General features: G+C 67.5%; 51 protein-coding genes and 1 tRNA gene (1 of these 52 running past the window's edge). 16 read left to right on the forward strand and 36 right to left on the reverse strand.

What is annotated here, in order from left to right; translation table 11 throughout:
• The first annotated feature begins 587 nt into the window (after positions 1-587).
• The 5 genes from ACWEMY_RS06450 (at position 588) to ACWEMY_RS06470 (ending at position 11235) form a co-directional block, all read left to right on the forward strand.
• Positions 588-2708 carry a hypothetical protein gene (locus ACWEMY_RS06450; protein WP_452389143.1) on the forward strand — a complete coding sequence of 707 codons (2121 nt, stop codon included), beginning with the start codon at positions 588-590 and terminating at the stop codon, positions 2706-2708.
• A 40-nt stretch (positions 2709-2748) separates the two neighbouring features.
• Positions 2749-4371, forward strand: coding sequence for a class I SAM-dependent DNA methyltransferase (locus ACWEMY_RS06455; protein ID WP_452389240.1), 1623 nt, complete (start codon positions 2749-2751; stop codon positions 4369-4371).
• A complete protein-coding gene (locus ACWEMY_RS06460) occupies positions 4364-5677 on the forward strand; it encodes a restriction endonuclease subunit S (RefSeq protein ID WP_452389144.1) in 1314 nt (437 codons plus the stop codon). The genes ACWEMY_RS06455 and ACWEMY_RS06460 overlap by 8 nt, the downstream gene beginning before the upstream one ends.
• Complete coding sequence (locus tag ACWEMY_RS06465; RefSeq protein ID WP_452389145.1) at positions 5674-8967, forward strand: type I restriction endonuclease subunit R; 3294 nt, start codon at positions 5674-5676, stop codon at positions 8965-8967. The genes ACWEMY_RS06460 and ACWEMY_RS06465 overlap by 4 nt, the downstream gene beginning before the upstream one ends.
• Before the next feature lie 219 nt (positions 8968-9186).
• Positions 9187-11235, forward strand: coding sequence for an ATP-dependent nuclease (locus tag ACWEMY_RS06470; RefSeq protein WP_452389146.1), 2049 nt, complete (start codon positions 9187-9189; stop codon positions 11233-11235).
• A gap of 300 nt (positions 11236-11535) precedes the next feature.
• On the opposite strand, the gene ACWEMY_RS06475 is transcribed toward ACWEMY_RS06470, so the two are convergent.
• The 6 genes from ACWEMY_RS06475 to ACWEMY_RS06500 all read right to left on the reverse strand — a co-directional run bounded on the left by ACWEMY_RS06475 (position 11536) and on the right by ACWEMY_RS06500 (position 15439).
• Positions 11536-11946, reverse strand: coding sequence for an arsenate reductase ArsC (locus tag ACWEMY_RS06475; RefSeq protein WP_452389147.1), 411 nt, complete (start codon positions 11944-11946; stop codon positions 11536-11538).
• 15 nt (positions 11947-11961) lie between these two features.
• Positions 11962-12624: an arsenate reductase ArsC gene (locus tag ACWEMY_RS06480; protein WP_452389148.1), complete on the reverse strand. Its 663-nt coding sequence runs from the start codon at positions 12622-12624 to the stop codon at positions 11962-11964.
• Positions 12621-13055: an arsenate-mycothiol transferase ArsC gene (locus ACWEMY_RS06485; RefSeq protein WP_452389149.1), complete on the reverse strand. Its 435-nt coding sequence runs from the start codon at positions 13053-13055 to the stop codon at positions 12621-12623. The genes ACWEMY_RS06480 and ACWEMY_RS06485 overlap by 4 nt, the downstream gene beginning before the upstream one ends.
• Entirely contained in the window at positions 13052-14158 is a 1107-nt protein-coding gene (gene arsB, locus ACWEMY_RS06490; RefSeq protein WP_452389150.1) for an ACR3 family arsenite efflux transporter, read from the reverse strand. The genes ACWEMY_RS06485 and arsB overlap by 4 nt, the downstream gene beginning before the upstream one ends.
• Positions 14155-14532, reverse strand: a complete 378-nt coding sequence (locus ACWEMY_RS06495; RefSeq protein ID WP_104897738.1) for an ArsR/SmtB family transcription factor — start codon at positions 14530-14532, stop codon at positions 14155-14157. Before ACWEMY_RS06495 ends, arsB begins: the two co-directional genes overlap by 4 nt.
• Positions 14533-14599: 67 nt before the next feature.
• Entirely contained in the window at positions 14600-15439 is an 840-nt protein-coding gene (locus tag ACWEMY_RS06500; protein WP_452389151.1) for a helix-turn-helix domain-containing GNAT family N-acetyltransferase, read from the reverse strand.
• 101 nt (positions 15440-15540) lie between these two features.
• Here ACWEMY_RS06500 and ACWEMY_RS06505 point away from each other — a divergent pair, with 101 nt between their 5' ends.
• The 6 genes from ACWEMY_RS06505 (at position 15541) to ACWEMY_RS06530 (ending at position 22072) form a co-directional block, all read left to right on the forward strand.
• Positions 15541-16911, forward strand: a complete 1371-nt coding sequence (locus tag ACWEMY_RS06505; protein ID WP_452389152.1) for an NAD(P)-binding domain-containing protein — start codon at positions 15541-15543, stop codon at positions 16909-16911.
• 9 nt (positions 16912-16920) lie between these two features.
• The gene (locus tag ACWEMY_RS06510) at positions 16921-18144 is read left to right on the forward strand and encodes an MFS transporter (RefSeq protein ID WP_452389153.1); all 1224 of its coding nucleotides are present in this window, start codon (positions 16921-16923) and stop codon (positions 18142-18144) included.
• A complete protein-coding gene (locus ACWEMY_RS06515) occupies positions 18141-19208 on the forward strand; it encodes a flavin-containing monooxygenase (protein WP_452389154.1) in 1068 nt (355 codons plus the stop codon). The genes ACWEMY_RS06510 and ACWEMY_RS06515 overlap by 4 nt, the downstream gene beginning before the upstream one ends.
• A gap of 513 nt (positions 19209-19721) precedes the next feature.
• Positions 19722-20288, forward strand: a complete 567-nt coding sequence (locus tag ACWEMY_RS06520; protein ID WP_452389155.1) for a GNAT family N-acetyltransferase — start codon at positions 19722-19724, stop codon at positions 20286-20288.
• A 25-nt stretch (positions 20289-20313) separates the two neighbouring features.
• On the forward strand, positions 20314-21327 hold the full coding sequence (locus ACWEMY_RS06525; RefSeq protein ID WP_452389156.1) for a hypothetical protein: 1014 nt from the start codon (positions 20314-20316) through the stop codon (positions 21325-21327).
• A 67-nt stretch (positions 21328-21394) separates the two neighbouring features.
• A complete protein-coding gene (locus ACWEMY_RS06530) occupies positions 21395-22072 on the forward strand; it encodes a hypothetical protein (RefSeq protein WP_452389157.1) in 678 nt (225 codons plus the stop codon).
• Between the two features lie 607 nt (positions 22073-22679).
• Here the strand turns inward: ACWEMY_RS06530 and ACWEMY_RS06535 are convergent.
• The 7 genes from ACWEMY_RS06535 to ACWEMY_RS06565 all read right to left on the reverse strand — a co-directional run bounded on the left by ACWEMY_RS06535 (position 22680) and on the right by ACWEMY_RS06565 (position 29869).
• Positions 22680-23081, reverse strand: a complete 402-nt coding sequence (locus ACWEMY_RS06535) for a hypothetical protein (protein ID WP_452389158.1) — start codon at positions 23079-23081, stop codon at positions 22680-22682.
• 752 nt (positions 23082-23833) lie between these two features.
• Positions 23834-23906, reverse strand: a tRNA-Ala gene (locus ACWEMY_RS06540).
• A 183-nt stretch (positions 23907-24089) separates the two neighbouring features.
• On the reverse strand, positions 24090-24830 hold the full coding sequence (locus tag ACWEMY_RS06545; protein WP_375929517.1) for a DsbA family protein: 741 nt from the start codon (positions 24828-24830) through the stop codon (positions 24090-24092).
• Between the two features lie 74 nt (positions 24831-24904).
• Positions 24905-26224, reverse strand: coding sequence for an MFS transporter (locus tag ACWEMY_RS06550; RefSeq protein WP_452389159.1), 1320 nt, complete (start codon positions 26222-26224; stop codon positions 24905-24907).
• On the reverse strand, positions 26221-27858 hold the full coding sequence (gene pgm / locus ACWEMY_RS06555; RefSeq protein WP_452389160.1) for a phosphoglucomutase (alpha-D-glucose-1,6-bisphosphate-dependent): 1638 nt from the start codon (positions 27856-27858) through the stop codon (positions 26221-26223). Before pgm ends, ACWEMY_RS06550 begins: the two co-directional genes overlap by 4 nt.
• A 47-nt stretch (positions 27859-27905) precedes the next feature.
• A complete protein-coding gene (locus ACWEMY_RS06560) occupies positions 27906-28070 on the reverse strand; it encodes a hypothetical protein (protein WP_375929520.1) in 165 nt (54 codons plus the stop codon).
• Between the two features lie 299 nt (positions 28071-28369).
• Positions 28370-29869 carry an MFS transporter gene (locus tag ACWEMY_RS06565; protein ID WP_375929521.1) on the reverse strand — a complete coding sequence of 500 codons (1500 nt, stop codon included), beginning with the start codon at positions 29867-29869 and terminating at the stop codon, positions 28370-28372.
• Between the two features lie 130 nt (positions 29870-29999).
• Here ACWEMY_RS06565 and ACWEMY_RS06570 point away from each other — a divergent pair, with 130 nt between their 5' ends.
• Positions 30000-30677, forward strand: a complete 678-nt coding sequence (locus ACWEMY_RS06570) for a TetR/AcrR family transcriptional regulator (protein ID WP_379407696.1) — start codon at positions 30000-30002, stop codon at positions 30675-30677.
• Between the two features lie 45 nt (positions 30678-30722).
• Here the strand turns inward: ACWEMY_RS06570 and fabD are convergent, their stop codons facing one another.
• From fabD to ACWEMY_RS06670, 20 genes are all read right to left on the reverse strand, one after another.
• The gene (gene fabD, locus ACWEMY_RS06575; protein ID WP_379407698.1) at positions 30723-31622 is read right to left on the reverse strand and encodes an ACP S-malonyltransferase; all 900 of its coding nucleotides are present in this window, start codon (positions 31620-31622) and stop codon (positions 30723-30725) included.
• Positions 31619-32614 (reverse strand): LLM class flavin-dependent oxidoreductase, encoded by a 996-nt coding sequence (locus tag ACWEMY_RS06580; RefSeq protein WP_452389161.1) that lies wholly within the window; start codon positions 32612-32614, stop codon positions 31619-31621. Before ACWEMY_RS06580 ends, fabD begins: the two co-directional genes overlap by 4 nt.
• Positions 32615-32630: 16 nt before the next feature.
• A complete protein-coding gene (locus tag ACWEMY_RS06585) occupies positions 32631-32837 on the reverse strand; it encodes an acyl-CoA carboxylase subunit epsilon (RefSeq protein ID WP_452389162.1) in 207 nt (68 codons plus the stop codon).
• Positions 32834-34405 (reverse strand): acyl-CoA carboxylase subunit beta, encoded by a 1572-nt coding sequence (locus ACWEMY_RS06590; RefSeq protein ID WP_452389163.1) that lies wholly within the window; start codon positions 34403-34405, stop codon positions 32834-32836. Before ACWEMY_RS06590 ends, ACWEMY_RS06585 begins: the two co-directional genes overlap by 4 nt.
• 34 nt (positions 34406-34439) lie before the next feature.
• Positions 34440-35204, reverse strand: a complete 765-nt coding sequence (locus tag ACWEMY_RS06595; RefSeq protein ID WP_452389164.1) for an SDR family NAD(P)-dependent oxidoreductase — start codon at positions 35202-35204, stop codon at positions 34440-34442.
• Entirely contained in the window at positions 35185-36384 is a 1200-nt protein-coding gene (locus ACWEMY_RS06600; RefSeq protein ID WP_452389165.1) for an FAD-dependent monooxygenase, read from the reverse strand. The genes ACWEMY_RS06595 and ACWEMY_RS06600 overlap by 20 nt, the downstream gene beginning before the upstream one ends.
• A gap of 5 nt (positions 36385-36389) precedes the next feature.
• A complete protein-coding gene (locus ACWEMY_RS06605) occupies positions 36390-37337 on the reverse strand; it encodes an aromatase/cyclase (protein ID WP_452389166.1) in 948 nt (315 codons plus the stop codon).
• A gap of 22 nt (positions 37338-37359) precedes the next feature.
• The gene (gene fabG, locus ACWEMY_RS06610) at positions 37360-38142 is read right to left on the reverse strand and encodes a 3-oxoacyl-ACP reductase FabG (protein WP_452389167.1); all 783 of its coding nucleotides are present in this window, start codon (positions 38140-38142) and stop codon (positions 37360-37362) included.
• 33 nt (positions 38143-38175) lie between these two features.
• Entirely contained in the window at positions 38176-38448 is a 273-nt protein-coding gene (locus ACWEMY_RS06615) for an acyl carrier protein (RefSeq protein ID WP_452389168.1), read from the reverse strand.
• Positions 38449-38459: 11 nt separating this feature from the next.
• A complete protein-coding gene (locus ACWEMY_RS06620; RefSeq protein WP_452389169.1) occupies positions 38460-39683 on the reverse strand; it encodes a ketosynthase chain-length factor in 1224 nt (407 codons plus the stop codon).
• Positions 39680-40957: a beta-ketoacyl-[acyl-carrier-protein] synthase family protein gene (locus tag ACWEMY_RS06625; RefSeq protein ID WP_452389170.1), complete on the reverse strand. Its 1278-nt coding sequence runs from the start codon at positions 40955-40957 to the stop codon at positions 39680-39682. Before ACWEMY_RS06625 ends, ACWEMY_RS06620 begins: the two co-directional genes overlap by 4 nt.
• A complete protein-coding gene (locus ACWEMY_RS06630; RefSeq protein ID WP_452389171.1) occupies positions 40954-41280 on the reverse strand; it encodes a TcmI family type II polyketide cyclase in 327 nt (108 codons plus the stop codon). The genes ACWEMY_RS06625 and ACWEMY_RS06630 overlap by 4 nt, the downstream gene beginning before the upstream one ends.
• A gap of 19 nt (positions 41281-41299) precedes the next feature.
• On the reverse strand, positions 41300-42772 hold the full coding sequence (locus ACWEMY_RS06635) for an FAD-dependent monooxygenase (protein WP_452389172.1): 1473 nt from the start codon (positions 42770-42772) through the stop codon (positions 41300-41302).
• Entirely contained in the window at positions 42772-44523 is a 1752-nt protein-coding gene (locus ACWEMY_RS06640; protein WP_452389173.1) for an acetyl/propionyl/methylcrotonyl-CoA carboxylase subunit alpha, read from the reverse strand. The genes ACWEMY_RS06635 and ACWEMY_RS06640 overlap by 1 nt, the downstream gene beginning before the upstream one ends.
• Before the next feature lie 164 nt (positions 44524-44687).
• Complete coding sequence (locus ACWEMY_RS06645) at positions 44688-45965, reverse strand: MFS transporter (RefSeq protein WP_452389174.1); 1278 nt, start codon at positions 45963-45965, stop codon at positions 44688-44690.
• A gap of 25 nt (positions 45966-45990) precedes the next feature.
• Positions 45991-47235, reverse strand: coding sequence for a helix-turn-helix transcriptional regulator (locus ACWEMY_RS06650; RefSeq protein WP_452389175.1), 1245 nt, complete (start codon positions 47233-47235; stop codon positions 45991-45993).
• A 431-nt stretch (positions 47236-47666) separates the two neighbouring features.
• A complete protein-coding gene (locus tag ACWEMY_RS06655) occupies positions 47667-47972 on the reverse strand; it encodes a hypothetical protein (RefSeq protein ID WP_452389176.1) in 306 nt (101 codons plus the stop codon).
• A gap of 172 nt (positions 47973-48144) precedes the next feature.
• Positions 48145-48834: an NAD(P)-dependent oxidoreductase gene (locus tag ACWEMY_RS06660; RefSeq protein ID WP_452389177.1), complete on the reverse strand. Its 690-nt coding sequence runs from the start codon at positions 48832-48834 to the stop codon at positions 48145-48147.
• Between the two features lie 18 nt (positions 48835-48852).
• Positions 48853-49191 carry an antibiotic biosynthesis monooxygenase family protein gene (locus tag ACWEMY_RS06665; protein WP_452389178.1) on the reverse strand — a complete coding sequence of 113 codons (339 nt, stop codon included), beginning with the start codon at positions 49189-49191 and terminating at the stop codon, positions 48853-48855.
• Entirely contained in the window at positions 49188-49853 is a 666-nt protein-coding gene (locus tag ACWEMY_RS06670) for a TetR-like C-terminal domain-containing protein (protein WP_452389179.1), read from the reverse strand. The genes ACWEMY_RS06665 and ACWEMY_RS06670 overlap by 4 nt, the downstream gene beginning before the upstream one ends.
• A gap of 139 nt (positions 49854-49992) precedes the next feature.
• Between ACWEMY_RS06670 and ACWEMY_RS06675 the strand changes: the two genes are divergently transcribed.
• From ACWEMY_RS06675 to ACWEMY_RS06690, 4 genes are all read left to right on the forward strand, one after another.
• Positions 49993-51408: an FAD-binding oxidoreductase gene (locus ACWEMY_RS06675; RefSeq protein ID WP_452389180.1), complete on the forward strand. Its 1416-nt coding sequence runs from the start codon at positions 49993-49995 to the stop codon at positions 51406-51408.
• 74 nt (positions 51409-51482) lie between these two features.
• The gene (locus ACWEMY_RS06680; protein WP_452389181.1) at positions 51483-52784 is read left to right on the forward strand and encodes a D-arabinono-1,4-lactone oxidase; all 1302 of its coding nucleotides are present in this window, start codon (positions 51483-51485) and stop codon (positions 52782-52784) included.
• An 87-nt stretch (positions 52785-52871) separates the two neighbouring features.
• On the forward strand, positions 52872-53285 hold the full coding sequence (locus ACWEMY_RS06685; protein WP_452389182.1) for an arsenate reductase ArsC: 414 nt from the start codon (positions 52872-52874) through the stop codon (positions 53283-53285).
• A gap of 49 nt (positions 53286-53334) precedes the next feature.
• Positions 53335-53733, forward strand: coding sequence for a VOC family protein (locus ACWEMY_RS06690; RefSeq protein WP_375929525.1), 399 nt, complete (start codon positions 53335-53337; stop codon positions 53731-53733).
• Here ACWEMY_RS06690 and ACWEMY_RS06695 read toward each other — a convergent pair.
• The 3 genes from ACWEMY_RS06695 to ACWEMY_RS06705 form a co-directional block, all read right to left on the reverse strand.
• A complete protein-coding gene (locus ACWEMY_RS06695) occupies positions 53709-54197 on the reverse strand; it encodes an NUDIX hydrolase (RefSeq protein WP_375929526.1) in 489 nt (162 codons plus the stop codon). The genes ACWEMY_RS06690 and ACWEMY_RS06695 overlap by 25 nt on opposite strands.
• Positions 54198-54319: 122 nt before the next feature.
• A complete protein-coding gene (locus ACWEMY_RS06700; RefSeq protein WP_452389183.1) occupies positions 54320-55015 on the reverse strand; it encodes a DUF6597 domain-containing transcriptional factor in 696 nt (231 codons plus the stop codon).
• Positions 55012-57671 carry the 3' portion of a protein kinase domain-containing protein gene (locus ACWEMY_RS06705; RefSeq protein ID WP_452389184.1) on the reverse strand. The gene runs 160 nt beyond the window's last position, so the window shows 2660 of its 2820 coding nt (coding positions 161-2820); its start codon lies off the right edge, out of view — the gene reads right to left on this strand; its stop codon occupies positions 55012-55014. The genes ACWEMY_RS06700 and ACWEMY_RS06705 overlap by 4 nt, the downstream gene beginning before the upstream one ends.

Below are 57671 nucleotides of genomic sequence, written 5' to 3' on the forward strand. Positions count from 1 at the left end.
CAACTCGTCATCTACGATCCAGGGTGCTGCCACGACGAAACATCCTGCACGACAGCGGGTCTCACCGCTACATGACCGAACCCGTTAGGGGATCTTAGCCTGGCTATTCCGTTGCTGCCCGACCACGTCGGTCCTGGCTGGTCAGATGCCAGCCTTGACACAGTGGGCATGGATAGACCCGCTGTTCGCGCCTGTTGGGGTTCGACGTGTCGATCCCGGCGAGCGCGAGGTCGGCGTCGGCAAAGGTGAAGTACTTCAACTTCCCCGACCCACACCGAGCGATGCGAACCAGCGGTGGCAGCTGTGCCACATCCGCTCCGGTGTGGAGGTCAAGCTTTCGGCGGACCGCAGCCAAACGGGGCGGGTACTGCCGACAGGGACCGCGGGTGCGATGTCCGCTCATGGTGACCTCCTCGCTCGGTGTGCGGTGCGAGATCACGATGCGCCCATGCACGGCAATTGTCGATGCAAATTGCTGATAACCCCTTTTATCAAGAGGTTTTCCGTGTGTATGAGGCCTGCGCGATAGAGTCCGGTTAGCGATCGACTGAGAATCCAAACTCAATGACGGGAAGGGGTGAGCCGAGATGCCTGCAGAGAACGCTGCTGATCCCCGGCTGTCGGACACAGAACCCCGACTGGTCTCCTATGCCGAGATCGCGGCAATGGCCCAGGTAAAACGCCCCGTCCCCACGACCTGGGCGCGTCGACACAGCGACTTCCCCGCACCTCTAGACCACGAGGGCACCAGCCCGCTCTTCGACGGCGCGGCCGTAGTCGACTGGCTGGTGGCCACCGGGCACGGCAACACCGATGCCCGCCAACTGCGCGCCGAACTGGCACTGCACACGCTGTCTGGATGGAGCCGACGAGTACCTGCCCGGATCCTTGTGGACGCCCTGACCTCGCTGATCTGCCTGCGTCAGCAGCTGGAGGCACCCGTGAGCGGCAGTGCAGACTGGTCGGCCCTCGTCGAGCGCGCCGAGGGCCTCGACCCGGATGACACTTTCCTGCTGAGCGAGCTACGCGCCGTGCCGGATGCGGATCGTATCGGCCCGGCGCTCGCCACGCTCGCTGATGAACTGACCGAGGCCGCCTACGCACCGGCCGAAGCCTTCGACTGGGTGCTTGATTCCCGCCGACGACTCGGTTCCGACGCCCACGTCGCAGACGAGTACGCCCCGGCCGTCGCCCGCACTCTTGCCCGCCTCGCTCTCACGGCCGAACTCGCGGAGGAGGCCGTCATCGCTGTGCCCTACGCCCGCTCAGGAGACCTCCTCTCGATACTGCACGCAGAGAACTCCTCCGACGATGAGTACCTTTACGTCGCCGCTGATCCGGATCCGGCTCTGGTTCGGTTGGTGCGCCGCCGCATGCTCGTGCGCGGGGTGTACGAATTCCGCCTGGATGTAGTGGAAGGAGTCGAGCCTGACACGGACGAATGGGGTGACCCGCATGCTCTGGTTTGCGCACTCCCGTACGAGGCGGCCGAAACCCGCACCGCGCTGTCCGTCCTCGAGCACATCCAGAACCTGGCCGACCTTCTGTCGGCCGACCGCACTGCGGTGATCCTGGGTCCGGCCGATGCTCTCGTCCACGCGCTGCCGGCCCTGGGCGAAGCTGATCGCCTGCGGAGCTGGTTCCTCGCTGAGGGCCTGCTCAAAGCCGTGATCGGCCTGCCCGATGGGGTTTACCCCCACCGCCCCGCCTACCGCACCGCGATCTGGGTCCTATCCCGTACGCCGAAGCTAGATCGCCACGGTCTCGTGCTGATGTCCGACCTCACCGCTGAACCGATCACCACCGCCACCCTCGACACCATCGTCGAGGAGATCCACGTCTTTCACGCCGCGGGCTGGCGCGCAGACCGCCGACACGAACCTCGCCATGCGGCGCTCGTTCCGGTCCTTCACCTCCAGCCCGGCACAGCACTGACACCTCAGCACCGATCGAATGCGAACCGCTACACCCAGAAGGTTGAAGAACGCCCGGCACAAATCTCCGAACTGGAGCTGACCATCGAGCAGTTGCGTGAGCAAGACCGTGCAGATCAGAGCAATCCGATCCGAACCCGTGCAATGCTCCGCCCGGAAAACCACCCAGTACGCGGCACCACCGTCGCTCGCCTCCTCAAAGAGCGCCGCCTGCGCCGCCTCCCCGGCCACCGCATCGCAGCCGAGCACATCACAACCGACGGCCATTACCCCGTACTCACCTCCGCCGAGGTCACCGGGGCAGCACCCGTCGGCGGCCGACGTATCGACCGCTCGGTACTGCTCACGGTCTACCAACACGCCGAGTTCACCGAGCCCGGCGACATCGTGGTGACCGCGAACCCCTCCTTCGGCGCGCACGTCGACGAAGAGGGCCTGTCCGTGGTCGCCTACCCGGCACGCATTCTGCGCGCACGGCAGGACTGTGACCCCGGACGCCCTGTACGCCCTCGTGTTCTGGCCGCACTGTTGCGCTCCGCCGCAGCTGAACACGGCCGAGCCAGCGGAGCCGTACGCGCAGCCCACCCCATTGAAGACCTGCTCATCCCCGACCTGGAAGCAGTGGAGGCAGAACACTATGACGCATTGCTCGCCGAGATAAGCCGACGGACCGCCCTGCTACGCCAGCAGACCGCAGCCTTGGACGACCTCGTCCGCCTCACTGCCGACGGCCTCACCGACGGCACCCTCACTCTCAACGCACCGTCGAACTGACCCGCGCCAACCTCAGCAGTTGAAGGAGACGAAGACCGTCATGCCTCCCGTCAAGAAGAAGCCCGCCGCACAGGCGGAGTTGTTCACCTCATCCACGCCCAAGGAGATCCAGGACATCCTCTGGAAGGCCGCCGACAAGCTGCGTGGCTCCATGGACGCAGCGCAGTACAAGGAATTCGTCCTCGGACTGATCTTCCTCAAATACATCTCGGATGCCTTCGATGAGCGCCGCGAGCAGCTCGCCAAGGAGCTGGCAGACGAGGGTATCGAGGAAGATCGCCGGGCCGAACTCCTTGAGGACAAGGACGAATACACCGGCGAACACGTCTTCTGGGTCCCCGAGACCGCCCGCTGGTCTTGGATTGCGGCGAACGCTAAAGCCAAGGGAGTCGGCCTGCTCCTCAACGAGGCCATGGACGCGATCATGCGTGAGAACGCCGCGCTAACCGGCGTCCTCCCCAAGATCTTCAACAGCGACAACGTCGACCAGAAGCGACTGGCCGAACTCGTAGACCTCATAAGCGACGCCCGCTTCGGGGGCTCCGGGGACAAGCCTGCTCAGGACATTCTCGGTGAGGTGTACGAGTACTTCCTCGGCAACTTCGCCCGCGCTGAGGGCAAACGCGGCGGCGAATTCTACACGCCGCGGTCGGTGGTCCAGCTCCTCGTAGAGGTCCTGGAACCCTACGAGGGCCGGGTGTACGACCCGGCATGCGGCTCGGGCGGCATGTTCGTCCAGGCTGGCAAGTTCATCGAGGCGCACCGGGGGCGCGGGCACAAGTCCGACATTGCGGTGTACGGGCAGGAGCTGAACGAACGCACCTGGCGCCTGGGCAAGATGAACCTCGCGATCCACGGGATCGACGGGAACCTCGCGGCGCGCTGGGGCGACACGTTCGACGACGATAAACACCCGGACCTCAAGGCTGACTTCGTGATGGCCAACCCGCCGTTCAACATTAAGGACTGGGCTCGGAAAGAGTCCGATCCGCGTTGGAAGTACGGCGTCCCGCCGAAGAACAATGCGAACTATGCGTGGCTGCAGCACGTTGTGAGCAAGCTCGGCGAACGGGGCACGGCGGGCGTCGTCCTCGCGAACGGATCGATGAGTTCCCAGTCTAGCGGTGAGGGCGAAATACGCAAAGCATTGGTCGAGGCGGACTTGGTTGCGTGCATGGTCGCGCTGCCGTCTCAGTTGTTCCGCACGACGCAGATCCCGGCATGCCTGTGGTTCCTGTCCAAGGACAAGTCTCCGCAGGGGGCGCGGCGTTTGGACGACCGCCGGGGCGAGGTCCTCTTTATCGATGCCCGGGGGATGGGCGAGATGGAGGACCGGACGGAGCGCATCCTGACGCCGACTGACCTCAAAAAGATCGCGAGCACGTACCACGCGTGGCGGGGTACCAAGTCGGCCCGCGACGAAGGACTCTCGTACGAGGACGAGGCGGGCTTCTGCCTTTCAGCGAACCTCGAAAAGGTACGGCAACACGGATACGTGCTTACACCAGGGCGTTACGTAGGCGCGATGGAGTCCGAAGGCGAAGATACGGAAGCTGTCGCGGCAAGCATCGCGAAGCTGAAAGATGAACTGTATGCACTCTTTGACCAATCGGAGGAATTGGCAAATACGGTGCGGGAGAATCTGGAGGCTTTCAATGACTGACGAATTCCTTTTCAACGTCCCATCAACGTGGAAGATAACCACTTTGGGGGAAGCCTGCGCCCATGGCGGCGGCGGTATACAGACCGGACCATTCGGCAGTGAGTTACACGCGTCTGACTACGTTCCGATCGGCGTTCCCAGCGTTATGCCTCAGCACATTGGAGACAATGTCATCCGTGATGAAAACATTGCCCGCATCACTTCTGTTGACGCTCGTCGCCTGTCGAAATACCTGCTTCGCGAAGGCGATATCGTGTATTCGAGGCGTGGAGATGTGGGCCGTCGAGCATTGGTTAACGCCCAGCAAGAAGGGTGGCTCTGCGGTACAGGTTGCCTGCGCGTGCGTCCTAATACCGGCGTAAACTCGCGATTCTTGACGTATTTTCTGGGGCACCCTGAAATTCGTGATTGGATTTTCCGCCATGCTGTAGGTGCCACAATGCCGAACCTAAACACACAGATTCTGGGCGCTGTACCGCTTGCGCTTCCCACCCCCGGGGAACAGAAGGCTATTGCCGCCGCGCTCGGGGCGCTGGATGACAAGATCACCGTCAACGAGCGCATCGCGGCGGTTTGTTCCAGACTGTCACGCGAGTTGATGCGGGCAATGTGGGAATCCTCCCCGGTCGACTCTCTGGTGGACTCTTTGGAGGTGCTAGACGCTGATTGGACCCGCACCACACTGGGGGAGCTGTGCAGAGACGGTGGTGGGTCGATCCAGACGGGGCCGTTCGGTAGCCAGCTGCACGCCGCTGACTATGTCGATGAGGGAGTCCCCAGCGTCATGCCGCAGAATATTGGCGATAATGCCATCAGCGAGAAAGCCATTGCGCGAATTTCGGAGAATGACGCGAACCGGCTCTCGAAATATCTCCTCAAGGAAGGGGACATTGTTTACTCGCGGCGCGGTGATGTACGTCGCCGATCCTTGATTCGGGCGCGCGAGTCGGGTTGGCTCTGTGGCACAGGGTGCCTCCGGGTCCGGAGCGGAGACTCGATCGATCCGCTGTTTTTGAGCCACTACCTCAGCGAGCCAGAGATCCAAGACTGGATTGTCCGGCATGCCGTCGGTGCCACAATGCCAAACCTCAACACCAAGATCCTCGGGGACGTACCGGTCGTCATTCCTCCACAGGCTGTACGTAACGAGATGAGTCGGACTCTTACTCCGCTTGATGAGAGCGCCACGGCATCCCTACGTGAAGTGCGGATAATCTCCACCCTGCGCGACACCCTCCTCCCCCACCTAGTGTCCGGCCGCCTCCGCGTCAAGGACGCGGAGAAAATTATCGAGGACCACGTATGACAGACGGCTCCGACGCAGCGGGTAAGAACGCGGCCGATAACTTCGCATACACCAACTTTCGCCCCCTGGAAATAGATTGGGAACACTTGGCCCTCGACGAATTGGCGAGACTGGCTTGGTTCAAGAACGAGGGCAACGAGCTCGCCCCCAATTCCGGCCACCGTGCCTCCTGGGACGATCTAATCCTCTATTCCGACCTACGCGACGCCATCGAGCGGCTCAACCCTGACCTCCCTCCGGACGCCGTTCGCAATGCCCTCACCAGCGCCTCGACTCCCACGTCGCAGGACGCGTATGAGGAGAACCGGACCGCCCACGGCTACCTGACGGACGGCATCCGGTCGGTCACCTATACCGACGAGTTCGGGGCTCAGCACAACCCCACCGTTCGTATTGTCGACCTGGCCGACCGGGACAAGAACACCTATCGGGCTGTCCGCCAGGTCACCGTCATCGACGGCGAGAAGAACCGCCGCTTCGATCTCGTCCTGTACGTCAACGGCCTCCCCTTGGCCGTCATCGAGCTGAAGCGCGCCGGAGACGAAGACGTCAAGCTCGAAGACGCGCACGCGCAGATCAGCTGGTACATGGAAGAGTTCCCAACTGCCTTCCGCTACAACGCGATTGTGCTGCTCTCCGACGGCGTCACCGCCAAGTACGGCACACCCTTCACCCCGTACGAACACTTCGCCCCATGGAACACGGATGACACAGGCAGACGCATCGTCCCCCTAGAGGCCGACGGCCTGACCCAGTCGGGTCAGAACCTCGCCCTACATGGCCTGTTCGACCAGCACCGTTTCCTCACCTTTGTCCAGTCCTTCATCAACTTCGTACCGTCGAAGCGGATGAAGCGGATCGCCAAGCCGCACCAGTACTTCGCCGTCACCCGCGCCGCCGAGGCTGTGCGCAAGGCTGCGGCGACCGACGGCAAGGCCGGCGTGGTCTGGCACACCCAAGGTTCGGGCAAGTCCGAGGAGATGGTGCTCACCACCAACCTCGTCGGCCGTGACCCGATGCTGCACAACCCCACGATCGTCGTCATCACCGACCGCAACGACCTCGACGACCAGCTGTACACCACCTTCCTGGAGAGCGAAATCCTCCCGGAAAAGCCCCGCCAGGTCCTAACCCGTGCCGAACTACGCGAAGAACTAGCCGCGAAGCGCACCGGCGGCATTCTGTTCACGACCCTGCAGAAGTTCGGCCGCACCAAGGAAGAGAAGGAGTCGGGCGTCGACCACCCGCTGCTCTCCGACCGACGCAACATCATTGTTGTAGTCGACGAAGCCCACCGCAGCCACTACGACAATCTCGACGGCTACGCCCGCCACCTGCGCGACGCACTCCCGCACGCCACACTCCTCGCCTTCACCGGCACCCCGATCTCCGAGGCCGACCGCAACACCCGCGAAGTCTTCGGTAACCACATCGACGTCTACGACCTCAAGCGGGCCGCCGACGACGGCGCGACCGTGAAGGTCTACCACGAGAGCCGCGTCGTCCAACTCGTCCTCGACCACGACGTCGACCCCACCACCATCGACGAGGAAGCCGACCGGATCACCGACGGCCTCGACGACACCGAACGCCGCCGCATCGAGCAGGCCGTCGCCACCATGAACGCCATGTACGGCGCACCGGCCCGGATACGCGACCTAACCCGCGACCTGGTCGAGCACTGGGAGGCCAGGCGGGCACGGATGCAGCCGTTCGTCGGCGTATCCGAGAAGCCGAACGGCGCGACCGGCAAGGCGATGATCGTGTGCGCCACCCGTGACATCTGCGTGCGGGTATACGACGCGCTGCGTGAACTGCGCCCAGAGTGGCACAGCGACGAGATCGACAAGGGCGCGATGAAGATCGTGTTCTCCTCGGACTCCCGCAAAGACGCGGCGCACCTGCGTGCCCATGCCCTACGGGACTCGCAGCGTAAGACCGTTATCAACCGAGCGACGGATCCCGACGACGAGCTCGAACTCCTCATCGTCAACAACATGCTTCTAACCGGCTTCGACGCTCCGCCGGTCCACACGATGTACTTGGACCGCCCCCTCAGGGGTGCCAACCTGATGCAGGCCCTCGCCCGCGTCAACCGGCGCTTCCGCGGCAAGGAGGACGGTCTTCTCGTCGGCTACGCACCGCTGACCGAGAATCTGCAGAAGGCGATCGCCGAATACTCGGATGCGGACCAGGAGGACCGCACCCTGGGCCAGGACATCGACCGCGCCCTGGACGAGCTCCGCAACGAGTACGACATCCTCGACGACATGCTTCGCGGCTGGGACTGGCGTCAGCGGCTCGCCCTGCCCAGCCGCACGGCATTCATCGACGCGGCGCTGCGCACCGCGAATTACCTTCGCAACCCGGCAACTCCCGGCAATAACCCCGAGAAGCTCGACAACCCCAATGACACCCTCAGCCGCCGATTCCGCGACCACGCCCACCGGTTGGAGCGCTTCCACGCGCTCGCTGGTTCCTCGGCCGACATCTCCTCTCGCTTCCCGGACCAGCCGCAATGGAAGAGGGACATTCAGTTTCTCGTAGAGGTCCGCGCGTACATGGCGAAGCTCGACGCGATGGACAGGGAAGCCCGCGGTCTGCCCATCGCCCGCGATGTCGAGCTGTACCTGTCCCAGCTCACCTCGGCTGTTGTTGAGACCGGCGGTGTGACAGACCTGTTCGCCGAAGCTGGCCTTGAGACGGCCGACCTCACCCACCTCACCGACGCCGTTGTCTCCCGGCTCCAGAACAGCGAGACACCGCACTTGGTCGCCGAGGCGTTGCGTCGGCTCGTCGAGCAGAAGATGCGCGAGGTTACCCGGCACAACATCGTGCGTCAGACGACCTTCTCGGAGCGTCTACAAGATCTCATGGTCAAGTACATGCGCCAGCAGCTGACCAGTGCGGAGATCATCGCGAAGCTGGTCGCGATGGCGAAGGAAGTCAGGAACGACGCCGAACGTGGCAACCAGTTCGATCCCACTCTGACCAGCGACGAGCTCGCCTTCTACGACGCCGTGGCAGACCTGGGCAGCGCTCGAGAGGTGATGGGGGATGAGGTTCTGGCGGGCATCGCTCGCGAACTGGTCGCGGAAGTCCGAAAGCAGGCCAAGAAGGACTGGGTCTCCCGCGAACCGGTCCGCGCGAAGCTCCGCTCCACAATCAGGCGCCTTCTGGCCCGCCGGGGATATCCGCCCGAGCAGGCACCCAAGGCCATCGAGCTGGTGCTGAAGCAGATGGAGCACTTCGCCAACGAATGGTCGCAGGACGGAACAGCGGGATCTTGATTCTGGTACCGCTGGTCCGGCTCTCCAGAACGGTCGCACAGGGGCGTTCTCCGCCACTGGCGATAGCACTGCCTCCTCCGTGCTGACCGCCTGGATCGAACAGGCGATCGACGGTATCAAGTAGCCTGACAGCGCACAGAATCCGCTCGGTCCTGTCGGTCGACGCAGCTAGGATTTCTGGGTCACTGAACACTCGGTGGTCGAGCATGAGGAACAAGGGTGGGGGACTATCCGAGGTGGTGTCGGGAGGTCTCCCTGGAAGGCCCGGTCGTCGACAGGCACAACCCAACGATCCAGGCGCTTCACAGTCCATTCCAGCAGCGTCGGCGCACCCTGGCGAAGGAAGTAGCGCGCGTGAAACTGATAAATGCCCACGTCCTCAACTACCGGTCGGTCGAAGACTCCGGAGTGTTCCACGTCGAGCCGGACGTCACATGCCTGATCGGCAAGAACGAATCCGGCAAGACCGCGACCCTTCGGGCCCTCTACCGTCTGAACCCTGTCGAAGCTTCGGCGAAGTTCGATGAGACCATCGACTTCCCCGCAAAGCGATCGAGGGACCGGAAGACCACAAAGGGGTTCATACCCGCCGTCGAAGCGACGTTCGAACTCTCCGACGCCGAAGCCGACCTCGTCACCGAACACTTCGGCAAGGATGCTCTTATCAGCCGCCACCTCACACTCAAAAAGGGATACAGGGGACGCGGTTATCTGAGTATCGAACATGACGAACATAAGATGGTCACCTACCTAATCGAGAACCTCGACCCCACCTCCCGTGAGGCAGTCGGATCCCCCAGCACCATCGAGGATTTCATCGAGGCATTGAAAGGTCTACCCGACCGCCCAACCGCAGCGACCGAGCTTCTCAAAAAATTGGACGAATGGGGAGCCACCGCAGACTCATGCTTGAACAGCATCCTGTTCCCGAAAGTTCCGAAATTTGTCTATTTCGACGACTACGACTCAATGCCGGGCAAGGTTTCGATCCCGGACCTGATTCGTCGTCGTGACGGGTTGGATATCAGCCGCGGAGAGCAGGCGCTACAGAGTCTACTCGGCATGGCTGGGGCAAAGTTCGAAGACTTCAACACCAGCGACAATCACGAATATCTTGTTCGCGAACTTGAGAACGCCAGTGGCGGCATCTCCGACGAAGTATTCAAATATTGGTCACAGAACAAACAACTGGCAGTCGAACTGCATATCTACGGACAGCCCGAAAAGGGTGCTCCCGCCCCATTGAACGAGGGGCCAATTCTGCAAATCCGCGTCAATAACTTGCGGCATCGAGCATCGGTCCCCTTCGACGAACGCTCTCGCGGGTTCGTATGGTTCTTCTCCTTCCTCGCCTACTTCACACAGCTCGAAGAGGCCGCCGAACAGGACCTCATCCTCTTGTTGGACGAACCTGGATTGTCATTGCACGGCCGCGCCCAAGCCGATCTCCTTCGGCTGATCGACGAGGGACTGGCACCCAAACATCAAGTCCTCTACACAACACATTCACCGTTCATGGTCTCCGCCGAACACCTGCAACGCGCACGGACAGTCATCGACCAGGACGACGTCGGCACCAAGGTCTCCGCCGAGGTCTTTAAGGCAGACGAGGACACCGCCTTCCCTCTCTATGCGGCGATGGGCATAGACATGACGCAAAGCCTGTTCATCGGCGAACACACTCTGCTCCTTGAGGGTCCGAGCGACCTGATCTATCTCGATATCCTCTCCGACGCACTCACCGAGCAAGGACGAATCGGCTTGGATCCGCGCTGGGTGAAAACGCCGATCGGCGGCTCAGGCAAACTCTCAACCTTCGTCACCCTTCTCGGCGCCAACAAGATTAACGTCGCGGTGTTGGCCGATTCGAGCACCAAAGATCTCGGCGCGGTCAAACGCCTACGCGACAACGCCCAGCTCGCTAACGGCGGCCTTGTCGAAATCGGTCAAGTCACCGGCACCAAAGATGCCGATATCGAAGACCTCTTCGAGGCAAACTTCTTCATCGATCTCGTCAACAGCGCCTACGACAACCACCTCAGCCCTCCGATCAGTGAATCAGACCTCAATCCGAACGACCCCAGAATTGTCCGTCAGATCGAGAAATACTTCCGCGACAACGACATCGCCAACGGAAACTTCTCCCACTACAAGCCAGCCGCGAAACTGCTTCGGGAGCAAGAAGACCTCGTACCGAAGTTGAACAAAGGCACGCTCGACCGAGCCGAGAAGCTCTTCACCACACTTAACAGCATGCTACCCAGCTAACCACCTGTACATGGCACAGGGCGACTTCGGGATTACTCTGACCCGCTGCAATCAGCGGCCTGGTCGGGATCTGGACAACATTTCAGATCACCAATAGACGTACCCCCACCCTGCGCGCACAACACACAGCGAACAGCCGGTGGTACCGAGTCAATTACTCGGTACCACCGGCTGTTTCAGTGGTAGTCGGCGTCAGGAGACAAGCGGCGGTACCGAGCGCGCGGTGAACACGGGCGGGGTTCCCTCGCCCTGGTTGTCGTGGCACGAGGCTCGATCGGGTTGGCCGTGTGCGGGGCTTCGTCAGGCGCGCGTCGGCAACAGCTCGGAGACGAGGGCTTCCACGCGGGTCTTGATCTCGTCGCGGATCGGCCGCACAGACTCGACTCCCTTGCCTGCGGGGTCTTCCAGGACCCAGTCGCGGTAGCTGACGCCCGGGAAGGCCGGGCAGGTGTCGCCGCACCCCATTGTGATCACGACGTCGGAGGTTTCTACCGCGTTGTAGGTGAGGATCTTCGGTTTCTGGTCGGAGATGTCGATACCGAGTTCAGCCATCGCCTCCACTGCGGACGGGTTGATCGTCTCGGCAGGGGCGCTCCCGGCGGAGCGGACTTCGATCGATTCGCCGGCGAGGTGGGTGAGGAATCCGGCGGCCATCTGGGAGCGTCCGGCGTTGTGGACGCAGACGAACAACACGCTGGGCTTGGTGGTCATGTGGGGCGGTGCCTTTCAGTTGGCGGGGAGGTCGAGTTCGGTGAGCAGGAGCCGGACGCGGGTTTCGATCTCGTCGCGGATGGGGCGGATGGCGGTGATGTCGAGGTCGGCGGGGTCGTCGAGGTCCCATTCCTCGTAGCAGCGTCCGGGGTAGAGCGGGCAGGCGTCGCCGCAGCCCATAGTGATGACGACGTCGGCGGCTTGGATGATTTCCTCGGTCCACGGTTTGGGGAACTCGGTGGTGATATCGATGCCGACCTCGGCCATCGCGGCGATCGCGGCGGGGTTGATCTCGTCGCCGGGTTCGCTGCCACCGGACCAGGCCACCGCGCGGGCCCCGGCGAGGTGGGTGAAGAACCCGAGGGCCATTTGGGAGCGTCCGGCGTTGTGGGTGCACAGGAACAGCACTGTTGGGGTGCCGGTGTGGGCTTTGCCTTCGACACGGGCCAGCGCGTGTAGGCGTTGGCGGGCGAAGCGTTCGGCCAGCAGCGGCAGATAGTTGACCACGGTCGCGCGTCCGGCGAACTGGTCGTAGGAGGAGTGCAGGAACCGTTCGATGGTCTTGACGCCGAAGGTGCCGTCGAACTCGCGCTGCAGGTGGGTGGCGGCGGTTTTCAGGGCGAGCTGCTGGTCGATGGTCAGGTCGTGGCGAGTGGGGGCGAGTGGGCTGTCGCTCATGGGTGTGTCCGTTGCTCGGCGGGTGTGGTGAGTTCGGTGAGCAGGTTCTCGACGCGGGCGGCGATGTCGTCGCGGACCAAGCGCATACGTTCGATGCCGTCGATGCCGCGTTCGGAGGGTTCGTCGGTGTCCCAGTTGATGATTCGCACGCCCTCGACCGGTTCGACGTGGGCTTCACGGCCGAGGGTGACGACCAGGTCGACCGAGCGGAGCAGGGCCGGGTCGATGGGTTTGGGGATCTCGGCGCGGATGTCGACGCCGACTTCGAGCAGTGACTGTGCCGACAGGGTGTTGATCGAGGTTCCGGGTTCGGTTCCGGCGGAATGGATCTCGACTCGACCATCGGCGACGGCACGCATCAGTCCAGCGGCCATCTGGGATTTGCCGCCGTTCTTGACGCACACGAACAGCACGGACGGAGTTGTGCTCACCGCTGTGTCACCCCTTCTTCGGTCCTGGCGACCGCGGTGGTCGTGGGCCGAAATCGCTTGCGCAGCGCGAGGGAGACATAAACCAACCCGACGAGCACCGGTACTTCGATGAGCGGGCCGACGACACCGGCGAGGGCTTGGCCGGAGGTGGCGCCGTAGGTGGCGATCGCGACCGCGATGGCGAGTTCGAAGTTGTTGCCCGCAGCGGTGAAGGCGAGGGTGGTGGTGCGCTCATAACCGAGGCCGAGTGCCGCACCCATGGCGTAGCCGCCGCCCCACATGATCGCGAAGTAGGCCAACAGCGGGATCGCGATACGAACCACATCGAGGGGATGAGAGGTGATCTGCTCACCTTGCAGGGCGAACAGGATCACGATGGTGAACAGCAGCCCGTACAGCGCCCACGGCCCGATCTTGGGCAGGAAGCTGGATTCGTACCATTCGCGGCCCTTGGCGCGTTCACCGAAACGGCGGGTCAAAAAACCGGCCAGCAGCGGGATACCGAGGAAGATCAGCACCGATTTCGCGATCTGCCACGGTGAGGTGTCGATGGTGGTCTGTTCCAGGCCGAGCCAGCCCGGCAGGACCGAGAGGTAGAACCAGCCGAGGACGGCGAACATGATCACCTGGAACACCGAGTTCAACGCGACGAGCACGGCGGCGGCCTCACGGTCGCCGCAGGCGAGGTCGTTCCAGATGATGACCATCGCGATGCAACGGGCCAGACCGACGATGATCAGCCCCGTGCGGTACTCGGGCAGGTCCGGCAGCAACAGCCAGGCCAACGCGAACATCAGGGCCGGGCCGAGGACCCAGTTCAGCACCAGGGAGCTGATCAGGAGTTTGCGGTCGCCGGTGACGGTGTCGAGGCGGTCGTAGCGGACCTTCGCCAGCACCGGGTACATCATGATGAGCAGGCCGATCGCGATCGGTAGCGAGATGCCGTCGATCTCCACCGTCGAGAGGGCGTCGCCGAGACCGGGAATCATCCGGCCCAGCAACAGCCCGGCGACCATGGCGACGCCGATCCAGACCGGCAGGAACCGGTCGAGGGTCGACAGCTTGCCGACGACGGCGGGGTGCTCGGTGGTGGTCGTGCTCATGCGGTGACTCCCGTCGCGGTGCCGCTTTCGACGAGCAGAACTTCCGACAGTCGTTGCAGGGCTTCGGGGACGACCCGGTAGTACACCCAGGAGGCGCGGCGTTCACTGTCGAGCAGCCCGGCTTCGCGCAGCACCTTGAGGTGATGGGAGATCGTGGGCTGGGTCAACTCGATCCCGGCCGACAGGTCGCACACGCAGGCTTCCTGGCCTTCACGGGAAGCGATGGTGCTCAGCAGGCGCAGCCGGACCGGATCCGACAGTGCTTTGAACACGCTCGCCAACTCGACGGCGTGCGGCTCGGACAGGGGCTCACGCACCAGCGGCGCGGCGGAGCACGCCTGCACAGGCGTCACCACCAACTTCGACTTCGACATACGCCAATATTGACCGATGTCAATATGATGAGGCAAGCAAACAGCCGGTGAACGCCAGGGGCGAGCCCTACCGCACAGGCGAGCGGCGCTCGAGCAGGACGGTGTCGTGCCAGACGCCGTCGCGTTGGGCGATGCGTTCGCGCACGCCGACGGTGCGGTATCCGGCGCTGTGGTGCAGGGCCAGAGAGGCGCGGTTGTCGGTGAAGATCGAGGTCTGCAACGTCCACAAGCCATCGTCGTCCGCGGCGAGGACTTGCTTGTGCAGCAGCGCCTTGCCCACGCCGCGTCCACGGTGGGAGTCGGCGACATAGACCGAGGTCTCGGCGACACCGGCGTAGCAGTCGCGGCTCGACACCGGGGCGGCGGCGGTCCAGCCGACGACGCGGCCGTCGATCTCGGCGACCCATCGGTGGGCGGGCAACCAGTGCTTGTCGAGGTGGGCACGGGTGGGGACTTCGGTCTCGAAGGTGGCGATGCCGGTGGCGATACCCTCGCCGTAGATGCGCCGCACCTCAGCCCAATCCCTGGGCTCCAGGGCGCGGACGGTGACGTCGGCGGGCAGGTCGGCAGGGCAGCACGGACGCGGCGCGAGCAGGCCCATCACCGCGTCGGCAGCGTGCGGCAGTCCGGCGCAGCATGCCTCGTTGACGGTGACGATGGTCGCGGCACCCTCCTTGTGCAGGCGCACGAATCCCACGTCGGCAAGCTTGCGGACGTGATGGGAGGTCGTGGACTGACTCGTGCCCAGGATCTCGGTCAACGCGCCGACCGTGATGCCTTTCGGGGTCGTGGCCACCGCGTGCAGCAGCCGCACCCGCACCGGTTCGGCCAGGCAGGCGAACCACTCGGCGTAGGTGGCGGCTTCGCCGGTCGGCAGGACCTGGGCTTGGGGCAGAGCGATGGGCATGCGGCCAGTATATCGACGCAGATCGATGGTTGCTTTCATCGATGCCAGTCGATACTCTCGGCCGTAGTTAATCGATCTGCATCGATGAAAGAAGGTTCGTCATGAACTCCTTGCCCGTAGTTGTCGTCGGCGCTGGGCCGGTCGGTCTGGCCGCCGCTGCCGAGCTTTCCCGCCGTGAGCTGCCGTTCCTGCTGCTCGAGCGCGGTGAGCACGCCGGTGCTGCTGTCGCGCAGTGGCATCACGTGCGGGTGTTCTCGCGTTGGGCCGAGCTGATCGCCCCGGCCGCACGCCCCCTGCTCGACGCTGCGGGCTGGACCGAACCCGACCTCGAGGGCTACCCGACCGGTGCCGAGTGGGTCGAGCAGTACCTGCGCCCGCTCGGCGAAGCGCTCGGCGATTCGGCCCGGTTCAACACCGAGGTGACCGGTGTGGCGCGCCGGGGCCGCGACCGGGTCGTGGACGCCGGACGCGACAGCGAACCGTTGACCGTGCACGTGCGCACCGGCGACGGCCGCGAGGAGCGCATCACCGCCCGCGCGGTCATCGATACCTCCGGCACCTGGACGACACCGAACCCGCTCGGCGGAGACGGGCTGCCCGCTATCGGCGAAGCCGCTGCGGCGCAACGTATTTCCTATCGCGTGCCCGACCTCACCGACCCTGATATCGCGGCCCGCCACGCAGGCCGCCACGTGGTCGTCGCCGGAAGTGGACACTCCGCGCTCACCGCCTTGATCGTGCTCGCCGAACTGGCCGGCGAGTACCCGGGGACTCGTATCACGTGGCTGCTGCGTCGGGGCACGATCGGATCGACCTTCGGTGGCGGGCAAGCCGACGAACTGCCCGCTCGTGGCGCCCTCGGGTTGCGCGCTCAGGCTGCGGTCGAGGCCGGACACATCAACGTGGTCACCGGTTTCCGCACCGAGACCGTCGAACACGCCGACCAGGGCCAGCTCACGCTCATCCCCGCCGAAGGCGACCCTGTCACCGATGTCGATGAAGTGATCGTGCTGACCGGGTTCCGCCCGGACCTGTCCTGGCTCTCGGAAATCCGTCTCGACCTCGACGCCACCTTGCAGGCTCCGACGAAGCTGGCGCCGTTGATCGACCCGAACGCGCATTCCTGTGGCACGGTCTACCCGCACGGAGTCACCGAACTGTCCCACCCCGAACCCGGAGTCTTCCTGGCCGGGATGAAGAGCTACGGCCGCGCGCCGACGTTCTTGGCGATGACCGGCTACGAACAGGTCCGCTCCATCGTCGCCGCCCTCGCCGGAGACCACGAAGCCGCACAACGAGTCGAACTCACCCTGCCCGACACCGGGGTCTGCGGCGGATCCGGCCTGTTCGACGCCCCCGCCGAAGAATCCACGGGCGGATGCTGTGGGGCCCCGACCGCAGTGCAGGAGCTGACCCTCAGCGTCCCGACCGCGATCCAGGAACTGCCCCTGACCTCCTCGCCTGCGCGCTGATCCACTGCGATGCAGGTTGTTTCGACACTGACGGCACCCGCCGCGACCGGGTTGCGGCGGGTGCTGGTGGTCTTGTGCGTCACCGAGATCACCAGCTGGGGAATCCTGTTCTACGCCTTCCCAGTCCTGCTCGGATCCATCGCCACCGACACCGGTTGGTCGCCCACCGCGCTGACAGCGGTGTTCTCCGCCGGACAACTCCTCACCGCGCTCACCGGAATACTCGTCGGCCGTCGCCTGGACCGCCACGGACCACGAGTCGTGATGACCGCGGGCTCTGCGCTCGCGGTCGCCGCGCTGATCATCGTGGCCACCGCGCAAACCCTCATGGTGTTTCTGCTCGGCTGGGTATTGGTCGGGGTGGCGATGGGTGCGGTGCTGTATCCACCGGCTTTCGCTGCGCTGACCCGCTGGTACGGACCCGATCGGGTGAAAGCACTGACCGTGCTGACCCTCGCAGGTGGACTCGCCTCCACCGTGTTCGCACCCCTGACCGCCGCACTGGTCACCCGCATGGACTGGCGTGCAACCTATCTCGTGCTCGCGGTGATTCTTGCGATCGTGACTGTTCCCGGGCACTGGTTCGGGTTGCGACTGCCCTGGCCCGACCGCCCCGAACCCGAAGTCGAGCACATCCATCAAGGTGACCCCGGCACGATCGCCCGCAGCAGAGCCTTCCTCGCACTGGCGATCGCGTTGAGTGTCACCGGGTTCGCTTCGTTCGCGGTCGTGGTGACCCTCGTGCCGTTGATGGCCGAACGCGGAATCTCCACCACGACCGCCGCGATCGCACTGGGCCTCGGTGGCGTCGGGCAAGTCGCCAGCCGCGTCGGCTACAGCGCCTTCGCCGCCCGCACCACCGTACGAGCCCGCACCACGATCATCCTGGTCGCGATCGCGGCCACCACGATGCTGCTCGGAATCTTCACCACCGCAGCAGCATTGACCATCGCCGCCGCGCTCTCCGGGATGGCACGCGGTGTGTTCACCCTCTTACAGGCCACCGCGATCACCGACCGGTGGGGCACTGCCCACTACGGGCAACTCACCGGCTGGCTGTCGGCGCCCATGACCATCGCTTTGGCCTCGGCCCCCTTCGCCGCCACAGCCCTGGCCACCGGGCTGGGCGGCTACCCCACCACCTTCGTGATCCTCGGCCTCGCCGCCGCAGCGGCTGCCGCGCTATCACTGACCACCATTCCGAAACACTCACGGAAAGAACAACACTCATGATCGACGCACTCGTCATCGGCGCCGGACAATCCGGTCTCACCGCCGCTCGCGCCCTCACCGACCACCACCTCACCCCAGTCGTGCTCGAAGCCGGGCCCGATCCCGTCGGCTCCTGGCCGCACTACTACGACAGCCTCACCCTGTTCTCACCCGCCCAACACAGCACCATGCCCGGCCTGGAATTTCCCGCCGATCCCGACCACTACCCGCATCGCGACGAAGTCGTCGACTATCTGCGCCGTTACGCCAAAACCCTCGACGCCGACATCCGCACCAACACCACCGTCACCACCGTCGAGGCCCACCCCGATCTAGGATTCGTCGTCCACACCGCTGATGGACAACAGCTCCACACCGCCGGGATCGTCGCCGCCACCGGCTCTTTCGGCAACCCGTATCTGCCTGAACTTCCCGGGCAAGACCAGTTCGGCGGGAACTTCCTGCATGTCGCCGACTACCGCCGCCCCCAGGACTACACCGGTCAGCGGGTAATCGTTGTCGGTGCGGGCAACTCCGCGGTGCAGGTCGCTTACGAACTCGCCGACCACGCCACGGTCACTTTGGCCACTCACAACCCGATCAACTTCTTGTCCCAGCACCGCGACGGACACGACATCCACCACTGGCTCGTCTCCACCGGATTCGACCAACTCCCACCCGAATGGCTCATCCGCTACGTCGGCGGCACCCTCGTCATGGACACCGGCGACTACCACCACGCCCTCACCACCGGACGCCTGAACCGCCGACCCATGTTCGCCAGCTTCGACACCGACGCCATCGTCTGGGCTGACGGCACCCGCGAACCGGTCGACACCGTGCTCTTCGCCACCGGCTACCGACCCAACCTCGGCTACCTCACCGAGCTCGGCGCCCTCGCTGACGGATACCCACTCCACAACGCCGGGGTATCCACCACCCACCCCGGGCTGGTGTACGTGGGGCTCGAGTTCCAGCGGTCGTTCTCCTCCAACACCCTGCGCGGGGTCCACCGCGACGCCGAACACGTCACCACCGCGCTGGCCGCTCACATCAACCGGGCACCGGCGAAGGTCGGGCTGTAGCCTCGCAGCGCTATAGCCGGGGTGTCGCCTACCAGCAACACCCGGGCTATAGTCGAACGTGTGTGCGAATCCACGCAACTATACGTAAGGCTCGGGGTCTGGACAGAGCCCTCGCCGCGGTTCTGCCCCAACGGCCACCGCCTCGGCGCAGGACGAGCAGTCGTCGCCGCGATGCCGTGTCGGCGCATCGGCGGACACCACCGCGCACACACCTGCCTCGCGTGCGGCGCGACCACCTACAGTCCGCCCGCGCACAGCGACTGCGAACACTGACCGCCTCACGCCAGAAGTTCTACTGACGGACGGTCGGGCACCACGCCGACCGGGCGCATGGCGACCAGGATGACAGACAGCAGCCCCGCAGGTGACTCACGGGCAACGCCGCTACTGTTCGCCATTTGGTGGGCCAGACGTTTGCAGTTCCGCTGGCTCGCGTGCACATGATCGGAACCCGAGCTGGAGTAGTCGGTAGATGTGGCCGTTCCCGCGCCGATGGGGAGCGATGATGGTGGAATGTCGCTGCCCTTGGTCGATTTGAACGAGTACACGCCGCTGGACAACGCAATATTGCACCAGTGGTGGGAAGACGAGGAGGTGCAGCGTTTCCTCGGCCCATTGTCCCGGCTGCTCGGCGAACCCGACATCGGAACATCGATGCCGGGAACTGGCCGCATCGCGCGTCCAACACTGCGGTGGATGGTCCTGGACTCGACTGGTCAGCAGGTCGGCTTCGTCAGCGTTCAAGTCACCGGTCAAGGTGAGAGCGCGGCAGACCCGATCGGCCCGCCATTTCATGCTGGCGTGAACCTCGTCGTCGCACCCGGTCGGCGCAAGGCAGGCATCGGGACCGCCATCCTCGAGGCCGTGTACTACCATCCGCTGCTCGCCGACATGACAACACTCGGAAGCGTCGTGGACACCGCTAATGCCGGCAGCCTCGCGATGACGGCCAAGGCCGGGCTTCCCAAGGGCACCGAGGACGGACGTGGACGTCGGCAGTTCACAATCCCAGGCCCGGCGCACCCGGCGAGCACAGCCACCACAGCCCCCGAGGCCGACGAGAAATCGCTCGCTCGCTAGTAAGTTGATGAGCAACCATCGGGGAATGACCGATTCCACTGCGGGTGCGCTCGATTGGCTACCCGAACCGTTGGCAGCTGTCTCGTTTCGCCTGGCCCGAGTAGACCAGGCAGCAGACGCCCTCGGCGCGCTGGCCGCGCACTGGTCCCGCAGCGGGCCCGTCGAGCTCGCCCAGGACGAGGACGACGGGCGGTGGGTGGCCCGCGTGGTCGGCATCCGCCCCGAACCTCCGCTGGCTGCCCTGCTGTTCAGCGAAGCCATTCACCACCTACGCGCTGCGGTGGAAAACACCCTGTTCTACCTCGTGGAGAACGAACGCGGAACACAGCTCACCGAGCAGCACGCGCGGGCCGTCGAAATGCCGGTCGTCGCAACCGAACAGGACTTCCGGGCCTGGCAGAACAAGGTGGCGCGGAAAATCCCCGAGCTCGGCGTTGAGACCAAGCTGGCCCGCCGCGTCGGGTCTTTGCAGCCCTACACCGACACGATCTCAACAGTTCCATCCATGCCGACTAGCTTGGCCGCCCTATCAGGTACCCGGGCCGAGTATGAGCATCCACTGCGGCTGCTACAGCGCTACTCGAACCTCGACAAACACCGCAGCCTGCGCTTCTGCGCTGCCGCAACGATCGTGACGACGACGGACGTGGCCATGAAAGACACCGACCTGACCTTCAGGTCATTAGAGGTCGGCACCGAGCTCGCGGCCACTACGCCGGGCAAGATGATTGGCCTGGAGCTGAATTCGGCGTTGATGATCGAGCGCCCGGACAGTGCGGTACGCGTAGGACCGGTAGCGGAGCTGACGCATCTGCACCGGCACGTGGCCGACGTCGTGATACCGACGCTAGTGCGGGGGCTGTCTGCGCCCCGCTCGTTCCCTCCGCAGATCGAGCTCGGAGACACCGGCGATTCAGTGGCCGACAGGCTCAGCCGAGCAGAGGGAAAGTTCGCCCACGAACGGTGGGACGAGGACACCCCGTTGCGAATGTTCGAGGCGTGGCAGAACGAGCCAAAGGTATTGCCTCCCCCAAGGTGACAGCGGCGGCCAGTTTTTGGGTCCAAATTCAGTTCCGCTAACGACATGGTTGTGGTGATATTCGAACATGGATTCGATCGAGCAGTGCGTGGCACTAGACAGCGTCGATGCAAACGTCCTCCGAAAGTGGGGTTCAGCTTGGCTTGACCTCACTCACGCCGACTCGGTTCTGCTAGCACGCCGCAATACCCCAGCAACTGCTCCGAATCTCTTCTTGCGCCGAGCCCTGTGGGAGTCGGCAGTAGTCAGTTATGGCCGGGTCGGGCAAAGCCAGCAGCGACGAAAGATCGACCTCAGCGCGCTGTTCGCAGCATCAGGAGACCCAGCCGCTTCTGACTTCCACGACACAATCATGAAGTGGCGGCACGGGCACGTCGCGCATCGCGCCGACGCTGCGTTCGAATCAGTCGACGCGTTGCTTTCTATCGATGCCGCGTCCGAGCCCAGCGCCCTCCGGTTGGTGATCCAGCCCGAGATTGGCCCGCAGGACGACGCGGAGCTTGCCGAGAAGTTCCGTGCACACGTCTACCTCATGCGCAATACGATCTGGAAATCGTTCATGGAGCCGCTCGCCATCAAGCTGGCCGAACGGGCACGGAGCCGACCAACTGACCTCGGGAAGTCAATTCCCTATCCCAGTACCTCGCCCGAAGGATTTATCGCGACTCTCACGCTCTGGGCCAAACCACAACTCGCGGAGACCATCGCTCCGCCGAGCGCGCGACCAGCGCCGACTACGAGTTAGAGCTGAGGGACTTGAACCCTGACCACTCAGCAGTTCAGATCGCTCACTAGCACCACCGGGCCAACTACAAGGGGTAGTCGGCTTCGATCATCAGTTGACCGACAGATAGCCGCAGGTCACATGCGTTCCCTTCTTCGATGCGCCCCGCCGAGGAATCGAACCTGCGACACGAAGCCTTAGCTCGCTGGCCGGATAGGTGTGGACTTCAACCAGCCCACTAGCTACCCGCCTACTCCCTCAACTATCGCAATCTCGCCGCGTCGAATCCAGTTCCCCTTGTAGCTCCGCTATCCGCGCTTCGAGCTGTTTACGGGTTGGGCGCTTGGGCGGCGCCGACACAACCGCACGGGCCTCGTCGAGAAGGTGCGGACCAGAATCAACCAGTTCATACGCGACGAGAACCGCAGGGTCCATTCCACAGGTCGGACACCGCATCGACGCCGAACCGCCCTTCGTTGGTTCTTCGGCCGTAAAGTGTCGGCTCGTCGTCACAAGGTGGCCGCAGTACAAGCGAACTCGCCACTGCACGATCTCGTCCTCGCACGTCCGATGCTGGGCCATCAACTTCCACGCATCGGTCACCCTGGCGGCCCGTCGATCCCGAAGCTCAGGGCTTGCAGCCTCCTCTGCCCGCCACCTCCTCATCTGATCGATCCCGGACACCGGCCCGGATGCTTTCACTATCCTTCTGTCTGCGATGGTCGGCCGATGTCAACTCGTAGGACTCCAGTGGTCCGCCGTGACTGCGGTACGAAGGTGATGCCGCCGCGCGATTGCGGGTGGTCATGGCGGCGGGCTTCGCAAGTGGGCCGACGTACTCGTACGCCTCGATCTGATGGGTATAGCTGCAGGGCCAGCAGTCGAGCTCCGGATCCGGATCCGGCCACTTGAGGGCGAGCATCCGCCGACGGTGAGCGCGATCAGCCTCATTGTCGAATTTGGACAGCGGTTCCGTCGCGTAGTAGTCCTCCCAGTCGGCAGTCATCTCCGCCGCGCGTTCGTCGGACACCGTGATCGGAGGGTCGCCGGGACGCCACTCCAGGCTAGGAGCCGACTGCTCCCCGAAGTGACCGCATGCGAGCTCGACCTGCCACAATGCGCGGGTTACCGGCTCTTTCCTGCGCAACTTCTCCCAAAGGCTGTTCTCAGTGGACAGGTCAGCTAGGTAGTCAGGGGGCTCTACAGGATCTGCCGGGAACGTCGCCTCTCTCCGCTGAACCCAGTCCACGATCTCCTGATAGTGGCGCGGGTGCTCATCGTCGCTCCGATCCGAACAACAGGCCATCTGTCCTACGAGCAGAATGCCTCGGCTGCATCGGTCGAAGTACGGACCCAGCGGGGGCTCGTGGCGTGATCTGGCCAGCACCTCGCGAATGCAGCCGCAGTCCAATTGGACCCGCCAACGATGACACTGTTCGGGAGGGGGAACGTGGAGCTGCCACAACGCTTCCGGACAGTACTCCGGGCGACGTGCCCGGTAGTCCTCGTACTCTCGCAACGCTTTGGTGGCCGCTCGAGGCTTGCCAGCAAGATGTCGTTCAGTCGCCACTGTCGGGATTCGTCGCGGAGCCGCTCATGGATCTTCGCCCGCTGCAACCCAACCCGCGTCACGGCGTCACGGCACCCGGTAGCGGTCCCGTTCGACGACCAGCCGCACATCTAGGCGGCGTTCGTTCTGACCAAAACGGGGGGTTTACGGGGGGCCAGGACGGAAAAATAGGTCAGGCCCGGTCTATGACCGGGCCTGACCTGCTATTTCTGTGGAGCTAAGGGGACTCGAACCCCTGACCCCCACACTGCCAGTGTGGTGCGCTACCAGCTGCGCCATAGCCCCTTGTTCTTTTGTTTCAGCCGCTCTCGCTGCTGCCTGAATGAAGTTACACCATGGTTCTCGGCGACTACAAATCGGCTGGTAGAGGGCGGAAAAGTGGGGATTTTCGGGTGTGGCTGGAGGGGGTGGTGGGGGGTGGGGAGGTGTGGGTGAGGGGTGGGGTGTGGGGAACCTCACCTCGGGGTGTCAGGGGGTGAGGGTGGTGACCCAGTTTTCGTCGGACCAGTCGAGCTTGGTGGTGCCGTCGTAGACGGAGGGGGTGGCGGACTTGTTGCCGGTGCGGGCGTCGAGGTCGGCGAGGTTGGTGGCGGCGGCGGTGCGGGCGGCGTCGAGCTGGGCGCCGCCGGTGATGCAGGTGGCCACGGATTCGGGGGCGCCGGATTCGGTGGCGATTCTGGCCAGGGCGGGGTTGCTCAGGTCGGCGGCGCCTTCGTCGGGCTGGCGGGTGGTGAAGACGGTTTCGTGGAATTTTCCGTAGATCGGGCCCGAACCGGTCTGGGCGACACAGAGATTCGCGGCGAAGGCGCGGGTGGAGTAGTCCTTGCTCTTGGACTTGTCGTCGAGGAACGTGACGAAGTGGTAGTTGATCGCCAGTTCGCCCTCGTCGATCTTCTGCGCCAGCTCCTGGCCGTAGCTGGTCTCGAGGACGCCGCAGGCGGGGCAGATCGGGTCCTCGAACAGGTCGATGGTCTTGGCGGCGTCGGGGCGGCCGAGGCGGATCACGCCGGCGGGCGTGGTGCTCACCTGCACGGCCGGGTCGTGGACGGGGCCGTAGCCCTCGTTGCGGACCGGCGGCGGCCCGTCGTTGCCCCACTTGTACGCGGCGAACACGATCGCCCCGATCAGCACGAGCGCCACCGCGGCCAGCGCGTAGGTGGTGTTGCTGGACACGGGGCGCGGATTGTGGGGTGACTTGGCGCTGCTCACCCGTCCACTCTGCCTCGAGGCGCACGTCACCCGGCGGCCGGGCACCGGGAAAAGGCGTTGACCTGCGGGTCCGCTCAGCCGGGAGCACCGCGACGCGCCGTCGCGACCATGCCGTCGCGCACCACCGGGACGCCGTCGGAACCGTCGCAACTGCATTGCGGGTCGATGCCGTCACCGGCGTGGTCGGGGTGGGTGGGGTCGTCGGGATGGACGATCCGGGAGGGCTCGGGGGTCAGCACCCAGACCACGGCCGAGACCGCGAGCAGCGCACCGGTGACCGCCATGCCGACGCCGAAGGAGGTGCGCTCGGCCAGCCAGCCGATCACGATCGGGCCGAGCACGGTGCCCAGATCGGCGGCCATCTGGAAGGCGGCCAGCATCGGGCCGCCGCGGGCGCGCGCGCCGATGACGTCGGCCAGGGCCGCCTGCTGGGCGGGACTGAACATGCCCGAGCCGAGCCCGGCGACGAACGAGGCGACCAGGAACCAGGGCAGCGAGGGGGCGAAGCCGAGCACGCCGGTGCCCACCGCGCAGATGGCCGAACCGGCGATCAGGAACGGTTTGCGGCCGAAGCGGTCGGAGAGGCGACCGGAGACGAACAGCACGGCCGCATTGCCTGCGGCGAACACCGTCAGCGCCACCCCGGCCATGCCGGATTCCTGGCGCAGGGTCTCCACCACCAGCAGCGGGACGAACGCCATCCTGACGCCGAACACGGCCGCGCCACCGGCGAAACTCGACAGCAGGACCGAGCGGTAGGCGGGTTCGGACCAGGCGTGCCGGAAGGTGAACACCGACGTGGCGGCGGCATCGTCGGCGACGAGGACGGGCGAATCGCGCAGCCCGGCGAAGACGATGACACAGACCACGAGCAGCGCGGCCATATAGATGACGAACGGTGCCCGCAACCCGAGCCCGGCGAGCACTCCGCCGACCAGCGGACCCAGCAGCGAACCGATCAGGAAACTCGTCGAATAGATCCCCGAGACCCGCCCGCGCGCCGCCGGCGGCGACACCCGGATGATCAGCGCCATCGACGACACGGTGAACATGGTCGAGCCGACCCCGCCGAGCGAACGCAGCACCAGCAGTTGCCAATACGTCTGGGCCAGCGCGCAGGCACCGGTCGACAGCGCGACGATGACGATGCCCGCCAGATAGACGCGCCGCTCCCCCAGCTTCTGCACCAGCCGCCCGCTGGCGGGCGCGAACAGCAGCCGCATCAGCGCGAAGGCGCTCACGATGGCCGAGGCCGCCGCGATGCCGACGCCGAACTGGCGCGCGTACTGCGGCAGGACCGGCGCGACCAGCCCGAAGCCGAGCGCGATCACGAAGGCCGCCGCGATCAGGACCCAGATCTCGGCGGGTAGCCGGACTTTGGCCGGCGCGCTCACTCGCTCAGCGCCTGATTCACCATCTCCTCGGCCGCGGCCTGCACCTGGGTGAGGTGCTCGGGACCGAGGAAGGACTCGGCGTAGATCTTGTATTTGTCCTCGGTGCCGGAGGGTCGCGCGGCGAACCAGGCGTTCTCGGTGGTGACCTTGAGCCCGCCCAGCGGCGCGCCGTTGCCGCGCGCGGTGGTGAGGATGCCGGTGATCTCCTCCCCCGCGATCTCGGTGCCGGTGACGGCGTCGGGGGTGAGCCGGGCGAGCTTGGCCTTCTGCTCGCCGGTGGCGACCGCGTCGATGCGCGCGTAGGCGGGGCTGCCGTATTGACGTTCCAGTTCGCCGTAGCGGGCCGAGGGCGTCTGGCCGGTGACGGCGGCGATCTCGGCGGCGAGCAGGGCCAGCAGGATGCCGTCCTTGTCGGTGGTCCACACGGTGCCGTCCATCCGCAGGAACGACGCGCCCGCGCTCTCCTCGCCGCCGAAAGCCAGGCTGCCGCTGAACAATCCGGGCACGAACCACTTGAACCCGACCGGCACCTCGTGCACGTCACGGCCCAGCACGCCGACCACCCGGTCGACCATGGACGAGGTGACCACGGTCTTGCCGATCTTGGTGAGCGCGTCCCACCACATGCGGTTGGCGACAAGGTATTCGATGGCCACGGCCAGGAAGTGGTTGGGGTTCATCAGGCCACCGTCGGGGGTGACGATGCCGTGCCGGTCGGCGTCGGCGTCGTTGCCGGTGGAGATGTCGTAGTCGTCCTTGATGCCGACCAGCGCGGCCATGGCGTGCCGGGAGGAGGGGTCCATCCGGATCTGGCCGTCGCTGTCGAGGGTCATGAATCGCCAGGTGGGATCGACGAACGGGTTGACCACCTCGAGTTCGAGATCGAAGCGCTGACCGATCTCCTCCCAGTAGTCCACGCTCGCGCCGCCCATCGGGTCGGCGCCCAGGCGGATGCCCGCGCCGCGGATCGCGTCCAGGTTCAGGGCGTTCGGCAGATCGGCGACGTAGTGGTCGAGGTAGTCGTAGCGCTCGACATGGGTGCTCAGGGCCTGGTCCAGCGGCACCCGGCGGACCTCGGCGAGGCCGCCGCGCAGCAGTTCGTTGGCGCGGGCGGCGATGGCGTCGGTGGCCTTGGTGTCGGCGGGGCCACCGTGCGGGGGGTTGTATTTGAAGCCGCCGTCGCCGGGCGGGTTGTGCGAGGGGGTGACGACGATGCCGTCGGCCTGATGCTTGGTGCCGCCCCGGTTGTGCCGCAGCACAGCGTGACTCAGCGCGGGGGTGGGCGTGTAGCGGCCGCGGGCGTCGATCACCGCGGTGACGTCGTTGCCCGCGAGCACCTCGAGCGCCGTGGTCCAGGCGGGTTCGGACAGGGCATGGGTGTCGCGCGCGAGGTAGACCGGGCCGGTGATCCCGCGGGTGGCGCGGTACTCGACGATCGCCTGCGTGATGGCCATGATGTGGGCCTCGTTGAACGCGCAGTCCACGCTGGAGCCGCGATGGCCGGAGGTGCCGAAGACCACCTGCTGGGCGGTTTCGTCCGGGTCGGGGACGCGGCTGTAGTACGCGGTGACCAGGTGGGCGACGTCCACCAGGTCGGTCGGGCGGGCGGGCCGTCCGGCGCGATCGTGGGCCATGGCAGGGGTTCCCTTCCGTGTCGGCTGCGCGCGGCTGGTCATGAGGATCATGCGCCCGCGCTCGCGCCGGTCGGACCACCCAGCCGCGCCGGATCGACAATGGTAACCGCCGACCCGCCCGGCGGCGGGGTGGTTTCGCGACGCGCGGGCACCGCCCGGTTGCGGGCGGGCGCCCCGAGCATGCTGCCGACGAACCCGAGCGCAACGCTCATCTGCCGGCCCCCTTCCGTCGTCGCGTTCACGTCGTCCGTCGTGCGATGCCGCCTCGCCCAGCGGGTCGCGATCTGGCCGGGCACCACGGCGCCGGGCGCTGCGGGTCGGGGGGCCGTGGCCGGATCCGCTCCGCTGATGGTCGTTGCTCATGGTATCGACAGCCACCGACATCCGCCGCGTCCGCCTCGGGTCGCCCCACCGCGACGCGTCCGCGACGCAGCGAATACCGGGCAAACGGCACACAGACCGAAGGCCCGGACCGTTATGCGGTCCGGGCCTTCGGTTCTCGATCAGCCGATCAGTGCGCCAGCACCGGCTCACCCTCGGCCGGGGCGGGCACCGTGTTCGGCATGAGCACGGCGATCACGATCGCGCCGAGCACGAATGTGGCTGCCCCCCACCAGAAGCTGGTGGTGTAGCTCTCGATCGCGCCCTGCGCCATGGTGAGCGGGCCGGGGGCGTGCGAGGAGACGTAGTCGGTCATCGCCGAGGCCGCGATGGTGCTCAGCAGCGCGGTACCGATCGAACCACCGACCTGCTGGCTGGTGTTGACCATCGCCGAGGCGACACCGGCATCCTCGTGGTGCACACCCGCCGTGGCGCCCTGGAAGGCGACCGACATCGCGGCACCGAGGCCGAGGCCGAGCAGGACCAGGGCGGGCAGGATGTGGGTGACGTAGCTGGTGTCCAGGCCGATCCGGGTCAGCCAGATCATGCCCACCGCCGCGACCAGGAACCCGCCGCTGATGACGATCTTCGGGCCGACCTTCGGCAGCAGCAGCGAGGGCGCGGTGGTCGAGGAGGCCACCATGCCCGCGACCATCGGCAGGAACGCCAGGCCGGTGACGATCGGGGTGTACTCGAGGGTCAGCTGCATGTAGAAGGTGAGGAACAGGAAGATCGCGAACATCCCGATGCCCATGGTGAACACGGTCAGGTAGGACGCGCCACGGGTGCGGTCGGCCACGATGCGCAGCGGCAGCAGCGGGTGCGCGACGCGGGTCTCGATCCAGACGAACACCGCGAGCAGCACGGCGCCACCGATCAGGAAGGCCAGCGTGACCGGGTCGGTCCAGCTGTGCGACTCGGCGTGCGAGAAGCCGTAGACGATGCCGAACAGCGCGGCGGTGACGGCGATGGTGCCGGGCCAGTCGAGCTTGGGGCGGGTGGTCGCGGTGTGCTTGGCCAGCAGCAGCACGGCACCGACCAGCGCCACGGCGGCGAAGATCAGGTTGACGTACATCGCCCAGCGCCACGACGCCCACTCGGTGAGCGCGCCGCCCAGCAGCAGGCCGATGGCGCCACCGGCACCGGCGACGGCACCGAAGATGCCGAAGGCCTTGGCCCGTTCCTTGGGTTCGGTGAAGGTGACCGTCAGCAGCGACAAGGCGGCGGGGGCGAGCAGCGCGCCGAACACACCCTGGCCGACGCGGGCGGCCACGAGCATCTCGAAACTGGACGCGGCGCCACCGATGGCGGAGGCCACCGCGAAGCCGATCAGGCCGACGATGAAGGTGTTGCGGCGGCCGAACAGGTCGCTGAGCCTGCCACCGAGCAGCAGCAGGCTGCCGAAGGCCAGCGCGTAGCCGGTGATGACCCACTGCCGGTCGCCGTCACCGAAGCCGAGGTCGGCCTGGGCGGCGGGCAGGGCGATGTTCACGATCGTGGCGTCCAGCACGACCATGAGCTGGGCGATGCCGAGGACGGCGAGCACCCACCAGCGCAGGGCGTGCGAACCCCGGCGGCTCGTGCCCGCGTCCGCGGGACGCTCGGTCCCGGTGTCGAGTGTGGTGGTCATAACTCCCCTTGTGAGTCGTCTGCGTGTGTTTCCGGTGGCATAATTGGAGATACCGCCTCCGCTTCAACGAAGCTACCAGATTAACGGAGAAACCACCTCCACTTAATCCCCGGATTGCTAGGATGCACCTGTGAATCACGCCACGACGACCCCAGCACCACCCCGCCGCCTGCGCGCCGACGCCGTGCGCAACCAGCAGCGGATCGTCGCGGCCGCCCGCGAGCTCTTCGCCGACCACGGTCTCGAGATCACCCTCGACGATGTCGCCGAACGCGCCGGTGTCGGCGTGGGCACGGTCTACCGCCGCTTCGCGAACAAGAAAGAACTCATCACCGAGGTCTTCGACCAGCACCTGGTCGACTTCGCCGAGGCCGCCGAGGCCGCGCTCGACAATCCCGACCCCTGGCTGGGCCTGGTGGAGTTCTTCGAGAACGCCTGCAGGCACCTCGCGGCCAATCGCGGCTTCGGCGAGGTCATGCTCGAGCTCGAGGAAGATCCCGCCCGCTTCGCCGAACTGCGTGACCGCATCCGCCCGTCGGTGACCGCGATCGTCGACCGCGCCCGCGAGGCAGGCGCCGTCCACCCCGACATCACCACCTCGGACTTCTTCGCCCTGATCCACATGGTCAACGCGTTCGCCGAGTTCTCGGTGCCGGTGAATGCCGAAGTCTGGCAGCGTTATATGGCCATCACCCTCAACGGTGTGCGCACCGACGCGGTGCCGCGCAGGCCGCTGCTGATCGATCCGCTCACCGACGACGAAGTCGAGGCCGCCAAGTCGGCGGGCTGCATGGGGCGCCGCCGCTGAGGCCGAGCGGCCGGCGCCTGCCGTTTCGGCGACGCCGGCCCTCGCTCACGGAGCGGAGATCGCCGCCGACGGGATCTCGGGAACGATCCGCCGTGAAAAGCCGGTGAGTACCTGGCCGGGACCCAATTCGGTGAGCTGGTCATAGCCGTCGGCGACCGCTCGCAGCACGGTGTCCACCCACCGGACCGGCGCGACGAGCTGGCGGCGCAGCACGGCGCGGATCTGCTCGGGGTCGGTGAGGTAGTCGGCGGTGACCGCGCTCAGCACCGGGATCGCCGGGGCACGCAGCACACACCGGTCGAGTTCGGCACCGAACTCCTCGGTGATCTCCGCCATCAGCGCACAGTGGAACGGCCCGCCCACCTTCAGCCGGACGACCTTGGCCGCGCCCGCCTCGCGCGCGGCCTGTTCGAGCGCGGCGACCGCGTCGACCGCACCGGAGACCACTGTCTGCGTGGGCTGGTTGTAGTTCGCGACCTCGACCAGGCCGGTGTCCACTGCCGCACACAGTGTCTCGACCTGTGCGGCGGGCAGACCGATGATCGCGCTCATCGAGCCACCGGCGCGGGCCGACACCTCGGCCATCAGCTCGCCGCGACGGCGCACCAGACGCAGGACCGATTCCTCGTCGAGCACACCGGCGACGGCGAGCGCGGTGAATTCCCCGAGGCTGTGCCCTGCCACACCGTCGGGCATCACGCCCTGCTGTCTGCGCACCGCCATCAGGGCCAGACTCGTGGCCACGATGGCGGGCTGGGTGACGTCGGTGGCCCGCAACTGCTCGGCCGAACCCTCCACACACAGCTTCCGCAGCGGCAGCCCGAGGATCTCGTCGGCGCGGCCCAGCACGTCGCGCGCGACCGGGTGCTCGGCGATCCAGGCCGCCATACCGGGTCGTTGAGAGCCCTGACCGGGGAAGAGGCCGAGCGTCCTGGTCCCACTCATCGCCCGACCGCCGCGCGCTCGAACTCCTCGGACAGCGCCGCAGGCAGTTCCCGGCTGACCAGTTCGATATTGCGCGCCACCAGGTCGTCGGGCATGCCGGCGATATCGGCCCAGAACAGTAGATGCCGCACCGGCAGGCCCGAGATCCGTTCGTGGATACGCCGTGCCGCTTGTTGCGGGGTCAGGATCTCCAGGTCGGCCCATGAGCCGTCGGCGGGCTGCGCGCGCAGGTCGTCGGGGCTGAGCAGCGGGGGTTCGGGCATGCCGGTGCCCGCGACCGACAGCGCGCGATAGGTGTTCTCCTGATGGACCGCGTGCGGGGCGATGCGCGACCAGGCCCGTTCCGGGTCGTCGGCCAGGATCACCGGCAGCAGGTCCGATACCCGCGCGATCGCCGGGTCGTGCCCGCCCTCCACCAGTCCCTGGTGATAGTGCGGGAACATCGCGTGCGAGATGTGCAGCAGGCCGATCCCGAGGCGGCCGGCCAGGCGCGCACCACGAGGGCCGTAGAAGCCGCCCCACAGCGGGACCGGGTCCTGGATCGGTCCGGGCGTGATCGCTCCGGTCTGCCACAGCTGCTGCACCTGTGCGATCACCTCACCGGTCCGCGCGAAGCGACGCCGGAAGTCGGTGTCGAACAGTTGATACTCCGGCACCCGGTAGCCCGCGCCGAGTCCCAGCTCGAGACGGCCGCCGCTGATCAGGTCGACGATCGCCGCCTCCTCAGCCAGCTGGGCCGGTTTGCGCAGCGCGGGCAGCACGACGGCGGTGCCGATGCGCACATGCCGGGTCCGGGCGGCGGCGGCCGCAGCGAAGGTCAGCGGCTGCGGCAGGTAACCGTCGTCGAACAGGTGATGCTCGGTGAACCAGACGCCACCGGCGCCCTGCTGATCGGCCTCCTCACAGAACTCGAGGGCGCGCGCGTAGTGGTCCGCCCACGGGCGGTGCCACTGCGCCGGGTTGCGCAAGTCGAAAAGTAGTCCGACGTCCATGGATTCGCTCCGTTCGTCACCGAGTTGTCGTGGTCCACGCGCGGGGGTCGGTGAACCCCGGGCGCCGTTCGAGCCTGCGCCAGGGCGCGACGTAGCGCACAGGTGCGCGGACGACCTCGGCCGCACGCCTCCTGGTGACCAGTAGCGCCGTCAATGCCGCGAGTTCCACCGCGTCGGCCTCGCCTTTCTCCACGCACAGCCACACGGGCGCTCGGCCGGTCATTGCGGCGGGTTGCCGTGCTTGCGGCGGGGCAGGTCGTTGTCCTTGCGCTGCAGCATCGAGAAGGCGCGGATCAAGACGGTCCTGGTGTCGCGGGGGTCGATCACGTCGTCGATGAGTCCCCGCTCGGTGGCGTAGTACGGATGCCCCAGTTCGCTGCGGTATTCCTCGATCTTCTGCGCCCGGGTGGCCTGCGGGTCGGCCGCGGCGGCGATCTCGCGGCGGAACACCACATCCGCGGCGGCCTCGGCACCCATCACCGCGATCTCGTTGGTCGGCCAGGCCAGCGCGAGATCGGTGCCGATCGAGAGCGAGTCCATCACGATGTACGCCCCACCGAAAGCCTTGCGCAGCACCAGCGATACCCGCGGAACGGTGGCATTGCAGTAGGCGTAGAGCAGCTTGGCCCCGCGCCGGATGATGCCCGCGTGCTCCTGATCGACGCCGGGCAGGAAACCCGGCACATCGACGAGGGTCAGCAGCGGGATGTTGAAGGCGTCGCAGAACTGGACAAAGCGCGCGCCCTTCTCGCTGGCGTCGATGTCGAGGACGCCGGCCAGCACCATCGGCTGACTGGCCACCACCCCGACCACCTGCCCGTTGAGCCGGGCCAGTGCGCACACCAGGTTCCCCGCCCATGCCGCCTGCACTTCGAAGTACCCACCGTCATCGACGATCTCGGCCAGCACCTCGCGGATGTCGTAGGGCTGGTTGCCATCCAGCGGCACGATGTCGAGTAGCGCGTCGACTTGCCGATCGACCGGATCGGTGGTGAACGCCGCAGTGGGTAGCTCGCGATTGTTGCTCGGCAGCATCGACAGCAGCAGCCGGACATCGGCCAGGCACGAGTGCTCGTCGTCGTGGACGAAGTGCGCCACACCGGAGGAGCCCCCGTGCACGTCGGCCCCACCCAGTTCGTCATGGGTGACGTCCGCGCCGGTCACCGTGCGCACCACGTCGGGCCCGGTGATGAACATCTGCGAGATATCGCGGACGACGAAGACGAAATCGGTCAGCGCCGGTGAGTAGGCGGCGCCACCCGCGCAGGGACCCAGCATCACACTGATCTGCGGAATGACCCCGGACGCCCGGGTGTTCCGGCGGAAGATCCCGCCGTACCCGGCCAGGGCCGAGACACCCTCCTGGATCCGGGCACCGGCTCCGTCGTTGAGCGAGACCAGCGGTGCGCCCGCGGTGATCGCCATGTCCATGATCTTGTGGATCTTCTGTGCGTGGGCCTCGCCGAGTGCACCACCGAAGATGCGGAAGTCGCTGGCGTACACGAAGACCGTGCGCCCGTCGACCAGGCCCCACCCGGTGATCACCCCGTCGGTCCACGGCCGCCGATCCTGCAGTCCGAAGCCGGTGGCGCGATGCCTGCGCAGCGGTTCGACCTCGGTGAACGATCCCGGGTCGAGCAGGATCTCGATTCGTTCCCTTGCCGTGAGTTTGCCTTTCGCGTGCTGCCGTTCGGTCGCCGCGGGGTCGGGTCCGAGCCGGGCTCGGGTCTTACGATGGTCCAGCTCGGTGAGCCGGGTGGCATAGCGTGCCGGTTCCTGCACAGTCGTCATGGCAACTCCTGGTCTCCTGGCCTGGCGGGGGTGGTCAGCCGAGCAAGATCCCACCGGTCGCGTCGATGAACGCTCCGGTGATCCAGCGGGCTTCGTCGGTGGCGAGGAAGGCCACCACGTCGGCGACGTCGCCGGGTTCACCGATGCGGTTGAACGCCGACAACGCCGACATCGCCTCGACCAGCCCGGGATCGTCGTAGATCGCCCGACTGTCCCTGGTCGGTCCCGCGGCGACGCTGTTGACGGTGATACCGCGCGGGGCGAGATACCGCGCGAAGTGCAAGGTGATCTGCTCGAGCGCGCCCTTGCTCATGGCATAGGCCACCTCGTGGGGATTGGCGACCCTGGTCAGTCCCGAGGTCACGTTCACGATGCGGCCACCGTCGGACAACAGTGCGAGCGAGCGCTGGACCAGCAAGTACGGCGCCGTGGCATTCACCGCGAACAACAGGTCGATCTCCGCGCGGGTCACCTGTTCGGGCGCCAGCCCGGGTGGCACCGTCCGGTCCGCGGTGTTCACCAGGATGTCCAAAGTGGCGCGGGCTGCCTGGTGCAACGCACTCTCCAGGCCGGTGAACACGTCCGCGACCCCCTCGGGGGCGCCGAGGTCGGCCTCGACCAGAAAGGCCGTGCCGCCGTCCTTCTCGATCGACCGGACGGTGTCCGCGGCGGCCTCGGCGGCGCCGTGGTGATGCACGCCGACCAGGGCGCCCTTGGCGGCCAGTCGCCGGGCGGCGGCCCGGCCGATGCCGTCGTCGGCCCCGGTGACCAGGGCGGTCTTAGCTGTCAGGCTGCCCATCGCTGTTCCCTTCTGTGGTGGTGGATTCGGCGCCGGTGCCGGGAATCGCGCAGATCATCCGCGCCAGGTGGGCGCGGACGACGTCGAAGACCATCAATTCGCCGAACAGCTCCCGCACCGCGTCGACCCGGGCATCGCCGAGCAGCAACGTCGATTGGGCGCGGATGTTGGTCAGCGTTCTGGCACCGATCGCATGCCGTTCGGCGTGATAGGCGTCGAGCTGCTCGTCCTCGCGGCTATCCTCGAGCACCGCGAGCAATCGGCCGCTCAGCGCGGCGGCGTCCTGCAGGCCCAGGTTCAGCGACTGCCCACCCACCGGCATCTGCTGATGCGCGGCGTCACCCGCGAGCAGGACCCGGCCGCGCCGATACTGCGTGACCTGTCTGCTGGTGTTGTCGAAGCGGTTGGTCCACAGCGGTCGCGCACCGCTGATGTCCTCCCTGGTGACCTCGGCCCACGCCGCGGCGACCGTGGCGAACCCGGGGTCGGACCGTTCGGTAGGCGCGGCGCCGTGCACATGCACCATCACCCGCGTGCTACCGTCGGGCCAGCGCGCCGCGGTAGCCAGTCCCCTGGCCGAACGTTCGAACCTGCGCGGTGCGACCGTCACCCCGGCGATGTCGGCGCGCAGCATCTGCTCGGTCGCCGCGCTGCCCGCGAATTCGAATCCAGCCAGGTCACGGACCGTGCTCTGCTCACCGTCGCAGCCGACGAGATAGGCCGCCGTGTGCCGCGCGCGGACCCCGGTGCCGTCGATGGTTCCGGCGGCCACCCGGTCACCCTCCTCGTCCACGGTGACGACGCGAGTACCCCGCAGCACCGTGGCACCCGCGTGGACCGCGCGCTCCTGCAGAACGGCCTCCAGCCGCGCCTGCGCGCATTTCCACTGGCCGGCGTACGGGTGGCCGGGGTCGGCCTCGGCCAGGTCGAGCAGGATGCCGCCGAAGTGCCCCGGACCTCCCGGCGCCAACTCCCCGAGCCGGGACAGGATCCCTCGCTCGGCGAGCAGCTCCATGGTGCGGGTATGCAGCGTCGAGGCGCGGGATTCGGTGGTCGGAGTGCTCAGTTGTTCGAACACGATTACCTCGGCACCGCCCTGCGCGAGATCACCGGCCAGCAGCAGCCCGACCGGTCCCGCCCCGACGATCAGTACGTCGGCCTCGTGGTTGCACGCGCTCACCACGGTCAACGCCGTTGTTCGGCATAGGCTTTGGCGTGGGCCAGGGTGGCGCGGCTGTTGTTGCCCAACGCATCGCGCAGGAAGGTGCGCGCCTGGGCCGTTCCGGCGTCGGGTCCGAGCACCTCGGTGACCTTGTCCGCCGCGATGATCACCGTATGCTGGGAGGACGCGGTGGTGACGCCGTCGGCACCTTCGTCGAACTGCCAGTACCCGGTGTGCAGACTCATCAGGGCGGGCAACGTGGTCTGCTTGTAGGCGATACGGCGGTGCGGCAGGCACACCCGGACGGACTCGGTGAGATGACTCGAGCCGTCCGCGGTCCGGGTCTGCATGCGCAGTACCTGCAGGCCGGGGGTCGTCTCGGTCAGCTCCACCTCGCCCACATGCGGTAGCCGCTCACTCCACCGGTCTGCCTCGTTGACGAAGTCGTAGAGGTCCGCGGCCGAGCCGGCGACCGTGATCGAGTCCACGAACGACAGCGTCAGTTCATCGGTCCGCAGCGCGGACTCCACCGCGGCCTTGAGCCCGGGCAGCTCGGCCTTGCTGTTCTCGTCGACGGCGCGCTCGATCCACGCCAGGCCGTCCGGATCGTCATCGATGGCGCGGTAACTGTGCAGCAGGCGCAGGCGCGTCTGCGTCTCGCCGTCGCTCTCGACGATCCAGGTACCGCTCATCTGGGCGACCGGTGGTGCGGAAACCTCCTGCCAGAAGGTGATCCGGCCCGCGTCGGGCTCCAGCACGCGCCGGGAGGTCCAGTTCTTCGGCTCCCCGTTCGCCGTCGCCCAGATCTGGATCCGTTCCTCGTTTCCGGTGTGCTCGAGACGTTCGACGTACACCGACGGCGGAAACAACCGCGGCCAGTTCTCGACATCGGCGAGCATCCGGTACACCTCGCCGGCTGGCGCTTGCACGGTGATGGCGTGTTCGACCTCGCGGGTGGTCTGCGTGTTCATCTGGTTCTCCTCGGTGCGTCGATCAGAAATTGCCCAGACCGCCACAGACATTGAGCGCCTGTGCGGTGATGGACGCGGCCACATCGGAGGCCAGATAGCCGACCAGTCCGGCGATCTCCTCGGGAGTCGAATACCGGCCGAGCGGAATCTTGGCCTGGAACTTCTCCAGGATCGCGGCCTCGGAGGTGTCGTAAGCCTGCGCGTAACCGGACCGGACCCGATGCGCCATCGGGGTCTCCACATAGCCGGGACACACCGCGTTGACGGTGATACCGGTCGGCGCGAGCTCGTTGCCGAGCGACTTGGTGAACCCGACCACACCGTGCTTGGACGCGGAGTACGGCGCACCGAGCACCACGCCCTGTTTGCCCGCGGTCGAGGCGATATTGATGATGCGGCCCCGCGGCTTCGTCCGCATTCCGCCCGCGTTGAGAACTTCGCGGGTCACCAGGAACACGCTGTGCAGATTGGTGGCGATCACGTCGAACCAGACCTCGTCGGCGATGTCGGCGGTGACGCCACCACCACTGCGCCCGGCATTGTTGACCAGCACGTCGATGGTCCCGAACCGTTCGACAGCGCCGCGGACCAGTGCCGAGATGTCCTCGGGCGAACGGACATCGGCGGGGGCGCCGTCCACGTCGAGGCCCTCACCGCGCAGCTGTGCCACGGTGTCGGCGACCGCGGACTTGTCCCGGGCGCACAGGAACACCTGGTGCCCCTGCTCGGCCAGCAGGCGCGCGCACGCCAGCCCGATCCCGCTGGTCGCGCCGGTGACCAGAGCCACCCTGTTGTTGTCGGTCATGTCGAAACTCCTTGTCGATCGGTGATTTCCGGCTCAGCTCGGCTGGCCGGCACCGTGCAGGTTGGCGTTGACCAGGTCGACCAGCGCGCGCGGTGTCGTCACCGCGACGACCGCGTCGTCGTCGAGGGTGACGCCGAATTCACGGCTGATCCGGCTGGTCGTCTCCAGCAGGGCGAGCGACTCGTAGCCGAGCGCCTCGAATTCGATGTCGTCGATCGCGCCGTCGAGGTCGAACTCCGCGCTCTCACCGGAACCGGCGCGCAGGATGCGTCGGAGATCGTCGAGGGTGAACAGCGAGTGGGACATGGCAGTGCCTTTCATCGGTGTTGGACAGGATCGGCGGCGCGCACGAGCATCGCCGAGTTGAAGCCGCCCGCGCCCCGGGCGAGCACCAGCGCGGTGCGCACGGGCGTCTGCCGTGCCGCGCAGACCAGGTCGAGTGGGCAGTCCTCGGCGAGCGTGCTGGCGACGGTCGGCGGGATGACACCGTCGCGGATCGCCAGCAGGGCGGTGGCCACGTCCAGCGGCGCGGCACCCGAATACAGGCGCCCGGTCATCGTCTTGGGCGCGGTCACCGGCACGCCGCGGGCACCGAACACCTCGGTGATCGCGGTGGCCTCGATCCGGTCCGCGCCGGAACTGCCCGCGGCGTCGGCGAACACCACGTCGACCTCGGCCGCGTCGGTGCCCGCGTCCCGCAGCGCGAGTTCGATCGCGCGGCGTAGGCCCGGGACGCCCGTCGATCCGGGCGCCGGATCGATGGTGGCCGCGTGACCGGCGATCTCGCCGTAGACACGGGCGCCGCGCCGGGCGGCGTGCTCGCTGTCCTCCAGCACCAGCAGCGCGCCGCCCTCTCCTGGCACGTATCCGCGTGCCCCGGCGTCGAAGGGCACATAGGCGCGGCCCGGATCGGATTCGGTGCTCAGCCCACCACCGGCCAGCTGGGCCACCCAGCCCCACGGGCAGATCGAGGCGTCGATGGCGCCGGAGACCACCGCGGCGGTACCCTTGCGGATCTGCCTGCGTGCCTGGGCGATGGCATCCAGACCACCGGCCTGATCGCCGGCGACGACGCTGCTCGGCCCGCGCAGTCCGTGCCGGATGGAGATCTGGCCGCTGTTCACCGCGTAGAACCAGGCGAAGGACTGGTAGGCGCTGACGAATTCGCCGCCCTGGCTCCACAGGGCCCTGAGCTCGTTCTGGCCGAATTCGAAACCGCCCGAATGGCTGGCGGTGATGACTCCGACGGCGTACTCGGGCAGTTCGGCGGGTACCACCCCGGCATCGGCGAGCGCCCAGTCGGCGGCGACGAGCGCGATCCTGGTCATCCGGTCGGTCTGGGGCAGCAACCGGCTCGGCAGGTGCTCCGCTGCCTCGAATTCCGGGATCTCCCCGGCCAGCTGGGCCGGATACGACGTGGGATCGAAGCGGGTGATCCGCCGGATCGCGCTGTGTCCCTTCAGGGTGGCGTCCCAGTAGGGCGCCGCCCCCATCCCGGTCGGCGCCGCGATACCGAGACCGGTGACCACCGTCGTGTTCATCGCGCACCTCGGAACGGGTTGGTCAGCACGACGGCACTCTGGAATCCGCCGAATCCGCTACCGACCGACAGCACCACGTCGACGCGGTGGTCGCGGGCGGTCAGCGGCACATAGTCCAGGTCGCACTCGGGATCGGGATTGTGCAGGTTGGCCGTCGGCGGCACCACATCGTTGGTGAGCGCCAGGATGGACGCGGCGATCTCGATCGAACCGATCGCGCCCAGCGAATGGCCCACCATCGACTTGATCGAGCTGACCGGGGTGCGATAAGCGTGGTCGCCGAGGCTGCGCTTGTAGGCCGCGGTCTCGTGCCGGTCGTTCTGTTTGGTGCCGGAGCCGTGGGCGTTGATGTAGTCGATCTCATCGCCGTTGATCTCGGCTTCGCGCAGCGCGACCCGGATGGCCTCGGCCATCTCTTTGCCGTCCGGACGTAACCCCGTCATGTGGAAGGCGTTGGACCTGGTGGCATGCCCCGCGATTTCGGCGTAGACGGTGGCGCCGCGCTGACGAGCGTGTTCCAGTTCCTCGAGGACGAACACCGCGGCGCCCTCACCGAGGACGAACCCGTTGCGGCTGGCGTCGAACGGCCGTGAGGCGTGTTCGGCGTCGTCGTTACGTGGCGTGGTGGCCTTGATCGCGTCGAAGCACGCGACGGTGATCGGACTGATCGGCGCGTCGGTGGCGCCGGCGACCATGACGTCACTGCTGCCCTCACGCACAATCTCGGCGGCATAGCCGACTGCGTCGAGCCCCGAGGTGCAGCCGGTGGAGACCACCGTGCTCGGCCCCTGCGCGCCGACGGCCCAGGCGACTTCGGTCGCGAAGGAGCTGGGCGTCAGGTAGTTGTACAGGTGGGGGACCGCGTAGGCATGGTCGACCAGTTCCAGTCGTCCCCCGTCACTGACGGTGCGGTATTCCTGGTCGAGGCCCATCGTCGCGCCGACCGCGCTGCCGATGGTGACACCGGTGCGGCACGGGTCGAGGTCCCCGAATTCGAGCCCGCTGTCGGCCACCGCCTCCTCGGCACTGACCACCGCCAGCTGCGCGGCCCGGTCCATGCGCCGGATCTGCTGGGGACTCAGCCCGTGCAGCTCGGGGTCGAAATCGATCTCGGCGGCGATCTGTGACCGGAACGGGGTGGCGTCGAACAGGGAGATCCGGCGCGTCGCGGTGCGGCCGTTGGAGATCAGGTCCCAGAAATTCTTGGTGCCGATTCCCCCTGGCGCGCTGACCCCGATTCCGGTGACCACCACGCGCCGGCGTTCGCCGTTCACAGCGCGGTCCAGTGGTAGAACCGCTGGGCCATGGCGTCGGCGGGCGAACGCCAGGTCTCGGGGTCGTAGGCCCCGATGAACGGCTTCAGGTCCTGGCTGATCCCGACGAATCGGGGGTCGGCCTTCGCCTCCTCGATGCGGGTGCCGCCGTCGTCGGTGTCGAAGTCCTGCAGGTGGAAATACAGGCCGCGATAGGAAAAGAGCTGACGGCGGCGGGTGCCCATCCGTGCGGGCATCTCGGTGCCGTCGAATTCCCGGAACAGGTCCGCGACATCCGCGGCGGCGCCGGGCTCCATCCTGGCGACAATCAGGGTGCTGAACATGATTCCTCTTCTCTGGTGTTCATCGAGCGGGCCCGAACCAGCGGTCCAGGGCCGTCGGAAGGTCGCGCTGGCTGCCGGGGGCAGTCCAGGCGACATGACCGTCCGGCCGCAGCAGCACTGCCGCGGTACCGTCGAGCGCGGTCCCGGCTCCGGACGCCGTCGCGGTGACGAGGTCGACGCGATCGGCCCATGCCGACGCGGTGCGCGCCGTGTGTGGGTCCGACGCCAGGTCCAGGAGCACGCCGCGCCCGGCTCGCAGCAGCTCGGCGGTGCTGGTGGACCGTCCGTCCCGGGTCAGCGGTACGTGCGGCATCCTGGTACCCAGCAGCCGGTGCGAACCGCCACCCACGTCGTAGTGGATGTCCACGCCGCTGACCCGGGCGGCAAGGTGTCGCTCGACCTCGGGACGAGCGACCAATTCGGTCAGCACCGCCCGCAGCGGGGCGGCCTCGTCACCGCCGAGCATCAGCAGGCTCTGCGCGGCGGTGTTGGCCAGCAGCGCGCAGCCGACCTTGTGACGCTCGCTGTGATAGGTGTCCAGCAGCGAATCCGGTGCGCTCCCGCGCACTACGGCGCCGAGCTTCCAGCCGAGATTGACCGCGTCCTGGATACCGGTGTTCATCCCCTGACCACCCGCGGGCAGGTGTACGTGGGCGGCGTCACCGGCGAGCAGCACCCGACCGGACCGGTAGCTGGTGACCAACCGCGTGGCATCGCCGAAGGCGCTGACCCATACCGGCGTTCCGGCGGCGATGTCGTCGCCGGTCAACCGCTTCCAGGCATCGGCCACCTCGGCGTAATCGGGCGGCGCGCTACGACGGTGAGCAGGCTTGCCGTGTTCGCTGACGATGATCCGGTGCACGCCGTCGGGCATTCTGGCGACCATCACGACCCCGCCGTCGAGTTGTTCGCCGATCATCCGTGGCGTGGGCTCGATCCCCCGGACATCGGCGAGGAGCAGTTCCCTGGTCGCCGGTGTCCCCGGAAAGTCGAACCCGGCGGCCTTGCGAACCGCGCTACGCCCACCGTCACACCCCACGAGATAGCGCGCGGTCAGCGTCGTCCCGTCGGCCAGGGTGACGATGACGCGATCAGCACCGGTCTCCACATCGGCGAACACCTGTCCGCGGCGGATATCGGCTCCCAGCTCCGCTGCCCGCTGCGCGAGCACCGCCTCGGTGGCGGCCTGCGGCACGGTGCGGGCCGCGGGCAGCGCGGCGCCCAGGACGCCGAGATCCAAGGGCACGCCGCCGAAATGCCCGGTGGTGCTGGTCTCGAGCGTGCCGAACCGCGGCAGCAGCCCGCGCTGATCGAAGATCTCCATGGTGCGGATCGTCAGACCGATCCCCCTGGACTCCCCGGTCGGATCCGAAAGCCGTTCCAGCACAGTCACATCGGCACCGGACAGACGCAGCTCTGCGGCCAGCATCAAACCGGCAGGCCCGGCACCGACGACGAGGACCTGCGTGTCGACCGGTTCGCGCGTCACCATCACGCGGCCGTACTCGCGGTGGCGTCAAGGCGGCAGACCACGGTGCCCGACGCGATGGTGGTGCCGATGGCGACTGCCAGCTCGCGCACCACACCCGCCTGGTGCGCGAGCAGCGGCTGCTCCATCTTCATCGCCTCGATGACCGCCACGAGGTCACCCACCGCCACCGGTTGCCCTTCGCGCACCACGACTTTCACCACCGTGCCCTGCATGGGGGCGACCAGTTTGTCGCCGGTGCCCGTCGCGCGGGGCCGCTGGTTCCTGGCCACGGCCCGCGGCGGCGCAGGCCTGACCTCCGGCGAGGTCTGCGCGGGCAGCGACACCTCGAGCCGTCGGCCGCCGACCTCGACCACCACGGTTTCGCGTCCGGGCGGATCGTCGGTCTCCGCGGTGCCGTCGTACGGCGCGATGTCGTAGCCCGCTTCGGTCTCGATCCAGCGGGTGTGGACCGCGAAGGCCGCGGTGGTGAACGCCGGGTCGACCACCACCGCGCGATGGAACGGCAGGGTCGTCGGCACCCCGTCGACCACGAACTCGCCCAGCGCTCGCGCGGCGCGGCGCAGCGCGTGCTCGCGCGTCGCCCCGGTAACGATCAGCTTGGCCAGCAGCGAATCCCACGCCGGGCCGATCACGGTGCCCGCCTCGACGCCGCTGTCGAGCCGGACACCGGGACCCGACGGCGCCGCGAAGACGGTGACCGTGCCGGGCGAGGGCAGGAACCCCCGGCCGGGGTCCTCACTGTTGATCCGGAACTCCAGGCTGTGACCGCGGGCCACGGGGTCGTCGAACCCGAGCGGCTCACCGTCGGCGATCCGCAGCATCTGCTCGATCAGGTCGATGCCGGTGACCTCCTCACTCACCGGGTGTTCCACCTGGATACGGGTGTTCACCTCGAGGAAGGACACGACACCGTCGGCACCGAGCAGGAATTCACAGGTTCCCGCACCCACATAGCCGACCGCGCCGAGGATGGCCTTCGACGCGCGGGAGAGTTCCGCACGCTGAGCCGCTGTGAGAAACGGTGCCGGCGCCTCCTCGACCAGCTTCTGGTGACGTCGCTGCAGCGTGCAGTCCCGCGTCGATACGACCACGACCTTGCCGAAAGAGTCTGCCAGGCATTGTGTTTCCACATGCCGTGGCCGATCGAGGTAGCGTTCGACGAAGCATTCGTCACGGCCGAAGGCGGCCAGCGCTTCGCGTTGCGCCGACTCGAACAGCTCCGGGATCTCCGCACGCTCCCTGGCGACTTTCAACCCGCGTCCGCCACCGCCGAAGGCAGCCTTGATCGCGATCGGCAACCCGTGCTCGTCGGCGAAGGCGAGCGCCTCGCCGGGCCCGGCCACCGGCTCACTGGTTCCCGGGACCAGCGGGGCACCGACCGAGCGGGCGATCCGGCGGGCGGCGACCTTGTCACCCAGCAGACGGATCGCGGCCGGTGGCGGGCCGATCCAGGTGAGTCCCGCATCCAGAACCGACTGAGCGAAATCAGCGTTCTCGGAGAGGAATCCGTACCCGGGATGCACCGCGTCGGCCTCCGACTCCACGGCGATCCGCAGAATCTTGCGCGGATCGAGGTAGCTGGCCGCGGGCGTATCACCGCCCAGCGCGTAGGCCTCGTCCGCCGCCCGCACATGTACGGCGTCGCGATCCGAGTCGGCGTAAACCGCGACGCTGTCCAGTCCCGCATCGCGGCAGGCCCGGACGATCCGGACCGCGATCTCCCCTCGATTGGCGATCAGCACCTTACGCATACGGCTTTCCTCACAGTGCGCTCGACGGAGCCCGCTACCTGTTTCCGGACACCTGCCCGGCATCGCTCGCGGGAGTTGATATCGACTGCGCCTCAAGGCTTTTCGGTCGATGAGGTGGACTATTCCACGCGTTTCGGACCCGCATCAACAGCGAGCGCGCAACCCTACGGCCGACCCGTAGGTTCTGGGTGCGAACGCAAAGGCACGTCCTCAGGTTCGCGTGGTCCACCGACAGGTCGCCTGCGCGCGAGCCGGCCCGCGCAGGCCAGACCGGCGGCCACCGCCCCACTCAGCGAGACGACGACGCGGACATCGATCCGATCGGCGAGCACGCCGACACCGAGCGCCGCCAACGGGGTGATCCCCTGCACGACGGTGGTATACAGCGCGATGACCTGCGTCCTGTCCGCGGGCGGGCTGCTCAGCTGGAGAAAGTGGTTGGTCGTCTGCAGGAACATCGTCATGGCCGCGCCGCAGACCGCCAGCAGCACCATGGCAGCCACCACGCTGCTCATCAGCCCCAGCGCGGCCTCCGCGGTGCCGAGTACCACCGCGCACCCGATCGCCGTATTCGGCGACGGTGCACCCCGGCCACCGAGGAACATCGCCGCGAACAGCGAGCCGCACGCCAGGGCGGCGCTCACCGCGCCGAAGACCGCCGGGGTCGCGTCAAAGACCGTTTTCGCCAGGAGCGGCGCTGTCACCCGCAGATTCAGCGCGAACAACCCGACCACCGCGAGCAGCACGATGGCGCCGGTCAGGTGCGGATCGTCGCGGACACAGCGCAGGCCACGCAGCATGTCGAATCGTCGCGGGGCACGCGGCACCGAGCGCAGCTCGGATCTGCGCATCAGCGCGAGGCCGGCGATGGTCGCCGCGTAGCTCACCGCGTTGACCGCCAGGGCCGTCCCGGTACCGAATGCCGCGATCAGCACACCCGCGATGGCGGGGCCGACGAGCTGAGCGACACTGAAGTACATCGCGCTCAGCGAGGAGGCGTCGCGAAACCTCGCCTCACCGACGATCTCGCCGATGAAGGCCATCCGCACCGGCGTCTCGATCGCGTTGACGATCCCGATCACCAGCGCGAGCAGATACAGGTGCCACAGCTGCACCCCGCCCGACACGACGATCGTCGCCTGCGCCGACGCCACCAGCCCCGCCGCGGCGTTGAGAACGATCAGCAGGGACCTTTTGGCCATCCGGTCGGCAAGCAGACCAGCCCCCACGGAGACGAAAACCGCCGGGGCGAACTGACACACGGTGACCAACGCCAGCGCCGACGCCGAGCCGTGGGTGAGTTCGAGGACGAGCCAGTCCTGGGCCGCGATCATCATCCAGGTGCCGGTCACCGAGGCCAGCTGCCCGGCGACGAACAACCGGAAGTTACGCACCGACAGCACCGCGAAGCGCTCGGCCGCCCGCTTCAGGACCCTCGTCACCTCCCGCGCCCGGCGCGCACGGCGTTCACGCGCACGAGCGAGGCGCCATGGCGCCGGGCAGCTGATGACGGCCGGAGATGCCGAGTTTGCGATACACGTTCGACAGGTGGAATTCGACCGTCCGCACGGTCAGGAAGGTCACCTCGGCGATCAGCTTGTTGCTGTAGCCGTCGCGGGCGAACGCCGCGATCTTGTGCTCCTGCTTGGTCAGCCGGACAGCGCGCGGCTGGTGATAGAGGGTGGGCAGCAGCGCCATCGCACGGCGGGCCCACGCCTGGTTGCCGGTGGCGGTGGCGAGTTCGGTGGCGGAGTCGTAGACCTCGACGGCTCGCTGCAGTTCACCGTTGTCGGCGTACAACCTGCCCAGGTCACACAGGGCGGGCATCAGGTCATAAGTGTCGTTGGCCAGTTCGAGCAGCTCGACGGAGCGCTCGAGTACCTCGGGCGAGGTGTCGTCGCGGCGGGCCATCCCGGCCGCGTGCAACGCGCACCCCACCGCCCCCGGCGAGCCCCATCGGCGGGCATCGGCCAGTTCGTCATCGGCCAGGGCGGTGGCGAGGTCGGTCCGGTCGAGCCCGACCGCGGCCAGCGCCGCCTTCGAACGCCAGGGAATCACCGCCGGATTGGCCACTTCGGAACCGGCGAGCACCCGGCCGCACTCGAGGTAGTCGGCCAGTCCTCGCTCCAGATTGCCGTCTGCTCCGTGGAGCGCACCGCTGGCGGCGAGCAGATGCGCTCGCCCCTCCGGACTTTCGGCAGGGGGCGTCTCGTCGGCCAGCACCCGGTAGGCCGACTTCAGCTCGCCCAGGTGCACCTCGCATTCGACCAGCCACGCTCGCGTCACGCCGAGCAGCGACGCGCTCACCCGACCGGCGAGCAGGGCACGCAGATCGGTGCGGGCGGCGCCGACATCACCGGTACGCATCGCGACTCTGGCCCGGGCCAGCGCGATCACCGCCCGCAGTGGTTCCGGCGCCCGCGGACCCGCGGCGTGCGCCACGCGGTCGCACTGCACCGCGACGTCGGGGAGCCGATCGGCGTAGATCAGTACCAGCAGTGCGGCCCAGACCGAGGCCACATCGGCGAGGTCGAGGTCCGCGCCGAGCGCGGTCTCGGCGCGGTGCACGACCGCGAGCCGGTTCCCGCCCCGCAACGCCTCGCGGCGCAACGCGATCGCGGGGCGGACGGCGGCGATACCACCGGAACCCGAGTCGGCGTGCTGGTCCGCCCGGAGCAGGCGCAGCGACCGGCTGGTGGCGATCCCCGGCACCTGTTCCGATCTCCGCTGTCTCAGAGTCTCGTCCACAAAAACCCACCCCGTTTCGATACGATCAGATCTTTTGGGCCCTGTCCACACCTGAAATCCCCATCGAATCAACCATGTCGCGTGACCACAGAAAACCACTGTCAGCTCTGCGAATCGCCGACATCGTAGAGTGATTTACGCCCCCGTTGCCGCATCTCGAACGATCGATGAAGTCGCTCACCATCATATATCGGCGAATTCGACCAGCAGGTTCCGGAGTGGTGAACATCTCACCGCATCGGGGTTGATGAACTTTTGTTCATGGGCACACTGCATACCGCGACCGAGGTCGCCCGATATTTGCCGCATCCGCGATACCGTCTGCGCACAAAAACGCCCGATCACGCGGCTCGGGGCCGGGTGATCGGGCAAATATGTGCTGCCCTTCGGTGGCGTCAGTTCTTGGTTGCGGTGAAATCGGCGCGGAACGACTCGATCAACGATCCGTCCGCTCGATATTGGGTGGTCGTGCCCGTCGAGGTGAATTTCTGGGAATTGTTCAGTGTGCCCTGCTGAGAACCTGTTACCGACCCGTCCGGTGGCAGATTGTGGTTCAGGTCGAAGGCGATGGTCTTGCCCTGCTGTGTCCAGGTGAGGGTTCCGGTGAGGCCACCACCCGTGACCAGGGTCCCGCCGCCACCTTCATCGAAAGTGAACACGCCGGTACGGGTGACCGGCCCGGTCGACAGATGCTCGACCACACTCACCGACCACGAGCCGGTCAGCGAACACGCCTGCTGCTCTGCGACAGCGGTGCCCGGGACGAACAGCGCCGTGACGACACCGAATGCCACCATCAGCACGCCCAGGACAGAACGGCGCGATCGTACGATTCTTGTCATTGTTCTTCCTCCGGTGTGACCAGAATGCCGCCTATCGGCTGCGGCTGACCTCTTTGATGAGCAGGCTGCTGAATTTCGGGGTCCCGGCCACGGTGATCACATCGACCACGGCACGGGGGTGGGTGTTGCGGACCGCGGCGGCGAGCAGGGCGTGCGCCAGGTCGACCCGCGAGGTGAACAGGCCGGGAATTCGGGTGGGGGCGATGGTGTAGTCGGTGACATCCACCCCGTCGAAGAGACCGGAGGCCCGGATGATCGTCCAGTCCAGACCGCTGGCCTGCAGAAACGCCTCCATCCGGACCATGTCGGCGTAGGCGGTGCGGCCGATCGTGCGCAGGATCGGGCGCACCGCCGCGCGGAAGAACATCCGTTCCCCTGGCGCCGCCGACGGCGGAACGCAGACGGAACTGACACAGACCAGCCGCCGCACCCCACCGCGCCCCATCGCTCGCGTGATATTGGCGATTCCGGAGGAATACATCGTGACCGGCTTGCGGGTATAGGCGGCGCCGACCGCGGAGACGACCGCGTCCTGACCCGACACCGCCCGGTCGACCGCGCCCGGGTCGAGGATGTCGGCCCGCACGACCCGCAGCCCGTGCGGTGCCGCGAAGGTCGCGGGATCACGCACGACGGCGGTGACCTCGTGGCCGTCGTCCATGGCCAGCCGGGTCACCTGCCTGCCGGTCGCGCCGTTCGCACCGAAGACAACCAGCTTCACTGCTTCTCCTCCGCTCGATCAGCCCTGGATTTCGGTGGTCAGCGCGCGCCTATAGATGGAAGGGTGTGGTGTGAAGCTGTAGCGGTCACTGGCGAGCATTTTTCCGGAAATCGAGAGGAATTCCGGATCGGCGAATGCCGCCTGAAAATCCTCGGCGGATTCCCAATGGGCGACATTGATCAGCTGAAACTTCGCATTTCCATCCACCGACCGGTGCAATGTCGAGGAAATGAAGCCGGACATATTTCGCATGACATCCAATGCCACTTGCCAGTCGGCGACCAATTCTTCGATATCACCGCCGGTCAGCTCGAAGACATTGATCAGCACCATCGGGTCGATTTGAGACTTGCTCATTCTGAACTCCGTTCACCTGTCAGCAAGGGGAGGGATAGCGAATCGATGAGACGTTCGAAGAATGCGCCATCGGTGGGCTCACCGAGAATCATGATGCGATGAAAGATCATCGCGGGAATAACGTGGGCGATCAGGCCGAGATCGGCGCCCTCGGCGATTTCGCCGCGCGCCCGCGCCCGCTCCACGACAAGGGCGTAGGCCTCACGCCGGGGAGTGGCGATGACGCGTTCGACAGTCTCGCGCAACTGTGGATCGCGCGCCATCGACGACGCGATCGCCGCCAGCACCGCATCGCGCCGGCTACTGGTGTCGACGTAGGCAGTCCCCAGTGCGATGAGATCCGCGCGCAGGCTGCCGGTGTCGGGGATCGGCACCTCCCAGCCCAGCGCCTCGATCGCGTCGCGGACGAGCTCGGATTTGTCCTTCCATCGCCGGTAGACCGTCGCCCGGCCCGCGCCGGCGCGGGCCGCCACGGCCTCGACGGTGAGCCGGTCGTAGCCCACCTCGGGCAGGATCTCCCCCGCGGCGGCCAGCAGCGCGCTGTCGCGACCGGGATCACGCGGGCGCCCACCGGATCGCAGTGGCACGTCTCCGTCTGATGGTGTCGACACGAGCCGAGCGTAACCAGTCCGATGATTCGATACAAGAGTGACTCGTATCATAACTCGCCGCTGCCGCGATCGACTACGGTTCGCTCGCTCCCGGAAGCCCGGCCGCTCCGGTGATCAGCTGTTCCGCACCACCTTTCGGTCACACCGAGCGATTACACACGAATTCCACGACAGTGCAGGAGAGGCAGAGATGAAGGCTGTGAACCGACGCGGATTCCTGGTGATGGGAGGTGCGCTGACGCTCGCGGGTAGCGGGTTGCTCACGGCGTGCTCGGACGACGGCCCCCGGGCCGCGACGCCCGCCGACATCACCGACCTGCGGTCCGTCCTGCGTGGTCGGGTGCTGCTGCCGGGCGACGAGGGCTTCGATCCCGCGCGCCGGCCGTGGAACCGTACCGTCGACCAGTCGGTGCGCGCGGTCGCCGAGGTCGCCGATGCCGAGGACGTCGCCGCGCTGGTCCGGTTCGCGGGCGAGGCCGGCATCGCGCTGGCCACCCAGCCGAACGGGCACAGCCCGTCCCCCGCGCTGGACGGGACAATCCTCGTCCGCACCGCCCGGCTCGACGAGGTGCGGGTCGACCCCTCCGCCGCGACCGCCCGCGTCGGCGCCGGGGTGCCGTGGAGCCGGGTCCAGGCCGTCGCGGGGCCCGCCGGGCTGACCGGGGTGACCGGGAGCGCGCCCGGCGTCGGGATCACCGGCTACACGCTGGGCGGCGGTCTCAGCTGGTTCGGCCGCAAATACGGCTGGGCCTGCGATCAGGTCAGCGCTTTCGAGGTGATCGACGCCCAAGGCAAGAAGCTGCGGGCGAGCGCGACGAGCGAGACCGATCTGTTCTGGGCACTGCGCGGCGGCGGCGGGGACTACGCCCTGGTCACCGCGATCGAGTTCGCGCTGCGACCGGCACCGGCGCTCTACGGCGGCCGGATGCTGTGGCCCGTCGCCGCCGCCCCGACGGTGCTGGCCGCGTTCCGGCAGGTCACCGCGACCGCCCCGGACGAGCTGAGCGTTTGGTGGAGCCTGTTCCGGTTCCCGAGCGCGCCGCCCATGGTCGGCATCGACGCGACCTACCTCGGGACCGAGGAACAGGGCACAACGCTGCTGCGCCCCTTCGACAGCATTCCCGCGCGGATGTCCGACAACCGCCGCGTCCTGCCGGTCACCGACCTGGGTTCCATCACCGGCGAGCCGACCGACCCGAGCCCCACCCGTCAGCGAGGCACGCTGCTGACCGGCCTCGACGACACCGTCGCGCAGGCCCTGCTCGCCCGGCCCATCGATCCCCTGCTCAGCGTGCAGATCCGCCATCTCGGCGGCGCGCTCGCCCGGCCCTCCGACTCCGCGGCGGGCCCGATCGCCGAGCCGTACTGCGTGAACTTCACCGGATTGCAGACCGCGCCCGGCACCGCCGAGGCGCTGGACGCGCGCGTGACCGAATACCTCGACATCCTGCGCCCGGTGGACAGCGGCCGCACCCCGTTCACCCTGTTGGCACCCGATCAGTCAGCCGCCGAGGCGCTCGCGCACTCGCTGCCGCGCCTGCGCGAGATCAAACGCGACCGCGACCCCGACGGCGTGTTCCGCAGCAATTTCCCGGTACTCACCTGAGCATCGATCGCTGACCGGTTGCCACATGCGTAACCAGTAGCGCGCGTCACACTTTATCCACTACTCTTGGACACATGACCAAGAGCACCTGGGTGAACTGGGCGGGCGAGCAGCGCTGCACACCCGCCGTCGTCGCCGCGCCCCGCGGCGTCGAAGAACTGGCCGAGATCGTGACCGCGGCGGCCGAGGCGGGGCGCACCGTGCGGGTCGCCGGCTCGGGTCATTCGTTCACCGACGCGGTGCTCACCGACGGCACCCTCGTCGACCTGGGCGGGCTGAACCGGGTGCTCGAGGTGGACACCGCGACCGGGCGGGTGCGGGTGGAGGCCGGGCTCACGCTCAACGCGGCGAGCCCGCTGCTGCACGAACACGGGCTGGCGTTCCCGAATCTGGGCGATATCGACACCCAGACCATCGCCGGCGCCACCGCGACCGCCACCCACGGCACCGGCGCGAAACTGCAGAACATCTCCGCGGCGCTGCACTCGGTGGAGGTCATGCTGGCCGACGGCAGCCGGGTGGAGCTCAACGAGCAGACCGATCCGGACGGGTGGAAGGCCGCGCGGGTCAGCATCGGCGCGCTGGGCATCGTCACCGCGACGACGCTGCAGCTCGAGCCGTCGTTCGTGCTCGACAATGTCGAACGGCCGGTGCCGCTCGACGAGGTGCTCGCCGATCTCGACAGCTACGTCGACGGCAACGACCACTTCGAGTTCTTCGCCTTCCCGCACAGCTCGGTGGCGATGACCAAGGCGCTCAACCGCACCGACGCCGCCGAACAGCCGCGCGGCCGGATCAGCGAGTGGCTCAACGACATCGTGCTCGCCAATCACCTCTACGACGGAATGTGCAAGGTGGGCAGGCGAATCCCCGCCGCCATCCCCACCATCCACCGGCTGGCCGCGCTCGCGGGCAGCAACAACAGGCAGACCGATCGCTCCTACCGCGTCTTCGCCACCCCGCGCCTGGTGAAGTTCAACGAGATGGAATACGCCGTGCCCCGGGAACATTCGGTGGCTGCGGTCCGCGAGATCGTCGAGCTCGGCAAGCGCTTCGACACCCCGATGCCGATCGAGGTGCGCTGGGTGGCCCCCGACGACGCGTTCCTGTCCCCCGCGGGCGGGCGCGACACCTGCTACATCGCCGTGCACCAGTACGAGGGCATGGTGTGGGACCCGTATTTCCGTGCCTGCGAAGCGGTTTTCGACACCTACGGCGGCAGGCCGCACTGGGGCAAACGGCACTACCAGACCGCCGAGACCCTGCGTCCGCGCTACCCCGACTGGGACCGGTTCACCGCGGTGCGCCGCCGCCTCGACCCCACCGGGGTGTTCGCCAACGACTACGTGCGCCGGGTGCTGGGTTCGCTGGACTGATTCCGCCGGTACCGGTTGTTCCACCCCGGTGGCGCGGGTATATCTGAAGTGCCACAAGCACTTCGCTCCAGCGCCGAAAGGGCGACCATGGCCCACACACCCAGCGTGTTGTTCGTCTGTGTCCAGAACGCGGGCCGGTCGCAGATGGCGGCGGGACTGCTGCGGGCCATGGCGGGCACCCGCATCGAGGTGCGCACCGCGGGCAGCGAACCCGCCGACGCGCTGCATCCCGTCGCGGTGGCGACCATGGCCGAGATCGGCATCGACATCGCCGGCGAGCAACCCAAGGCGCTCACCGACGACGCCGTCGGCCTCTCCGATGTGGTGGTGACGATGGGCTGCGGCGAGGTGTGCCCGTACTTCCCCGGGATCAGCTATCGCGACTGGGTGCTGGCCGACCCGGCCGGGCAGCCGATCGAGGTGGTGCGCGGCATCCGCGACCACCTGCGCATCCTGATCGGCAACCTCATCGCCGAACTGATTCCCGCGCCGACCCGCTGACGTCCGATTCGTTCAAGACGCCCACCGACGCCTCGCTTACGCTGCGGATATGACTCCACGGCTTGATGTGATCTCGATCGTCGTCTCCGACATGGCCGCCTCGGTGACCTTCTATCGCAAGCTCGGCCTCGCCTTCCCCGAGGGCGCGGAAACCGAGAAACACACCGAGGCACCGCTCGGTGGCGGCCTGCGCCTTGCGCTGGACTCCGAGGCGGTCATCGCCTCGTTCTCACCGGGCTGGGAGCCGCCGACCGGGCACGGCCGCAGCGGGATCGCGTTCCGCTGCGCCGACCCGGCCGAGGTGGACAAGTTGTGGGCCGAACTCGTCGCGGACGGCTACCACGGCGACCTCGCGCCCTGGGACGCCGTCTGGGGCCAGCGCTACGCCACGCTCGCCGACCCCGACGGCCAGGGCATCGACCTCTACGCCCCGTTGCCCAGCGAATAGGCCGACCAGCCGCGCGGGTCGCGCTGGCGCCGCTGGTACCGGCCCAGGATCTCGCGGACCTCGTCGCTGACCGGCGGTTCCCCGGTCAGCCTGGTCCACAGGTGGGTGTCGTGTTCGGTCAACCGCACCGGCCCGGTCGCGGCGACATCGACGACGAAGGTGAACTGCCTGGTCCGCGCGCCGGTACTGGACAGGTAGTCGAATTCGCCCAGGTAGTCGGTGACCTCGGTGACCTCGAGCCCGGTCTCCTCGGCGACTTCGCGGGCCACCGCGTCGTCGAGGGCCTCGCCGGGTTCCACGACCCCGCTCGGTAGCTCCCAGCGGCCGCCCAGCGAGTCGGATCGTCGGCGGCGGAGGATGAGCACCCGGTGGTGCCGGACGACGACGGCACCGACGACAAGTCGACGGACTTCGTCTCGTTCGGCCTCGATACGGAGCGTGGAGTACACGGATTCGTCGATCATTCGGGTCACATCCTCTCGTCGTGTTTCGGACTTGCCTGGCACAAGCGACGGGGCGTGCTCTGTGAGCATAACTTTCCCCCGGGGCGTTGCCGAATGAGACTTTCCGGGCGCACGGTCACGGATTACCGCGGCTGCAGTGCCCGGACCGAGCATCCGGCCAGGTCACGGAACTCTCGGGACAGGTGCGCCTGGTCGGCGAAACCGGTCACCGCGGCGGTCTCGGCGGCCGGGATTCCGGCGCGCACGGCGGCCAGCGCGCGCTGGAACCGGAGAATTCGGGCCAACATCTTGGGCCCGTAGCCGAAAGCCGCCAGGCTGCGGCGGTGCAGCATCCGCGCCGAGAGCCCCGCCAGCGAGGCCGTGTCGGCCACCGTGGCGCCCGCGGCGAGATTGTCCGCGACGGCGGTGAGCACCGGGTCGGCGCGCGCTTTCCCCTCGGCCAGTCGAGCGGCGACCGTCTCGAGCGCCACCACCCGGTCGGGCGCGTTGTCGATCGAGTCGATCAGCGTGCGGACCTCCCGGGTGGGCAGCAGATCGCCCAGGTCGACCCGCTGATTCAGCAACTCCACCGCGGGCACGCCCAGCAGCGCGGGCGCCGTCCCCGGCGCGAACCGGATCCCGACGAACTCCCCGGCCCGATCCGACGGCGCGAGAAAGGCGCGGCTGTCCGGCCCGGCCACCATGAGCGCGCCCTCGGTCCAGATCAGATCCATGCACCCGTCGGGATAGACCGTGACCGGCCCCGGCCGCGCGGACCGGCCGCGAGTCCACACCACGGCCCGGTCGAGGCGTGCCGCACGCTCCCGGTAGTCGGTCATCCCCCGACGGTAGCCCCGCCCACCGACACCTTCGACCGCTGGTCCGGTGCGATGAGCCACAGGCGTACCGTCTCGTCGGCGCTGCCGGTGGCCAGCAGGGTGCCGTCGCGGCTGAAGGCGACGGCGGTCACCGCGTCGGTGTGGCCGAGCAGCGGCGCGCCGACCGGCCGCCGGGTGCGGATGTCCCACAACCGCACGGTGCGGTCGGCCGACGCCGAGGCCAGCAGGGTGCCGTCGGGACTGAAGGCCACCGCGTGCACGGCGTCGGTGTGCCCGGTGAGGGCATCGCCGATCTGCGCACGGGTTCGCATGTCCCACAACCGGATTCCCGCGTCCAGCCCGGCGGAGGCGAGCACGGTGCCGTCCGGGCCGAACTCGACGGTGTAGAGGGACTCGGTGTGGCCGAGCAGCGGCGGACTCGCGAGCCCGCGCGTGCGGGTGTCCCAGAGCCGCACGGCCTGGTCGAGGCCGCCCGCGGCCAGCAGGGCGCCCGTGGGCGAGAAGGACAGGGTGGTCACCGCGACCGGCCGGTCCACCAGCGGCGGCCCGATCGGCTGTCCGGTCCCGGCGTCCCACAGGCGCAGCGTGCCGTCGGTGCCCGCCGTGGCCAGCACGGCGCCGTCGGGGCTGAAGCCCACCGCGGAGACCCAGCCCCGATGACCGGCCAGAGACCGGCCCGCGGGATCGGTGACACGGGTGTCCCACAGGTGCGCGGTGCCGCCGCGGCCACCGGCGGCCACCGCCGAACCCGTCGGGTCGAAGGCCACCGCCTCGACCCACGCGCCGAGCCCGTGCAGGCCACCCACCGCCGACCGGGTCCGCAGATCCCACAGGGTGACACCCTCGGTGTCGCCGCCGGTCGCGAGCGCCGTCCCGTCGGGGCGGAACGCCAGGGCCGCGATCCTGGTGCCGGTCCGGATCGTCGAGGCGGGCGTGGCGCGCGAGATAGTGCCCGCGGCCGCGCCGACCGCGACCGACCAGAACCGCACGGTGGTGTCGAAGCCGGCGCTCGCCAGGAAGTTGCCCTCGGGACTGAACGCGACGGACAGGATCGAATGCGTGTGCCCGGTGGCCGGGGTGCCCAGCGCGCGACCGGTGCGGGGATCCCAGAGCCGCACGGTCCGGTCGTTGCCCGCCGTGGCGAGCAGTGATCCGTCCGGGCTGACGGCGAGCGAGATCACCGAATCGGTGTGGCCGGTCAGGGATTCGCCGAGCTGACGACCGGTGCGTGGGTCCCAGAGCCGGGCTGTTCCGTCGGCGCCGCCGGAGGCCAGCCGGGTTCCGTCCGGGGTGAAGGCGACCGACTGGACCCAGCGGCTGTGCCCGGTGAGCGGTCGGCCGATCGGCGCGCCGGTGCGCGGGTCCCAGAGCCGGACGGTGCTGTCACCGCCCGCGCTCGCGAGCATCGCGCCGTCGGGGGCGAAGGCGACGTCACAGACGAGGTCGGTGTGGCCCCGCAGCGGCGCGCCGATCGGCTGCGCGGTGCCGACATCCCAGAGCCGCACGGTCCGGTCGGCTCCGGCGGTGGCGACGGTGGTGCCGTCCGGCGCGAATCGGACGGCGTGAACGGTGCCGGTATGACCGGTCAGCCGGGGTCCGGCCGGGCGGCGGGTACGCGTGTCCCAGATCTGCGCCGTCCCGTCGGCACTGCCGGTGACCAGCAGTTTCCCGTCCGGGCTGAAGCGCGCGGAGAAGACCGCCGCGGAATGCCCGATGAACGGCTCGCCGACCGGCTGCTGGGTCTGGGCGTCGAGGACGCGCACCATGTTGTAGTCGGCGTCGCAGACCGCGACCGTGGCGCCGTCCGGGCTGTAGGTCACCGAGCAGACCGGCACCGCCATGTTCACCGTGGCGATCGGATTCAGCGGCGGTGCCTGTGTCGGCCGGTCGCCGGTGGGCGGTGTCGTGGCGCGCACGGTCGGCGCGGTGCGCGCGGTCGGTGGGTGCGGGGCCGACGCGGGCGATGGGTGCGGCGCCGCGACCGACAGCGCGTCGGCGGCCGCCCTGGCCAGCGCGGCGCAGCTCGGATAGCGTTCCGCGGGCTGCTTGGCCAGCGCGGTCGCGACGACCCTGTCCAGTGCCCCGGGGAGGTCCGGCCGTAGATCGGTGACCCGTGGCGGTGGCGCCGTGAGATGCGCGCCGATGATCGCGGCCTGCTCGCCCGCGGGGAAAGGCTTTCTGCCGGTGAGCAATTCGTAGAGCGTGCAACCCAGGGAGTAGATGTCGGCCCGATGGTCGGCCGGCGTGCCTAGGAAACGTTCCGGCGCGGTGTAGGGCAGGGTCGCGGCGATGCCGGAGACCGTCACGGTGTCGTCGAAGGAGCGGGCGATACCGAAATCCGCGACCAGCACCCGCTCCTCGTCGGTGTGGTCGCGTTCCACGAGCAGATTCGCCGGTTTGATGTCGCGGTGCAGGACGCCGTGGTGGTGGGCGTGGTCGAGGCCGCGGGCGGCGTCGGCGATCCAGCCGGTCACCCGGTCGGCGGCCAGTCCTGCCCGCGCGTCGCGCAGCAGCCCCGCCGCGTCGCCACCGGCGATGTAGCGCATGGTCAGCCACAGCGTGGCCTCGTCGGCGGCGCTGCGGTCGTAGACGGCGACGATGTTCGGATGGTCCAGCCGCGAGGCCAGCCGCGCCTCGCGGTCGAAGGCGGCTCGTG

The sequence above is a fragment of the Nocardia sp. NPDC004415 genome (genome assembly GCF_053602435.1).

Excerpts from the sequence above, each read along its gene's own strand:
- ACWEMY_RS06450 (WP_452389143.1), top strand. The coding sequence starts at position 588 with ATGCCTGCAGAGAACGCTGCTGATCCCCGGCTGTCGGACACAGAACCC.
- ACWEMY_RS06455 (WP_452389240.1), top strand. The coding sequence starts at position 2,749 with ATGCCTCCCGTCAAGAAGAAGCCCGCCGCACAGGCGGAGTTGTTCACC.
- ACWEMY_RS06460 (WP_452389144.1), top strand. The coding sequence starts at position 4,364 with ATGACTGACGAATTCCTTTTCAACGTCCCATCAACGTGGAAGATAACC.
- ACWEMY_RS06465 (WP_452389145.1), top strand. The coding sequence starts at position 5,674 with ATGACAGACGGCTCCGACGCAGCGGGTAAGAACGCGGCCGATAACTTC.
- ACWEMY_RS06475 (WP_452389147.1), bottom strand. The coding sequence starts at position 11,946 with ATGACCACCAAGCCCAGCGTGTTGTTCGTCTGCGTCCACAACGCCGGA.
- ACWEMY_RS06480 (WP_452389148.1), bottom strand. The coding sequence starts at position 12,624 with ATGAGCGACAGCCCACTCGCCCCCACTCGCCACGACCTGACCATCGAC.
- arsB (WP_452389150.1), bottom strand. The coding sequence starts at position 14,158 with ATGAGCACGACCACCACCGAGCACCCCGCCGTCGTCGGCAAGCTGTCG.
- ACWEMY_RS06495 (WP_104897738.1), bottom strand. The coding sequence starts at position 14,532 with ATGTCGAAGTCGAAGTTGGTGGTGACGCCTGTGCAGGCGTGCTCCGCC.
- ACWEMY_RS06500 (WP_452389151.1), bottom strand. The coding sequence starts at position 15,439 with ATGCCCATCGCTCTGCCCCAAGCCCAGGTCCTGCCGACCGGCGAAGCC.
- ACWEMY_RS06505 (WP_452389152.1), top strand. The coding sequence starts at position 15,541 with ATGAACTCCTTGCCCGTAGTTGTCGTCGGCGCTGGGCCGGTCGGTCTG.
- ACWEMY_RS06510 (WP_452389153.1), top strand. The coding sequence starts at position 16,921 with ATGCAGGTTGTTTCGACACTGACGGCACCCGCCGCGACCGGGTTGCGG.
- ACWEMY_RS06515 (WP_452389154.1), top strand. The coding sequence starts at position 18,141 with ATGATCGACGCACTCGTCATCGGCGCCGGACAATCCGGTCTCACCGCC.
- ACWEMY_RS06520 (WP_452389155.1), top strand. The coding sequence starts at position 19,722 with ATGTCGCTGCCCTTGGTCGATTTGAACGAGTACACGCCGCTGGACAAC.
- ACWEMY_RS06525 (WP_452389156.1), top strand. The coding sequence starts at position 20,314 with ATGACCGATTCCACTGCGGGTGCGCTCGATTGGCTACCCGAACCGTTG.
- ACWEMY_RS06530 (WP_452389157.1), top strand. The coding sequence starts at position 21,395 with ATGGATTCGATCGAGCAGTGCGTGGCACTAGACAGCGTCGATGCAAAC.
- pgm (WP_452389160.1), bottom strand. The coding sequence starts at position 27,858 with ATGGCCCACGATCGCGCCGGACGGCCCGCCCGCCCGACCGACCTGGTG.
- ACWEMY_RS06560 (WP_375929520.1), bottom strand. The coding sequence starts at position 28,070 with ATGAGCGTTGCGCTCGGGTTCGTCGGCAGCATGCTCGGGGCGCCCGCC.
- ACWEMY_RS06565 (WP_375929521.1), bottom strand. The coding sequence starts at position 29,869 with ATGACCACCACACTCGACACCGGGACCGAGCGTCCCGCGGACGCGGGC.
- fabD (WP_379407698.1), bottom strand. The coding sequence starts at position 31,622 with ATGAGTGGGACCAGGACGCTCGGCCTCTTCCCCGGTCAGGGCTCTCAA.
- ACWEMY_RS06580 (WP_452389161.1), bottom strand. The coding sequence starts at position 32,614 with ATGGACGTCGGACTACTTTTCGACTTGCGCAACCCGGCGCAGTGGCAC.
- ACWEMY_RS06585 (WP_452389162.1), bottom strand. The coding sequence starts at position 32,837 with ATGACCGGCCGAGCGCCCGTGTGGCTGTGCGTGGAGAAAGGCGAGGCC.
- ACWEMY_RS06590 (WP_452389163.1), bottom strand. The coding sequence starts at position 34,405 with ATGACGACTGTGCAGGAACCGGCACGCTATGCCACCCGGCTCACCGAG.
- ACWEMY_RS06595 (WP_452389164.1), bottom strand. The coding sequence starts at position 35,204 with ATGGGCAGCCTGACAGCTAAGACCGCCCTGGTCACCGGGGCCGACGAC.
- ACWEMY_RS06605 (WP_452389166.1), bottom strand. The coding sequence starts at position 37,337 with ATGAACACGCAGACCACCCGCGAGGTCGAACACGCCATCACCGTGCAA.
- fabG (WP_452389167.1), bottom strand. The coding sequence starts at position 38,142 with ATGACCGACAACAACAGGGTGGCTCTGGTCACCGGCGCGACCAGCGGG.
- ACWEMY_RS06615 (WP_452389168.1), bottom strand. The coding sequence starts at position 38,448 with ATGTCCCACTCGCTGTTCACCCTCGACGATCTCCGACGCATCCTGCGC.
- ACWEMY_RS06620 (WP_452389169.1), bottom strand. The coding sequence starts at position 39,683 with ATGAACACGACGGTGGTCACCGGTCTCGGTATCGCGGCGCCGACCGGG.
- ACWEMY_RS06630 (WP_452389171.1), bottom strand. The coding sequence starts at position 41,280 with ATGTTCAGCACCCTGATTGTCGCCAGGATGGAGCCCGGCGCCGCCGCG.
- ACWEMY_RS06635 (WP_452389172.1), bottom strand. The coding sequence starts at position 42,772 with ATGGTGACGCGCGAACCGGTCGACACGCAGGTCCTCGTCGTCGGTGCC.
- ACWEMY_RS06640 (WP_452389173.1), bottom strand. The coding sequence starts at position 44,523 with ATGCGTAAGGTGCTGATCGCCAATCGAGGGGAGATCGCGGTCCGGATC.
- ACWEMY_RS06665 (WP_452389178.1), bottom strand. The coding sequence starts at position 49,191 with ATGAGCAAGTCTCAAATCGACCCGATGGTGCTGATCAATGTCTTCGAG.
- ACWEMY_RS06670 (WP_452389179.1), bottom strand. The coding sequence starts at position 49,853 with ATGATACGAGTCACTCTTGTATCGAATCATCGGACTGGTTACGCTCGG.
- ACWEMY_RS06675 (WP_452389180.1), top strand. The coding sequence starts at position 49,993 with ATGAAGGCTGTGAACCGACGCGGATTCCTGGTGATGGGAGGTGCGCTG.
- ACWEMY_RS06680 (WP_452389181.1), top strand. The coding sequence starts at position 51,483 with ATGACCAAGAGCACCTGGGTGAACTGGGCGGGCGAGCAGCGCTGCACA.
- ACWEMY_RS06685 (WP_452389182.1), top strand. The coding sequence starts at position 52,872 with ATGGCCCACACACCCAGCGTGTTGTTCGTCTGTGTCCAGAACGCGGGC.
- ACWEMY_RS06690 (WP_375929525.1), top strand. The coding sequence starts at position 53,335 with ATGACTCCACGGCTTGATGTGATCTCGATCGTCGTCTCCGACATGGCC.
- ACWEMY_RS06695 (WP_375929526.1), bottom strand. The coding sequence starts at position 54,197 with ATGATCGACGAATCCGTGTACTCCACGCTCCGTATCGAGGCCGAACGA.
- ACWEMY_RS06700 (WP_452389183.1), bottom strand. The coding sequence starts at position 55,015 with ATGACCGACTACCGGGAGCGTGCGGCACGCCTCGACCGGGCCGTGGTG.